The organism is Stutzerimonas sp. Brlt_14, from assembly GCF_051948915.1.
Lineage (GTDB): Bacteria > Pseudomonadota > Gammaproteobacteria > Pseudomonadales > Pseudomonadaceae > Stutzerimonas > Stutzerimonas stutzeri.
In genome coordinates this window covers 560,261-617,027 of sequence record NZ_JAYJLM010000001.1, presented here as the reverse complement: position 1 = coordinate 617,027, position 56,767 = coordinate 560,261, and the positions used below count along the sequence as shown (strand labels likewise).

The 56,767-nt window shown below is 65.6% G+C and carries 50 protein-coding genes and 1 pseudogene (1 of these 51 only partly in view); 23 read left to right on the top strand and 28 right to left on the bottom strand.

Annotation, left to right across the window (positions count from 1 at the left end; all coding sequences use genetic code 11):
- Positions 1–296: 296 nt before the first annotated feature.
- From VF716_RS03015 to VF716_RS03005, 3 genes are all read right to left on the bottom strand, one after another.
- Entirely contained in the window at positions 297–1,223 is a 927-nt protein-coding gene (locus VF716_RS03015; protein WP_011914010.1) for an ABC transporter permease, read from the bottom strand.
- A 65-nt stretch (positions 1,224–1,288) separates the two neighbouring features.
- Entirely contained in the window at positions 1,289–2,395 is a 1,107-nt protein-coding gene (locus VF716_RS03010; RefSeq protein ID WP_011914009.1) for an ABC transporter permease, read from the bottom strand.
- A 12-nt stretch (positions 2,396–2,407) separates the two neighbouring features.
- Entirely contained in the window at positions 2,408–3,964 is a 1,557-nt protein-coding gene (locus VF716_RS03005) for an ABC transporter ATP-binding protein (protein WP_049326061.1), read from the bottom strand.
- Positions 3,965–4,214: 250 nt separating this feature from the next.
- Between VF716_RS03005 and VF716_RS03000 the strand changes: the two genes are divergently transcribed.
- A complete protein-coding gene (locus VF716_RS03000) occupies positions 4,215–5,135 on the top strand; it encodes an AraC family transcriptional regulator (RefSeq protein WP_013983532.1) in 921 nt (306 codons plus the stop codon).
- A gap of 1 nt (position 5,136) precedes the next feature.
- Here VF716_RS03000 and VF716_RS02995 read toward each other — a convergent pair whose 3' ends face one another.
- From VF716_RS02995 to trpB, 10 genes are all read right to left on the bottom strand, one after another.
- Positions 5,137–5,592: a carboxymuconolactone decarboxylase family protein gene (locus VF716_RS02995; protein WP_011914005.1), complete on the bottom strand. Its 456-nt coding sequence runs from the start codon at positions 5,590–5,592 to the stop codon at positions 5,137–5,139.
- A 10-nt stretch (positions 5,593–5,602) separates the two neighbouring features.
- Positions 5,603–6,340 carry an SDR family oxidoreductase gene (locus VF716_RS02990; RefSeq protein WP_019405899.1) on the bottom strand — a complete coding sequence of 246 codons (738 nt, stop codon included), beginning with the start codon at positions 6,338–6,340 and terminating at the stop codon, positions 5,603–5,605.
- 122 nt (positions 6,341–6,462) lie between these two features.
- Entirely contained in the window at positions 6,463–6,933 is a 471-nt protein-coding gene (locus VF716_RS02985) for a nucleoside deaminase (protein WP_003280143.1), read from the bottom strand.
- 36 nt (positions 6,934–6,969) lie between these two features.
- Complete coding sequence (locus tag VF716_RS02980; RefSeq protein ID WP_020306931.1) at positions 6,970–7,764, bottom strand: ABC transporter permease; 795 nt, start codon at positions 7,762–7,764, stop codon at positions 6,970–6,972.
- Entirely contained in the window at positions 7,751–8,554 is an 804-nt protein-coding gene (locus VF716_RS02975) for an ABC transporter ATP-binding protein (protein ID WP_045158632.1), read from the bottom strand. Before VF716_RS02975 ends, VF716_RS02980 begins: the two co-directional genes overlap by 14 nt.
- A 4-nt stretch (positions 8,555–8,558) precedes the next feature.
- The gene (locus VF716_RS02970; RefSeq protein WP_125865447.1) at positions 8,559–9,536 is read right to left on the bottom strand and encodes an ABC transporter substrate-binding protein; all 978 of its coding nucleotides are present in this window, start codon (positions 9,534–9,536) and stop codon (positions 8,559–8,561) included.
- 50 nt (positions 9,537–9,586) lie between these two features.
- Complete coding sequence (locus tag VF716_RS02965; protein WP_125459859.1) at positions 9,587–10,336, bottom strand: alpha/beta fold hydrolase; 750 nt, start codon at positions 10,334–10,336, stop codon at positions 9,587–9,589.
- Positions 10,329–11,309, bottom strand: a complete 981-nt coding sequence (locus VF716_RS02960; protein ID WP_440551681.1) for an isopenicillin N synthase family dioxygenase — start codon at positions 11,307–11,309, stop codon at positions 10,329–10,331. The genes VF716_RS02965 and VF716_RS02960 overlap by 8 nt, the downstream gene beginning before the upstream one ends.
- A 383-nt stretch (positions 11,310–11,692) precedes the next feature.
- Positions 11,693–12,502: a tryptophan synthase subunit alpha gene (gene trpA, locus VF716_RS02955; protein ID WP_049326065.1), complete on the bottom strand. Its 810-nt coding sequence runs from the start codon at positions 12,500–12,502 to the stop codon at positions 11,693–11,695.
- Positions 12,499–13,710, bottom strand: a complete 1,212-nt coding sequence (trpB, locus tag VF716_RS02950; RefSeq protein WP_011913997.1) for a tryptophan synthase subunit beta — start codon at positions 13,708–13,710, stop codon at positions 12,499–12,501. Before trpB ends, trpA begins: the two co-directional genes overlap by 4 nt.
- A 125-nt stretch (positions 13,711–13,835) precedes the next feature.
- Here trpB and VF716_RS02945 point away from each other — a divergent pair, with 125 nt between their 5' ends.
- Both VF716_RS02945 and VF716_RS02940 read left to right on the top strand, forming a co-directional pair.
- Positions 13,836–14,726 carry a LysR family transcriptional regulator gene (locus tag VF716_RS02945; RefSeq protein ID WP_011913996.1) on the top strand — a complete coding sequence of 297 codons (891 nt, stop codon included), beginning with the start codon at positions 13,836–13,838 and terminating at the stop codon, positions 14,724–14,726.
- 178 nt (positions 14,727–14,904) lie between these two features.
- Positions 14,905–15,402 carry a DUF3060 domain-containing protein gene (locus VF716_RS02940; RefSeq protein ID WP_011913995.1) on the top strand — a complete coding sequence of 166 codons (498 nt, stop codon included), beginning with the start codon at positions 14,905–14,907 and terminating at the stop codon, positions 15,400–15,402.
- Positions 15,403–15,478: 76 nt separating this feature from the next.
- Here the strand turns inward: VF716_RS02940 and galE are convergent, their stop codons facing one another.
- Positions 15,479–16,543 (bottom strand): UDP-glucose 4-epimerase GalE, encoded by a 1,065-nt coding sequence (gene galE, locus VF716_RS02935; protein ID WP_011913994.1) that lies wholly within the window; start codon positions 16,541–16,543, stop codon positions 15,479–15,481.
- Positions 16,544–16,968: 425 nt separating this feature from the next.
- Here galE and VF716_RS02930 point away from each other — a divergent pair, with 425 nt between their 5' ends.
- From VF716_RS02930 to VF716_RS02910, 5 genes are all read left to right on the top strand, one after another.
- Positions 16,969–18,153 (top strand): glycosyltransferase family 1 protein, encoded by a 1,185-nt coding sequence (locus tag VF716_RS02930; RefSeq protein ID WP_011913993.1) that lies wholly within the window; start codon positions 16,969–16,971, stop codon positions 18,151–18,153.
- Positions 18,141–19,361 carry a UDP-galactopyranose mutase gene (glf, locus tag VF716_RS02925; RefSeq protein WP_011913992.1) on the top strand — a complete coding sequence of 407 codons (1,221 nt, stop codon included), beginning with the start codon at positions 18,141–18,143 and terminating at the stop codon, positions 19,359–19,361. The genes VF716_RS02930 and glf overlap by 13 nt, the downstream gene beginning before the upstream one ends.
- 98 nt (positions 19,362–19,459) lie before the next feature.
- On the top strand, positions 19,460–20,614 hold the full coding sequence (locus VF716_RS02920; protein WP_011913991.1) for a beta-glucosidase: 1,155 nt from the start codon (positions 19,460–19,462) through the stop codon (positions 20,612–20,614).
- Positions 20,611–22,416, top strand: a complete 1,806-nt coding sequence (locus VF716_RS02915) for an ABC transporter ATP-binding protein (RefSeq protein ID WP_011913990.1) — start codon at positions 20,611–20,613, stop codon at positions 22,414–22,416. Before VF716_RS02920 ends, VF716_RS02915 begins: the two co-directional genes overlap by 4 nt.
- The gene (locus tag VF716_RS02910) at positions 22,413–22,628 is read left to right on the top strand and encodes a KTSC domain-containing protein (protein ID WP_011913989.1); all 216 of its coding nucleotides are present in this window, start codon (positions 22,413–22,415) and stop codon (positions 22,626–22,628) included. Before VF716_RS02915 ends, VF716_RS02910 begins: the two co-directional genes overlap by 4 nt.
- A 36-nt stretch (positions 22,629–22,664) precedes the next feature.
- Here the strand turns inward: VF716_RS02910 and VF716_RS02905 are convergent, their stop codons facing one another.
- A complete protein-coding gene (locus tag VF716_RS02905) occupies positions 22,665–24,251 on the bottom strand; it encodes an ATP-binding protein (protein ID WP_014597312.1) in 1,587 nt (528 codons plus the stop codon).
- 82 nt (positions 24,252–24,333) lie between these two features.
- Positions 24,334–25,860, bottom strand: a pseudogene (locus VF716_RS02900) (ATPase domain-containing protein).
- Between the two features lie 410 nt (positions 25,861–26,270).
- Between VF716_RS02900 and VF716_RS02895 the strand changes: the two are divergent.
- Positions 26,271–27,572, top strand: a complete 1,302-nt coding sequence (locus VF716_RS02895) for an ABC1 kinase family protein (RefSeq protein WP_041755620.1) — start codon at positions 26,271–26,273, stop codon at positions 27,570–27,572.
- A 16-nt stretch (positions 27,573–27,588) separates the two neighbouring features.
- Positions 27,589–28,290, top strand: coding sequence for an SDR family NAD(P)-dependent oxidoreductase (locus VF716_RS02890; protein ID WP_011913985.1), 702 nt, complete (start codon positions 27,589–27,591; stop codon positions 28,288–28,290).
- A gap of 6 nt (positions 28,291–28,296) precedes the next feature.
- Here the strand turns inward: VF716_RS02890 and VF716_RS02885 are convergent, their stop codons facing one another.
- Positions 28,297–30,384 (bottom strand): response regulator, encoded by a 2,088-nt coding sequence (locus tag VF716_RS02885; RefSeq protein WP_440551672.1) that lies wholly within the window; start codon positions 30,382–30,384, stop codon positions 28,297–28,299.
- Between the two features lie 398 nt (positions 30,385–30,782).
- On the opposite strand from VF716_RS02885, the gene VF716_RS02880 reads away from it, so the two are divergent.
- The 9 genes from VF716_RS02880 (at position 30,783) to VF716_RS02840 (ending at position 40,932) form a co-directional block, all read left to right on the top strand.
- Entirely contained in the window at positions 30,783–31,412 is a 630-nt protein-coding gene (locus tag VF716_RS02880; RefSeq protein ID WP_108242124.1) for a LysE family translocator, read from the top strand.
- A gap of 487 nt (positions 31,413–31,899) precedes the next feature.
- Positions 31,900–32,808, top strand: a complete 909-nt coding sequence (gene rfbD / locus VF716_RS02875; RefSeq protein WP_197860994.1) for a dTDP-4-dehydrorhamnose reductase — start codon at positions 31,900–31,902, stop codon at positions 32,806–32,808.
- Between the two features lie 263 nt (positions 32,809–33,071).
- The gene (locus VF716_RS02870; RefSeq protein ID WP_440551667.1) at positions 33,072–34,610 is read left to right on the top strand and encodes an MBOAT family O-acyltransferase; all 1,539 of its coding nucleotides are present in this window, start codon (positions 33,072–33,074) and stop codon (positions 34,608–34,610) included.
- Positions 34,611–34,630: 20 nt separating this feature from the next.
- Positions 34,631–36,532 (top strand): HAD-IIIC family phosphatase, encoded by a 1,902-nt coding sequence (locus tag VF716_RS02865; RefSeq protein ID WP_049326074.1) that lies wholly within the window; start codon positions 34,631–34,633, stop codon positions 36,530–36,532.
- Positions 36,529–36,777: an acyl carrier protein gene (locus tag VF716_RS02860; protein ID WP_011913978.1), complete on the top strand. Its 249-nt coding sequence runs from the start codon at positions 36,529–36,531 to the stop codon at positions 36,775–36,777. Before VF716_RS02865 ends, VF716_RS02860 begins: the two co-directional genes overlap by 4 nt.
- Before the next feature lie 3 nt (positions 36,778–36,780).
- Positions 36,781–37,842: a hypothetical protein gene (locus tag VF716_RS02855; protein WP_049326075.1), complete on the top strand. Its 1,062-nt coding sequence runs from the start codon at positions 36,781–36,783 to the stop codon at positions 37,840–37,842.
- A 379-nt stretch (positions 37,843–38,221) separates the two neighbouring features.
- Entirely contained in the window at positions 38,222–39,709 is a 1,488-nt protein-coding gene (locus VF716_RS02850; RefSeq protein WP_049326076.1) for a SulP family inorganic anion transporter, read from the top strand.
- A gap of 304 nt (positions 39,710–40,013) precedes the next feature.
- Entirely contained in the window at positions 40,014–40,448 is a 435-nt protein-coding gene (locus tag VF716_RS02845) for a DUF6152 family protein (RefSeq protein WP_279645738.1), read from the top strand.
- Between the two features lie 10 nt (positions 40,449–40,458).
- Positions 40,459–40,932, top strand: coding sequence for a hypothetical protein (locus tag VF716_RS02840; protein ID WP_019405915.1), 474 nt, complete (start codon positions 40,459–40,461; stop codon positions 40,930–40,932).
- Positions 40,933–40,987: 55 nt separating this feature from the next.
- Here the strand turns inward: VF716_RS02840 and VF716_RS02835 are convergent, their stop codons facing one another.
- Complete coding sequence (locus VF716_RS02835) at positions 40,988–41,890, bottom strand: LysR family transcriptional regulator (protein WP_108242122.1); 903 nt, start codon at positions 41,888–41,890, stop codon at positions 40,988–40,990.
- Positions 41,891–42,003: 113 nt separating this feature from the next.
- On the opposite strand from VF716_RS02835, the gene VF716_RS02830 reads away from it, so the two are divergent.
- Together VF716_RS02830 and VF716_RS02825 are read left to right on the top strand one after the other, a co-directional pair.
- Positions 42,004–42,432, top strand: coding sequence for a VOC family protein (locus VF716_RS02830; protein ID WP_017244012.1), 429 nt, complete (start codon positions 42,004–42,006; stop codon positions 42,430–42,432).
- Positions 42,429–43,016, top strand: coding sequence for a glutathione S-transferase family protein (locus VF716_RS02825; protein ID WP_108242121.1), 588 nt, complete (start codon positions 42,429–42,431; stop codon positions 43,014–43,016). The genes VF716_RS02830 and VF716_RS02825 overlap by 4 nt, the downstream gene beginning before the upstream one ends.
- A 10-nt stretch (positions 43,017–43,026) precedes the next feature.
- Here the strand turns inward: VF716_RS02825 and VF716_RS02820 are convergent, their stop codons facing one another.
- The gene (locus VF716_RS02820) at positions 43,027–43,932 is read right to left on the bottom strand and encodes a LysR family transcriptional regulator (RefSeq protein WP_013983500.1); all 906 of its coding nucleotides are present in this window, start codon (positions 43,930–43,932) and stop codon (positions 43,027–43,029) included.
- Positions 43,933–44,084: 152 nt separating this feature from the next.
- Between VF716_RS02820 and VF716_RS02815 the strand changes: the two genes are divergently transcribed.
- A complete protein-coding gene (locus tag VF716_RS02815; RefSeq protein WP_197860995.1) occupies positions 44,085–45,131 on the top strand; it encodes an SDR family oxidoreductase in 1,047 nt (348 codons plus the stop codon).
- A gap of 62 nt (positions 45,132–45,193) precedes the next feature.
- The gene (locus VF716_RS02810) at positions 45,194–46,519 is read left to right on the top strand and encodes an NTP/NDP exchange transporter (RefSeq protein ID WP_197860996.1); all 1,326 of its coding nucleotides are present in this window, start codon (positions 45,194–45,196) and stop codon (positions 46,517–46,519) included.
- 186 nt (positions 46,520–46,705) lie between these two features.
- Here VF716_RS02810 and VF716_RS02805 read toward each other — a convergent pair whose 3' ends face one another.
- From VF716_RS02805 to VF716_RS02765, 9 genes are all read right to left on the bottom strand, one after another.
- Positions 46,706–47,974 (bottom strand): carbohydrate porin, encoded by a 1,269-nt coding sequence (locus VF716_RS02805; protein WP_108242118.1) that lies wholly within the window; start codon positions 47,972–47,974, stop codon positions 46,706–46,708.
- A gap of 164 nt (positions 47,975–48,138) precedes the next feature.
- Positions 48,139–50,271, bottom strand: a complete 2,133-nt coding sequence (locus VF716_RS02800; RefSeq protein WP_440551657.1) for a PQQ-dependent dehydrogenase, methanol/ethanol family — start codon at positions 50,269–50,271, stop codon at positions 48,139–48,141.
- 384 nt (positions 50,272–50,655) lie between these two features.
- Positions 50,656–51,423 (bottom strand): lipoate--protein ligase family protein, encoded by a 768-nt coding sequence (locus VF716_RS02795; RefSeq protein WP_440551655.1) that lies wholly within the window; start codon positions 51,421–51,423, stop codon positions 50,656–50,658.
- A complete protein-coding gene (locus tag VF716_RS02790) occupies positions 51,420–52,124 on the bottom strand; it encodes a 2-oxo acid dehydrogenase subunit E2 (protein WP_440551652.1) in 705 nt (234 codons plus the stop codon). The genes VF716_RS02795 and VF716_RS02790 overlap by 4 nt, the downstream gene beginning before the upstream one ends.
- A gap of 2 nt (positions 52,125–52,126) precedes the next feature.
- Positions 52,127–52,366, bottom strand: a complete 240-nt coding sequence (locus VF716_RS02785; RefSeq protein ID WP_013983492.1) for a lipoyl domain-containing protein — start codon at positions 52,364–52,366, stop codon at positions 52,127–52,129.
- Between the two features lie 4 nt (positions 52,367–52,370).
- On the bottom strand, positions 52,371–53,393 hold the full coding sequence (locus VF716_RS02780; RefSeq protein ID WP_014597279.1) for an alpha-ketoacid dehydrogenase subunit beta: 1,023 nt from the start codon (positions 53,391–53,393) through the stop codon (positions 52,371–52,373).
- A gap of 13 nt (positions 53,394–53,406) precedes the next feature.
- Positions 53,407–54,477, bottom strand: coding sequence for a 2,3-butanediol dehydrogenase (locus VF716_RS02775; protein ID WP_037000037.1), 1,071 nt, complete (start codon positions 54,475–54,477; stop codon positions 53,407–53,409).
- Between the two features lie 47 nt (positions 54,478–54,524).
- Positions 54,525–55,514 (bottom strand): thiamine pyrophosphate-dependent dehydrogenase E1 component subunit alpha, encoded by a 990-nt coding sequence (locus tag VF716_RS02770; RefSeq protein ID WP_014597277.1) that lies wholly within the window; start codon positions 55,512–55,514, stop codon positions 54,525–54,527.
- A gap of 23 nt (positions 55,515–55,537) precedes the next feature.
- Positions 55,538–56,767: the 3' portion of a GMC family oxidoreductase gene (locus VF716_RS02765; protein WP_125865438.1), read on the bottom strand. 348 nt of this gene lie beyond the right edge of the window; only the last 1,230 of its 1,578 coding nucleotides appear in the window; its start codon lies beyond the right edge, outside the window — the gene reads right to left on this strand; its stop codon occupies positions 55,538–55,540.

The window sequence follows — 56,767 nt, the reverse complement described above, 5'->3', positions numbered from 1 at the left end:
GCGTAGGCGTTGCGTAGGGGGACGCGAGGCAGGACGCCGAGCGAGGAGTGAAGGGACAGGGACGTCCCTTCGCGACGGCCCCCGGAGCAACGCCGGAGGGAGGGAAGTTTTGCGAAGCAAAACCCGGATGTCGGGGTGGCCTTCTCTTTGGTTACTTTCTCTTGGCCAGACAAGAGAAAGTGACTCGGCCGGAGGGCCGAAACCAGCCGTGTCGGCTTACTCAGTAATCGCCTGATGCAAGTGCCAGCCCAATAGCGCCAGCAACGATCCCCGTTCGTTCCAACCGGCCCGACAAATCAATGACCCGGCTGCCAAGGCTGCCCCAGCGATACCGGCGCGTACAGCCGCGTACGGATCGCATCCCGCGACAGCAGCACCAGCACCAGAATGGTCGCCACATACGGCAGCATCGCCAGCAGGTTGCCGGGGATCGCCAGGCCGAGACCCTGGGCCACCAGGTGGAGGATGCTGGCCAGGCCGAACAGGTAGGCGCCGAGCAGGACGCGGCTCACCCGCCAGCTGGCGAACACCACCAGGGCCAGGGCGATCCAGCCGCGTCCGGCGGTCATGTTTTCCGCCCACATCGGCGTGTACGCCAGCGACATGTAGCCGCCGGCAAGCCCGGCCATGGCGCCGCCGAACATCACCGCCAGGGTGCGCACGCGCAGCACCGGCAGGCCCATGGCGCTGGCGGCGTTGGGGTTTTCGCCGACGGCCTGGATGATCAGGCCGATGCGGCTTTTCAGCAGCACCCAGGCCACCAGGGCGAACAGTGCGAAGGACAGGTACACCAGCAGATCCTGAGCGAACAGCATGCGGCCGATCACGGGGATCTCGCTGAGCAGCGGAATGGCGATCGGCTCGAAGCCGGCCAGTGGCTTGCCGACCCAGCTGGCGCCGACGAAGGACGACAGGCCGACGCCGAAGATGGTCAGCGCCAGGCCGGTGGCGACCTGATTGGCGTTGAAGCCCAGCGCCACCATGGCGAACAGCAGCGAGAGCAGCACGCCGGCCAGGCAGGCGAACAGCACGCCGAGCCAGAGGTTGCCGCTGGCGAAGGCGACGATGAAGCCGATCACCGCGCCGAACAGCATCATGCCTTCCTGGCCGAGGTTGAGTACGCCGGTTTTCTCGCACACCAGCTCGCCGAGGGCGACCAGCAGCAGCGGCGTACCGGTGCGGATCATGGCGTAGAAGATATTGGTCAGCAGATCCATGTCCATCGGTCAGGCCTCGAACTTCAAGCGGCAGGCAGCGGGTGAAAAGGGAAGTAGCGCAGCGCGGACGATCATGTGGCCGGCTCCTCTTTGGCGCTGACGAGCTGGGGCTTGCGTGCCCACAGTTTCAGGCGCGGGCGGTAGAGGATCAGCACGTCGCAGGCGAGCAGGAAGAACAGCACCATGCCCTGGAACAGCTGGGTGATGGACTGCGGCAGGTTGGCCGCCATCTGTGCGTTCTCGCCGCCGAGGTAGAGCAGCGCCATCAGCAGGCTGGCGAAGACGATGCCGATGGGGTTGAGACGGCCGAGGAAGGCCACGGTGATCGCCGCATAGCCGTAGCCCGGCGAGACCTGCGGCACCAGCTGGCCGATCGGCCCGGTGACTTCGGCGACACCGGCCAGACCGGCCAGGCCGCCGCTGATCAGCAGGGCGATCCACACCAGCTTCTTGTCGCGGAAGCCGACAAAGCCGGCGGCGCGCCTGTCCAGGCCGAGCACCTTGATCTGGAAGCCGAGAAAGCTCTTCTGCAGCAGCACCCAGACCACCACCAGCGCCAGCAGGGCGAAGTAGAAACCGCCATGCACCCGCAGGCCTTCGATCAGCTCGGGCAGCCGGGTGGCGTCGCCGAACATCGCGGACTCGGGGAAGTTGAAGCCTTCCGGGTCTTTCAGCGGGCCGTGCACGGCGAACAGCAGCAGGTTCAGCGCGATGTAGTTGAGCATGATGCTGGTGAGGATTTCGTTGGCGTTGAACGCCGTCTTCAGCCAGGCGCAGAGCCCGGCCCAGGCGGCGCCGCCGAGCGTGCCGAGCAGCAGCGTCAGCACCAGCGCCCAGCGCGAGTCCCAGTCGATGATGTTGACGGCCAGCGCGCTACCGGCCAGGGCACCGATGAGCAGCTGGCCTTCGGCGCCGATGTTCCAGATGCGTGCGTTGTAGACCACCGCCAGACCCAGCGCGCAGAGCAGGATCGGCAACGCCTTGACCAACAGTTCGGAGACGCCGTAGAGATCGCCGAGCGGGTCGACCAGCAGCACCTTGAGGGTTTCCAGCGGTGGATGGCCGAGCAGGGCGAACAGCAGCGCGCCGCTCAGCAGCGTCAGCAGCGCGGCCAGCAGCGGGGAGCACCAGAGCATGGCCCGTGAAGCCTCGCCACGGGGTTGCAGAGATAACAGCATGATGGGTTCTCGTCAGGCGGCAGAGGTGGAAACGGGGGCGTCGCTGGTGTCGAACTGGCCGGCCATCCAGCGGCCGACTTCGACCGGACAGGTGCTGGCGGTGGCGCGCTGTGGCGACAGCCGGCCGTCGCTCAGGGCGGCGATGCGGTCGCTGATCTGGAACAGCTCCTCCAGGTCTTCGGAGATCACCAGAATCGCCGCGCCGGCATCGCGCAGTTCGATCAGCGCGCGATGAATCGCCGCCGCCGCGCCGACATCCACGCCCCAGGTCGGGTGCGCGGCGATCAGCAGCTTCGGCTGCTGCAGGATCTCGCGCCCGAGGATGAATTTCTGCAGGTTGCCGCCGGACAGACTTGCAGCCGGGGTCTGTGCGTCCGGTGTCTTCACGGCGAAACGCTGAATGACCTGCTCGGCGAAGGCGCGTACCTTGCCGCGGCGGATCAGGCCGCGCTCGACCATGCCGGTCTGCTGGAAGGCAGTGAGCAGGCCGTTGTCGGCCAGGCTCATGCTCGGCACCGCGCCGTGACCGAGGCGTTCGGCCGGCACAAAGGCCATGCCGTGGCGACGGCGGGCGTCGGGGCGCAGGTGGGCGACATCGTCACCGAGAAAACGAATGCGCATGGCCTGTGCGGCCGGCAGGCGCTGTTCGCCACTGAGCAGGGCGAGCAGTTCATCCTGGCCGTTGCCGGCGACCCCGGCGATGCCGACGATCTCGCCGGCGCGTACCTCCAGGTCCACCTCTTCGAGGGACACGCCGAACGGATCGGCGTTGTGCCAGGACAGCCGCTCCACGCGCAGGAATGGCGCGCGGCCCTCGCTCTTCGGGTATTCGGCTTCCAGCCCCTCGGCATCGCCGACCATCAGCCGCGCCAGTTCCAGGTCCGAGCATTCGGCGGGGATGCATTCACCGGACACGCGACCGGCGCGCAGCACCGTGGCGCTCTGGCACAGCGCGCGCACTTCATTGAGCTTGTGGCTGATGAACAGGATGCTGCAGCCCTCGGCCGCCAGCCGGCGCAGGGTGACGAAGAGTTCGTCGGCCTCCTGCGGCGTGAGCACCGAGGTCGGTTCGTCGAGAATCAGCAGGCGGATGTCCTGCATCAGGCAACGGACGATCTCTACCCGCTGGCGCTCGCCGATGGACAGGCTGTGCACCAGCCGTTGCGGCTCCAGCGGCATGCCGTAGCGCTGCGAGACCTCGCGGATCTTCGGCTCCAGCTGCTTCGGCGTACCGGCCTTGGCGCCCAGCGCCAGGGCAATGTTCTCCGCCACCGAGAGCGTCTCGAACAGCGAGAAGTGCTGGAACACCATGCCGATGCCGCGTTCGCGGGCCTGGGCCGGGTCGCGCATGGTCACCCGTTCGCCCTGCCAGTGGATCGCGCCGGCGTCCGGCTGGGTGACGCCGTAGATGATCTTCATCAGGGTGCTCTTGCCGGCGCCGTTCTCGCCGAGCAGGGCGTGGATTTCGCCCGGCTGGATCGACAGGTCGATACGGTCGTTGGCCAGGCAGCCTGGGTACTGTTTGGTGATGCCGCAGAGCTGGAGGCGCGCGGTCTGGGATTCGGGCATGGAGGCATCCGCTGGGTTCTTCATGGCCAGGGCTGTAGCAAAAAGCTGGCCAGGCAGTCAGGAAATGAGGTGCGGCGTGACTGCGGGCGTTGTGTTGCCCGGCGTTCACAGGACGATGGTAGCCGTTGCATCGCTTTGGTGCCTCACTCCGCGAGGTGGACGAGTCGCTGCACCGCCATGGGCGTAACGACCGCGCCGTGATTGGCCTGCTAAGCTGAACGCCTCTCTGCCTCCCCAGGGTCTCCTGCAAATGAACCAACTGGACCTTCATTCCGCCGAGGAAACGATTGCCCAGCGTGCCGCCCTGGCGCGGCTGATCGATGGCCTCGTGCGCGACGACGGCATGCATCCCACCGCCATCGACGATCTCTTCCTGATCCGCTGCAGCGCACCGAGCGAACTGGTACACGGGCTGCACAAGCCGGCGCTGTGCATCATCGTGCAGGGCAGCAAGGAGGTGCGCCTGGGCGATGAGCTCTACACCTACGATGCGCTGCATTACCTGGTGGTCTCGGTCACCGTGCCGGTGGCCGGTCGCGTGCTGGAGGCCTCGTCCGGCGAGCCATACCTCTGTATCCGCCTGGATATCGACCCGGCGATGGTCGCCACCCTGGTGGCTGAAAGCGCGCCGTTGAGCCAGCCCGTGGAAGGGGCTGCGCGCGGGGTCTATCTGGACCGCATCGATGCGCCGTTGCTAGACGCCACGCTGCGCCTGGTGCGGCTCTTGGCCAGCCCGCAGGACATCCCGGTGCTGGCACCGCTGGCCATGCGCGAGATCTTCTACCGCCTGCTCTGCGGTCGCCAGGGGCGCCACCTGCACGAGATCGCGGTGCGCGACAGCCAGGGCCATCGCGTCACCCGCGCGATCGAATGGCTGAACCGCAATTACGTCGAGCCGCTGCGCATCGAGGAACTGGCGCAGCGGGTCAACCTCAGCAGCTCGACGTTGCATCACCGTTTCAAGGCGCTCACCTCGATGAGCCCGCTGCAGTACCAGAAGCAGCTGCGCCTGCAGGAGGCGCGGCGGCTGCTGATCGCCGAGGGGCTCGATGTGTCCAGCGCCGGCTACCGGGTCGGCTACGAAAGCCCCTCGCAGTTCAGCCGCGAGTACAGCCGGCTGTTCGGCGCCTCGCCGGTGAAGGATCTGGCCCGGCTGCGCAGCACCGCTTAATTCAGCGCGACGCCGGGTCCGGCACCTCGCGCAATGCCTGGGCGGCATCGATGGCGCGGGGAAAGCCGGCCGTCACGGTGGTCAGGTAGACCACCTCCTTCAGCTCCTCACGGCTGACGCCCAGGCGCAGCGCGTAGCCGGCGTGGATCTTCATGTAGGGCAGATTGCCCTGGGCGGCGAAGGCAGCGACCGCGGCCAGCTGGCGGGTGCGGTCATCCAGCTCGCTGCGTCCCCAGACATCGCCCAGCGCATAGCCGGTGATGCCCTCGGCGAGAAACGGATAGTCCTCGCGCAGCGCCTCGAGCACCGGTTGCCCGGCACCGCCGGACAGGTGCTCGATGACCGCCATGCCACGCTCGTGGCGCTCGTTGCCGGCGGCGTCCAGCGAGGCGAGGGTAAGCGAGCCGAACACGGCCAGGTATGCCGCGGCCAGGGTGTTGCTGGTATGAAGGCTCATGGCGGCGTCCTCAGTAGGGGCTGGCGGTGGGGCGCACCACCAGCTCGCTGACGTCGACATCGGCCGGCTGGTCGATGGCATAGGCGATGGCGCGAGCGATGGCGTCGGCCGGAATGGCGATGCGGCGGAAGTCGTCCATGGCCGAGCGGGCGGTGTCATCGGAAATGCTCTCGGCCAGTTCCGATTCGGTGACGCCGGGCGAAACCAGGGTCACGCGAATATCGCCGCCGACCTCCTGACGCAGGCCCTCGGAGATGGCGCGCACCGCGTACTTGGTGGCGCAGTACACCGCCGCGGTCGGGCTCACCGCGTAGGCGCCGATGGAGGCGATGTTGACGAACTGGCCGGCGCGCTGGCGCTGCATCAGCGGCAGGCCGGCGGCGATGCCGTGCAGCACGCCACGGATGTTCACGTCGATCATGCGGTTCCACTCGTCGACCTTCAGCGCATCCAGCGGCGAAAGCGGCATCACCCCGGCGTTGTTGATGATCACGTCGACGCGGCCGAAGCGCTGTTCGGCGAAGTCGACGAAAGCCTGGGTGTCCTCGCGGCTGGTTACGTCCAGCGCGCGGCAGGCGGCAACGCCACCGCGTTCGCCGATCTCGGCGACCAGCTTTTCCAGCCGTTCGAGACGCCGCGCGCCCAGCACGACGGTTGCGCCCTGGGCCGCCAGCAGGCGGGCCGTGGCTTCACCGATGCCGCTGCTGGCGCCGGTGATGAGTACGATTTTGCCGGTGATGTTCGACATGGGGTTGTCCTCCGCAGGTGGATTCGGGCGACGTCGGTGACGCCGTGGTTCGAATACTGCGATGGAGGACGGTGCCGGCGTTATGGCGATCCTGCCGGGCGCTTGCCTGATTCTGGCGCTGCCTACCAGATGCCTTCGTGCAGGGCGGCCGCCTCGTCCTCCAGCAGCGGGCCGAGCACCTCGACCTTGCGCTGGCCGGCGTCGAAGACGATGCGGCACGGCAAATCCAGCGTCGGGTTTTCCGGATGGTTGCCGGTGAGGTCCTTCAGGCTGCGCTCGGAAAGGCCGTAGACCACGCGCCCAAGACCGACCCAGTAGGCGGCACCCGCGCACATGGCGCAGGGTTCGGCGGACGTGTACATGGTGCAGCGCGAGAGGAATTCCGGCGTATAGCGGGTCGAGGCTCGGGTCATCAGCACCCGCTCGGCATGGCCGGTCATGTCGTGGTCGGGCATGTAGGCGTTGCCCTGTTCCAGCAGCACCTCACCGTCCGGCCCGACCAGGATGGCGCCGAACGGATGGGTGCCGTTTTCCAGCGCGCGGCGGGCGACGTCGAAGCTTTTGCGCAGAAGGGCGAGATCGTCGAGAGGCATGGCGATATCCAGACTGAGATGAAGAGGTGGTGGGCTTCAGTGCCCCGCCTTGGGCAGGCTCCAGGGAAAGCAGACCTTCTGCAGCAGCCCGATCAGGTGGAACAGCAGCAGGCTGATCACCACCAGCATCATCAACGCGGCGAAGGCTTGCGGCACCTGGAACATCGAGGTGGAGAAGTTGATGAAGTAGCCCAGGCCTTTTTCCGCCGCGACGAACTCGGCGACCACCGCGCCAATCACCGCCAGGGTGATGGAGATGCGCAGCGCCGAGAACAGGTGTGGAATCGCATAGGGCAGGCGGATGTTGCGGTACTCGCGGGCCTTCGACGCGCCCAGCGAGCGCGACAGTTCCACCAGCTCTTCCGGCGTCGCCAGGAGGCCGGTGACGCAGGACACCACGATGGGGAAGAAGGCGATCAGGAAGGTGATGAATACCCGCGGCAGGTCGCCGGCGCCCATCACCACCACGATGATCGGCGCTACCGCGACGATGGGTGTGGACTGCACGATCACCAACAGCGGATAGAGCGTGCGCGACATCAGTCGCGAGGACGCCAGGGCGATGGCCAGCGGGATGCCGATCAGGATCGACAGGCCGTAGCCCATCAGCGTCACCCGCAGGGTGGCGAAGATGTGCTCGGCCCAGGCACCGAGGCCGACCTTCTGCGTCGCCGCGAGAATGGCGCTGGGCGAGGGCAGCACGAAGCTTGGCAGCCTGAGCAGGCGGCAGGCCGCCTCCCAGACCAGCAGCAGGACGACGAAGGCGAGCCAGGGCGCGAGGCGATCGGCCTGCGTCTTCAGGCGATGTGTCCTGGGCTTAATGGTCGGCATGGCGCGAGAAGACCTTGCGGCGGATATGGTTGGCGAGCTCATTGAAACGGGGCTCCGTGAGGGTCTGCATGGACCGCGGACGCGGCAGGTCGACGTCGATGATTTCCTGAACGCGGCCGGGGCGTGCCGACATCACCAGGATGCGGTCGGCCAGCAGCAGCGCTTCGGGAATCGAGTGGGTGATGAACAGCACCGTCTTCGGACGCTGGGTCCAGATATTCAGCAGCTCCAGGCTCAACTCGTCGCGGGTCAGGGCGTCGAGTGCCGAGAACGGCTCGTCCATCAGCAGGATTTCCGGGTCGTGCAGCAACGCCCGGGCAATCGCCGCGCGCTGCTGCATGCCGCCGGAGAGTTCGTCCGGGCGCTTGTTGCCGAATTCCTTCAGCCCCACCAGTTCCAGCAGCTCCTCGCCGCGGGTGATCTCCTGGGCGGTGACGCGGCCGTACTTGTGGCGCATGGGAAAGGTCAGGTTGTCGCGGATGTTCAGCCACGGCAGCAGCGTCGGCTTCTGGAAGACGATGCCGATCTCGTCGCGCGGGCCGTCCACCGGGCTGCCGTAGATGCTGACCTGGCCGTGGGTCGGTCGCACCAGCCCGGCGAGGATGCGCAGCAGTGTGGACTTGCCGCAGCCCGAGGGGCCGAGCACGGCGATGAACTCGTGGCGGCCGATGTCGAAACTGGCGTTGTCCAGCGCCACCACCTCGCTGCCATCGGAGGAGGTGAAGACCTGGCTGACCCGATCGAAGCTGATGTTGGGGCGCGGCGTGGTGGGCAGGACGGCAGCATTCATGGCTTCACTCGCTCAGGCTGGTGTCGATGGCGCTGGCCGGGTCGAGGGCATCAATCTGCATGCCCTGCGCCTTGGCGACCCATTCCCAAGTGGTGGCCAGACGCTTGGCGTCGAAGCCCGGGCCCTCGGCATCGCTGATCTCGTTCTGCATCAGTGGCACCGAGGCGACGAACTGCTCTTCGGCCTGCTGCTGGTCGACTTCGGCAACCCTCTTTTTCAGCGCGGCCGCCGCTGCAGCCGGGTCGGCGATGGCGTTCTTCTGCGCCTGCCGGTAGGCCTTGACGAACTTCTTTGCGACCTCGGGATGGCTCTGCACGAAGCGCTGCGACGCCACCAGCGACAGGCCGTAGCCTTCGAAGCCGTATTCCGACCAGGGAATGGTCTTCAGCGTCTTGTCCGCCTCGCCGAGGGCACGGACGAAGCCGGGCGCGACGGTCAGCCAGTTGATGGTGGCGTCCACCTTGCCGGTGGCGAGCATCGGTGCCAGCGCGCCGGGGTCGAGCTTGAGCAGCTTGACGCTGGCCGGGTCGATGCCGTTGCGCTCCAGCAGCAGCGGCCAGACCACGTTGGAGGCGGAGAAGGTCGGGGTGGCGACCGTCTTGCCGACGATGTCCTTGAAGCTATCGATCCCCGAACCTTCGGTGGTGAAGAAGGCGTCCGGCTGCTTGTTGTAGATCGGCGCGACGGCGACCACCGGCACCTCGCCCTGGGCCTTGGCCTGCAGCAGCGAGGCCAGGCCGGCCGAGCCGAAGTCGGCGCTGTTGGTGGCCAGCTTGGTCACCACGTCGCTGCCACCGCGGGCGCTGGCGATTTCCACTTCGATGCCTTCGGCGGCGAACAGGCCCTGTTCGACACCGAGGTAGATCGCCGCCTTGTCGCCGGCCGGCAGCCAGTCGTTGAGCCAGCGCACCTTGTCGGCGGCCAGGGCGGATTGGCTAAACAGCGCGAACAGGGCGCTGGCGAGCAGGGTTCTGTTGAACATGGTGAAGCTCCTTGAAGGTTCGGCGTGTTGAGCGCGATGCAATAAACGGGTCAGCGCACGGGATGTGGTTGGCGCGCGAAGAAATCCAGCAGGGCGGCGAGCAGCGCGTCGGGCATGGCCAGTTGCGGCGCATGGCCACAATCGAGGCGCACGCGCTCGGCACCCGGCACCAGCTGCTGCATGCGCTGCTGCACCCGTGGCAGCACGGAGCGGTCCTTCGTGGCTTCGATATACAGCCGCGGCAGACGACCGAAACGCGCGGCCGTCCACTGTGCGGCGATATCGCGGCCGCCGTCGGGCTGCACCGTCAGACGGCGCGCGGCAGTGATCGCGGCCTGTGCCGGTGCATCGTGAAAGAACAGGGCGCAGGCGGCATCGCCCGGTACGCGGCTGCCGCCGGGGGCGGCTTCGAGATAGGGACCGATGCCGCTGACCTCGGGAAAGTCGCGGGCGAGCTCGGCACAGAGTTCGCCAAAGCCCATACCGCTGGGCAGCATCATGCCGGCGACATAGGTGACCCCGGCGATGCGCTCGGCATAACGTTCGGCCACGGCGGTGGCGGTGATGCCGCCGCCGGAATGCGCGACCAGATGGATCGGGCCGGGCAGCGTCTCGATCAGCGCGCCGACGTGTTCGACGTAGCGCTGCAGCGAGACCTCGGCGAGCGGCGTGGCGTCGCTGCCGTTGCCTGGCAGGTCGAGCGCGTGCGGTCGGTGGCCGGCGCTGCGCAGGCCATCCTGCAGCGAATCCCAGACCCAGCTACCGGCCCAGGCCCCGTGGATGAGGACGACGTCAGCCATAGGTCCTCCGGTACATCTCGCGGTGGTGTTCTTCCACCGTCACCGCGGGGTAGCGCGGCGCCTCGCCGGGCGCGAGGCAGGTCGGCAGGCACTCGACCACATGGTCCGGGTTGCCGCTGAAGAAGAACGGCACGCTGTAGCGCTCGCGTCCGGACATGTTGACCACCCGGTGCAGCGTCGAACGGTACTGGTCGTTGGTCCAGCGGGCGATCATGTCGCCCAGATTGACCACATAGGTGCCGGGCACGGGCACTGCGTGAATCCAGCTCTTGCTGTGGCGATCCCAGACCTGCAGGCCGGGGTTCTCGTCCTGCAGAAGCAGCGTCAGCCCGCCGAAATCGGTATGCGCGCCACAGCCCTTTTCGCCGGGCGCGGCATTGGCCGGCTGCGGCGGGTAATGCAGCAGGCGCAGGGTGCTCATGGAGTCGCGGCAGAAGCCGGCGAAATGATCCTCCGGCAGTTGCAGCGACAGCGCGATGGCCCCCATCAGCCGATTCGCCAGCGCATTCATCGCGTCGCGATAGCGCTCCATGGTCGGGCGAAACTCCGCGAGCTCGCTCGGCCACTGGTTGGCACCATGGTTGAAACGCCCGGCCAGTACCCGCGGGTCGTCCTCGGCCAGCTCCTCGCCGATGTAGAAGCCTTCCTTGAGATCGGCCGGCGCACCGGCTTCCAGCACCTGCCCGCGCAACGGCTCATAGCCGCGATTGGCCTTCGAGAACACCTTGTCCAGGGCGCGCTTGCCGGGTTCCGGCAGGGCAAAGAAGGCCCGCGCCTGCTCGAACACCGCCTGTTGCAGTGCGGGGTCGACACCATGGTTGGCGACGCAGAAGAAGCCGACCTCGCGACAGGCCGCACCGATGCGTTTGGCCACGGCGGCGCGCTCGTCGAGATCGGGAGAAAACAGCCCGGCGATGTCGATCAGCGGCAGCGCGGCGGCTTCGAGATGGCGGGCGCAAAGGGATTCGTTCATGGCTCGATCCTGCTCTGCCGACCGCGGAATGGCGACCGGCGAGCGCAGTATCCGGCGCGTCGCTTGTACTCAAAAGCAGAGAATATCGAGCATGCCGATGCCGTTTCGGCAACAGCGGTGGGTGCCTTTTCTCGAGGCAACCGCTGCTTCGCTGTGGTGCGTAAGCCGGCCTGCGCCATGTCTGGCAAAGGGACGCAGAGCGCGGAAATCCCACGTCCTTGCGCACCGTTCAGGTGCATCGAAGGCAGCGCAGGGGGGCTGATTTTTTTAGAAGGGTAAAGCGCTGTGCACGGCAGCCGAGTCGACCTTGCCCAAGAACACAGGCAAAAAAAACCGCCGCCCGGATCGGCCGGGCGGCGGTGCTTTGCAGGGCGACGGTGCGGTCAGGCGCGGGCGCTGCGCACGCCGGTACTGATCTGGCGGCACAGTTCCAGCACGCCTTCGACGGCCTGTGCGTTGCTCTTGGCATTGGCGATCTGATCGATCAGCGCCGAGCCCACTACCACCCCTTCGGTCAGCCGGGCGATGGCGGCGGCCTGTTCCGGCGTGCGGATGCCGAAGCCGACGCACACCGGCAGCTCGGTATGGCGCTTGAGGCGCGCCACGGCTTCCTCGACATGCTCGAGCGTCGCCGAACCGGCACCGGTCACGCCGGCCACCGAGACGTAATAGACGAAGCCGGAGCTGCCGTTGAGTACCACCGGAAGGCGCTTGTCATCGGTGGTCGGGGTGGTCAGGCGGATGAAGTCGATGCCTGCGGCCTGGGCCGGGTCGCAGAGGTCTTCGTTGTGCTCCGGCGGCAGGTCGACCACGATCAGGCCGTCGACGCCGGCTTCCACCGCCTCGGCGATGAAGCGCTCCACGCCCATCTTGTGGATGGGGTTGAAGTAGCCCATCAGCACGATCGGGGTGGTCTGGTTGTCCTGGCGGAATTCACGAACCATCTGCAGCGTCTTGGTCAGGTCCTGCTTGGCGGCCAGGGCGCGGATGTTGGCCAGCTGAATCGCCGGGCCGTCGGCCATCGGGTCGGTGAAGGGCATGCCCAGTTCGATGACGTCGGCACCCGCGGCCGGCAGGCCCTTGAGGATCTGCAGCGAGGTGGCGTAGTCCGGATCGCCGGCGGTGATGAAGGTCACCAGTGCGGCGCGGTTCTGTTGTTTCAGCTCGTCGAAGCGCGTCAGCAGGCGGCTCATATATGTTCTTCCTGTTCGTCGTAGTGGTGCATGACGGTCTGCATGTCCTTGTCGCCGCGGCCGGAGAGGTTGACCACCATCAGGTGATCCTTCGGCAGACCAGGCGCGCGCTTGAATACTTCAGCCAGCGCGTGGGAGGACTCCAGCGCCGGGATGATGCCTTCCAGGCGGCAGCAGGTATGGAAAGCCTTGAGCGCTTCCTTGTCGGTGATCGAGGTGTACTCGACGCGGCCGATGTCGTGCAGCCAGGCGTGTTCCGGGCCGATGCCGGGGTAGTCCAGGCCGGCGGAGATCGAGTGGGCGTCGATGATCTGGCCATCCTCGTTCTGCAGGAGGAAGGTGCGGTTGCCGTGCAGTACGCCGGGTACGCCGCCGTTCAGGCTCGCCGCGTGCTGGCCGGTCTCGATACCGTGCCCGGCCGCCTCGACGCCGATGATCTTCACACTGGCGTCATCCAGGAACGGATGGAACAGGCCCATGGCATTGGAGCCGCCACCGATACAGGCCACCAGCGAGTCGGGCAGGCGACCTTCCTTTTCCATCATCTGCTCGCGGGTTTCCTTGCCGATCACGGCCTGGAAGTCGCGGACCATGGCGGGGTAGGGGTGCGGTCCGGCGACGGTGCCGATCAGGTAGAAGGTGTTGTGGACGTTGGTCACCCAGTCGCGCAGGGCTTCGTTCATCGCGTCCTTCAGGGTGCCGGTGCCGGCGGTGACCGGAATCACTTCGGCGCCCAGGAGCTTCATGCGGAAGACGTTGGCCTGCTGGCGGTCGATGTCGGTGGTGCCCATGTAGATCACGCACTGCATGCCGAAGCGCGCGGCCACGGTGGCAGTGGCCACGCCGTGCATGCCGGCGCCGGTCTCGGCGATGATGCGCTGCTTGCCCATGCGCTTGGCCAGCAGGATCTGGCCGATGCAGTTGTTGATCTTGTGCGCGCCGGTGTGGTTGAGCTCTTCGCGCTTGAGGTAGATCTTCGCGCCGCCGCAGTGTTCGGTCAGGCGCTCGGCGAAGTACAGCGGCGAGGGGCGGCCCACGTAGTCGCGCTGGAAGTAGGCGAGCTCCTTGGCGAACTCGGGGTCGGCCTTGGCTTTTTCGTACTCGGCGGCCAGCTCGTGGATGAGCGGCATCAGCGTTTCGGCGACGTACTGACCACCGAAGTGGCCGAACAGGCCCTTGGCGTCAGGGCCGTTGCGGTATGAGGTCATGTCGGACTCCTGTGTAGGCGGGCTGCCGAGCGCGGGCCGGCAGATGCGATGGCGTCAGGGTACGGCTATGGCCGCCCGGATAAAAGCGATAAGATCGACGCAACCTGTCAGGAAAACTCACGGATATGGCGCGCGATCTACCTCCTCTCAACGCATTGCGAGCCTTCGAGGCTGCCGCCCGGCTGGGCAGTCTGAGCGAAGCGGCGCGCGAGCTGCACGTGACCCACGGCGCGATCAGTCGGCAGGTCAAGCAGCTCGAAGAGCAGCTTGGCGTTGGCCTGTTCGTCAAGGAAGGGCGCGGCGTAAAACTCACCGATGCCGGTGCGCGGCTGCGTGATGCCGCCAGCGAAGCCTTCGAGCGTCTGCGCAGCACCTGCGCCGAGCTGCAGCGCCAGACCGCCGAGGCGCCGTTCGTGCTCGGTTGCCCGGGCAGTCTGCTGGCGCGCTGGTTCATCCCGCGGCTGGATCGGCTCAATCGCGACCTGCCGGAACTGCGCCTGCAACTGTCGGCCAGCGAAGGCGAGCTGGACCCGCGCAAGCCGGGGCTGGACGCCACGCTGTGGTACGCCGAACCGCCCTGGCCGGCGGACATGCAGGTGTTCGAGCTGGCCGCCGAGCGCATCGGCCCGGTGCTCAGCCCCTACCATCCACGCTGTGCCGACCTTCGCGGCGCGCCGCCGTCGGCTGTGCTCGACGAGACGCTGCTGCACACCGCCTCGCGGCCGCAGGCCTGGCCGAACTGGGCGCGTCAGCAGGGGCTGGATCCGGCGCGGCTGCGTCTGGGACAGAGCTTCGAGCACCTGTATTTCCTGCTGGAAGCGGCGCTGGCCGGCCTCGGCGTGGCCATCGCGCCACAGCAGCTGGTGGCCGACGACTTGCGCCAGGGTCGTCTGCTGGCGCCCTGGGGCTTCGTCGAGACCCGCGCCAGACTGGCGCTCTGGGTGCCCGCGCGGCGAGTCGACAGGCGCGCCGAGCGTCTGGCGGAGTGGTTGCGCAACGAGCTGGAGCGGCAATGAGCTACGCATAACCGACACGGCTAATGCCACCACGGTGGCGTTGCTGTCGACGTGCAGCTTTCGGCGTCGACGCGCTGGCCATGCCGGCGTTGAACTCGGCATCGGCCATCGAGTCCTAGCCGCACGGCAGCGGAGCGGTTCCGATGCCTTCTGTTTCGGCTCAAAAGGAACTTTGCGAATGAATCGTTGCGCATGTGCTGCACTGGTGGCTGGTCTGCTGCTGGCCGTCACCGCTCAGGCCCAGCCACTCGAGTTCGATGGAATCGAACTGTCCAGGGACATCCCCTGTGGCGGACGGGACGTGAACATCTCCGGCAACGCCAACACCATCAGCCTGACCGGCGATTGCGGCGTGGTGCAGGTATATGGCACGGATCACAAGGTCAGCCTTGGTACCGCGACCGCGCTGGAGATATCCGGCATGGACATCAGCGTATCGGCGACGTCCGTAGCCCGGCTCATGGTCGACACCGCCAAGAATCGTGTGCGTGGCGCGGTGGTCGGTGATGGACAGACGGCGATCGTCGAGATCGATGGTGCCGAGCACGAGCTGGACCTGCGGTTCGACGGGCCCGTTCAGATCACCCTCAATGGCGTCGATAACCAGCTGAACTGGAGCGGCGACGAGCCGGCGATCTCCTCGTCCGGCGTTGGCCACCGGATCGTCCGCCAATAGCGATTGGCGATACGCTGGGAACCATGGTCGCTCGCGGGCGGCTTGCGCAGCCCGAGGCGGGCCGCGCGGGGGCCGTTCAGCTGGCCAGAGCGGTCTGCGTGGTTTCCGCGTCCGCCGCGGCGACCTTGTCGGCGGCATAACCGCGAGGGTTGCGGCTCTGCCAGCGCCAGGCGTCGGCGAGCATGGTGATCAGGTCCTTTTCGGCGCGCCAGCCAAGCTCGCGCTCGGCCTTGCTCGGGTCGGACCAGCACTGGGCGATGTCGCCGGCACGGCGTGGCTTGATCACGTGGGGCAACGGGCGCCCGGTGACTTCCTCGAAAGCTGTGATCATTTCGCGCACCGAATGGCCCTTGCCGGCGCCGAGGTTCCACACCTGCGCGCCGTGCACGAGATTAAGACGCTCCAGCGCCTTCAAATGGCCTTTGACCAGGTCCACCACATGGATGTAATCGCGGATGCCGGTGCCATCTGGCGTCGGGTAGTCGTCGCCGTAGACGCTGAGCTGCTTTCGCCGACCCACCGCCACCTGCAGCATGTACGGCAGCAGGTTGTTCGGCACGCCGTTGGGGTCTTCGCCGATCAGCCCCGACTCATGAGCGCCGATAGGGTTGAAGTAGCGCAGCAGCGCGATGGACCAGCGCGGGTCGGAGTCGGCCAGGCCCTTGAGCACGTTCTCGGCCATCAGTTTGGACTGGCCGTAGGGGTTGGTCGGCACGCCAGTGGGACGATCCTCGGTGATGGGCATCACCGGCGACTCGCCATAGACGGTGGCCGAGGAGCTGAACACCAGCTTGAACACTCCGGCTTCGGCCATGGCCTGGCACAGCGCGATGCTGCCGCCGACATTGGTTTCGTAGTAGCGCAGCGGCTCGCGCACGCTCTCGCCAACCGCCTTCAGGCCGGCGAAGTGCATCACCGCAGTGATCGGGTAGGCAGCGAAGAGCGCCTTGAGCAGCGAGCGATTGCGCACGTCGCCCTTGACGAAGTGCAGTGGCCGGCCGGCCAGTTGCTCCACGCGGTCCAGAGCCAGCTGCGAGCTGTTGCACAGGTTGTCCAGTACCAGCACCTCATGCCCGGCCTGCAGCAGTTCGAGCACCGCGTGTGAGCCGATGTAACCGGCCCCTCCTGTCACCAGAATCATCTGTCTACCTCCGAAGTTCGCAGTCTTTCGACACGCTCGGGACACTGCGGCTGGCCATGGCTGGCGCTGCATGAGTCTCCGTAATTTGGGTTCGGCGAAACGGAACGGGACGGCGACGGCGAGCTGCGCGCGAGGGGTTCCGATGCCGGTTTAAATCAGGCGTCCTGCTGATAGGGACGGGGCAACGTCCGAGCGAGTTCAATTCACCCGCCAGCCGGTCGACGGCCTGTGCAATCTGATGATTGGCGGGAACCCGTACCGCTGATTGCCGTCCACTACCCGGCAGGCGGCGCGGGTTGCAGGGTTTTGCGAGCCTCGCTGTCGCCTCGAATCGATACGCCTTACGCAGGGCAGCGCTGGCTTTTCAAGTGACGGTTGAACGGGCATGGGAGGCCTGGCCGCCGCCACCGAAAACGAGGTGCTAGATGAGCTGGGCCGGCCCGTTCCAATACGACATCGGCAAATCCCGCAACGCGCAGCAGGTACCGGCCGAAGTGGTCTTCGACGATCAGGTTCCGACCCTGCTGTGTCTGTCGCATCTGCGCTGGAGCTTCGTCTACCAGCGCCCGCAACACCTGATGTCGCGTTTTGCCCGCGACTACAACGTGCTCTTCCATGAGGAACCGATTCCCACCGAGGATGCCGAGCCCTGGCTTGAAGTGCGTCCCGAGGAGAATGGCGTGCAGGTGCTGATCCCGCGCCTGCCGGCCGGCTGCGAGGGGGAGGATGCGACCCGCGTGCAGCGCCAGTTGCTCGATGGCTACCTGGAAAAACTCGGCGTCAGCGACCTGCTGCTCTGGTACTACACGCCGATGAGCCTGGCGTTCTCCGATCACCTGGCGCCCGGCCTGATCGTCTACGACTGCATGGACGAGCTCTCGGCGTTCCGCGGCGCGCCGCCGGAACTGGTGGAGCGCGAGGTGGAACTGATGTGCCGGGCCAACCTGGTGTTCACCGGCGGCTACAGCCTCTATGAAGCCAAGCGCCAGCGCCACGACAACGCTCACCCGTTCCCCAGCAGCGTCGATGTCGAGCACTTCGCCGCCGCGCGTCGCCCGCAGCACGATCCGGACGATCAGGCAGAGATCCCGCATCCGCGCCTGGGCTTCTACGGCGTGATCGACGAGCGTCTGGACATCGCCCTGATCGAGCAGGTCGCGCGCATGCGGCCGGACTGGCAGATCGTGCTGGTCGGCCCGGTGGTGAAGATCGACCCGGCCGAGCTGCCGCAGCGCGACAACATCCACTACCTGGGCGGCAAGACCTACGACGAGCTGCCGCAATACCTGTCCGGCTGGGACGTGGCGATCATGCCGTTCGCACTGAACGAGTCGACCCGTTTCATCAGCCCGACCAAAACCCCCGAATACCTCGCCGGCGGCTGCCCGGTGGTGTCCACGCCGATCACCGATGTGGTGCGCACCTACGGTGACACTGGGATCGTGCGCATCGCCGACAGCGCCGAGGCGTTCGTCGCTGCCACCGAAGCCGCCCTTGCCGATGCCGAAGACCGCGACGGTCTCTTGGCCAAGGCCGACGAGATCCTGGGCGACATGTCCTGGGATCACACCTGGAGCCTGATGAAGGAGAAGATGCAATGCGCGATATGAGCCCGCAGGACAGCAACCCGGAACGTCTCGGCGCAGGCGCGGGCGACCAGCCACAGGCGCGCAGACGCGGCTTCGACTACCTCATCGTCGGCGCCGGCTTTGCCGGCAGCGTGCTTGCCGAGCGCCTTGCCACGGGGCTGAACAAGCGCGTGCTGGTGGTCGACCGGCGCCCGCATATCGCCGGCAATGCCTACGACTACCACGACGAGTCCGGCGTGCTGATCCACCGCTACGGCCCGCACATCTTCCACACCAACGCCCAGCGCATCGTCGATTACCTCTCGCAGTTCACCGAGTGGCGCCCCTACGAACATCGCGTGCTGGCGCAGGTGGATGGCCAGGAAGTGCCGATCCCGATCAACATGACCACGCTGAACAGGCTCTATGGCCTGAACATGACCACCGAGCAGGAAGCGGCCGACTTTCTCGCCAGCCGCGCCGAGCCGGTGGAGAACATCCAGACCAGCGAGGACGTGGTGATCAACGGCATCGGCCGTGAGCTGTACCAGAAGTTCTTCCGCGGCTACACCCGCAAGCAGTGGGGGCTGGACCCGTCGCAGCTGGACAAGTCGGTGACCTCGCGCATCCCCACGCGCACCAACACCGACGACCGCTACTTCACCGACACCTTCCAGCAGATGCCCAAGCATGGCTACACGAAGATGTTCGAGAAGATGCTGGCGCACCCCAACATCAAGGTCATGCTCAACACCGACTACCGCGAGATCCGCGACGAGGTGCAGTACGACCACCTGATCTTCTGCGGCCCGATCGACGAATACTTCGACTACCGCTTCGGCAAGCTGCCGTACCGCTCGCTGAAGTTCGAGCACAAGCAACTCGACCAGGAACAGTTCCAGGCCGTGGGGACGGTCAACTACCCCAGCGAGGATGTGCCCTACACACGCATCAGCGAGTACAAGCACCTCACCGGTCAGGTCCACCCGAAGACCAGCATCACCTACGAGTACCCCTCGGCCAAGGGCGATCCCTACTACCCGATCCCGCGGCCGGAGAACGCCGAGCTGTACAAGCGCTATCAGCAGCTGGCGGACGAAACGCCGAACGTGACCTTTGTCGGCCGCCTCGGCACCTACAAGTACTACAACATGGATCAGGTGGTGGGGCAGGCGCTGGCGCTGTACAAGCGCATCGAGGAAGCCGAGCACGCCAGCCAGCCGCAGGCGGTCGCCGGGCAACCTGGTTGAAGCGCAACGGTCGTTATGCAAGAGCCCGAGGCGCGTGCGCTCGGGCACGGGCCGCGCGGTTAACGCTGCGGTCGCTGGCGTCATCCATGAGGTAAACGATGCACCACCCCTCTGTATTCAAGAGTTTCTTTCTCGGTGGTTTCGAGTGCTCGAACCATCGCCGCAGCGACGGCCGCCGGCTCGACCTGCTCGCCGCGACCGGCCATGACCGCTGGGCCGCGCACGACTACGCCGAACTGCACCGCCATGGCCTGCATGCCGTGCGCGACGGCCTGCGCTGGCATCTGATCGAGCGCCAGCCGGGGCAGTACGACTGGTCGAGCTTCCTGCCCATGTTGCAGGCCGCCCAGCGTCAGGGTACCCAGGTGATCTGGGACCTGTGTCATTACGGCTGGCCGGATGACATCGACATCTGGCGGCCGCAGTTCGTCGAGCGCTTCGCCCGTTATGCCGCGGCGGTGGCGCAACTGGTCAAGGACGAGACCCACGATGTGCCGTTCTATGCACCGCTCAACGAGATTTCCTTCTGGGCCTGGGCCGGCGGCGACGAGGCCTACTTCAACCCCATGGCGCGCGGCCGCGGCTTCGAACTCAAGCACCAGCTTGTGCGGGCCACTATCGCCGCGATGCAGGCGATTCGCGCGGTCGATCCGCGGGCGCGTTTCGTTCAGGTCGATCCGGCCATTCATGTGGTTGCTGGCAATGACCGGCCAGGCCCGCAGCGCGACGCCGAGCGCTTTCGCCAGGCGCAGTTCGAGGCCTGGGACATGCTCTGCGGCGAACAATGGCCGGGGCTCGGCGGTGCGCCGGAGTACCTCGACATCATCGGCGTGAACTACTACTCCGATAACCAGTGGTACCACGAGGACGGCAGCACCATCGCACGAGACAATCCCGACTACCGGCCGTTCAAGGGCATCCTGCGCGAGATCCATCAGCGCTACCAGCGCCCCCTGCTGATTGCCGAGACCGGCGCCGAGGGCGACCTGCGCGGCGACTGGCTGCGCTATGTCAGCGAGCAGGCGGGCCTGGCGATGCAGGCCGGTGTGCCGGTGGAGGGCATCTGCCTGTATCCGGTGCTGGACTATCCGGGCTGGGCGGACGAGCGACACTGCCCGGTTGGCCTGCTCGGTTTTGCCGACGAAAGCGGCCGGCGCTGCGTACACCAGGGGCTGGCCGATGAGCTGCGCCTGCAACAGGCGCGCTTCAGCCAGTCGAATCCGGTCCCGCAACTCGCCGCAGTGATGTCATGAACCAGGCGGCCGCCGTGCCCCAGGCAAAGGCCGACGAGCTGCCGTTGCCCAGTCGTCCGGTGGCGTTTCTCTGGCATTACATCTGCGCGCGGCCCTGGCATTTCGGCGGCCTGCTGGCACTGATCGTCGGCGCGGCGAGCTGCGCGGTGGCCGTGCAGTACGGCATGAAGCTGCTGGTCGATGCGATGGCGCAGGGCACCTCGGATCGCGGTTCGGCCAACGTCTGGTGGCCGTTGGGGCTGTTCATCGGCCTGATCGTCACCGAGAACGTGTTCTGGCGCCTGGGCGGCTGGCTTGGTTGCCGTACCGTGGTGGCCAGCGTGGTGGACATCCGCGTCGACCTGTTCAAGCACCTGACGGGCCACCCGATGCGCTATTTCACCGAGCATTTCGCCGGCTCGCTGGGCAATCGCATCTCCGCCCTCGGGGCCGCGGCCGGTTCGATCTATGGCGGGCTGGCGTGGAAGATCGTGCCGCCGATCGTCGACTTCCTTGGCGCCGTGGTGGTGCTGTTTACCGTCGGCTGGCAGATGGCGGTGGCGCTGATCGTCTTCGTCGCCATCGTCGCGGCGCTGATCACCGGCTTCGGTATCCGCGGACGCAGCAAGCATCAGCGTTTCGCGGCGCAATCGGCGCGGGTCGGCGGCGAGCTGGTGGACGCGGTGTCGAATGTCTGGACGATCAAGGCCTTTTCCGCCCGGGATCGCGAGGCCGAACGCCTGGCCCACGAGATCGGCTACGAGGCCCGTGCCCAGCGACGCAGCTGGATGTACCTGGAAAAGGCCCGTGTGATGCATGACATCTGCCTGTCGGTGATGGCCGGCGGCATGCTGATCTGGGCGATCCAGCTGTGGATCGGCGGTTCGGTGACCGCCGGTGACGTCGTGCTGGTCAGCGCGCTGACCTTCCGTATCCTGCACGGCTCGCGTGACCTGGCGCTGGCTTTGGTGGATGCCACCCAGCAGCTCGGCGCCATCGACGACACCCTGCGCATTATCGTCCAGCCCCACGGTCTGGAGGACACCGATACCCAGCTGATGCTCGCCGAAGGCGACATCACCTTCGAGGGGGTCGGCTTCGGTTATCCCGAGCGCGGCATGGTGTTCGAGCAGCTCGATCTGCATATCCCGGCCGGGCAGAAGGTAGGCGTGGTGGGCTCCTCGGGGGCGGGCAAATCGACCCTGATCCATCTCATCCAGCGGCTGGACGATGTCCAGCACGGCCGCATCCTGCTCGACGGCCAGGACATCCGCAGCGTCAGCCAGGACAGCCTGCGCGAGAAGATCGCCGTGGTGCCGCAGGAAACCGCGCTGTTCAATCGCAGCATCCGCGAGAACATCCGCTACGGCCGCCCTGACGCCTCGGACGAAGAAGTGGTCCAGGCCGCCCGCCGGGCATTCTGCGACAGCTTCATCCGTGAGTTGCCGCAGGGTTACGACACCCTGGTCGGCGAGCGTGGGGTGATGCTCTCGGGCGGTCAGCGCCAGCGCTTGGGTATCGCTCGGGCCTTCCTCAAGGATGCGCCGATTCTCATCCTCGACGAGGCCACTTCGGCGCTCGATACCCAGTCCGAGGCCGAGATCCAGGCCGCACTGGACAACCTGGTGCACAACCGGACGGTGGTGGCCGTGGCACATCGCCTGTCAACGCTGTCGAGCTTCGACCGCATCATCGTGCTGCGCGACGGTCGCATCGTCGAGGACGGCCCGCCACAGGAGCTGCGCCGCCGCGGCGGCGAGTTCGATGGGCTCTGGCGCATGCAGGCCGAGGGCTTCAACCGTGATACCGCAAGCGGGCCATGAAGCGCGTCGCCTTGCAATCGAGCAGCCTGCGCTCGCTGGGCTACGACCCCGAGCAGCAGATACTGGAGGTGGAATTCAGCAGCGGTGCGCTGTATCGCTACGAGGCGGTTCCGCCCGAGGTGGTGCAGGCGTTGCTGGAGGCCGACTCGCTGGGCCGGCATTTCAATCAGGTATTCAAGCCGCAGCACTATCGCTATTGGCGAATCGACTGAGCCACCGCCGGCTTCAGTCAGGGTCGGAAGGGCAATCTAGACGTCCTTCGCGCCCTCGATCGCGTCGTGCAGCGAGGCGGCCAGGTCTTCGAGCCGATAGGGCTTGGCCAGCACGTGCACCCCCTCGGCCGCAGCCGATTGCTGAGCGGCCTCGGCATAGCCGCTGGTGAGCAGCACCGGAACGCCCAGGGCGCGCACTCGAATCTCCCTGGCCAGCTCAACGCCATTCATGCCACCTGGCATCATCACGTCGGAGAACACGACGTCCACCTTGCAGCCGTTGGCCAGCGCATTCAGCGCAGCGGTGGCACTGTCGGCGTGGCTGACGCGGTACCCCAGGTGCTCGAGCATCTCGCCCACCAGCGCGGCCACTTCCTCGTCGTCATCCACCAGCAGCACGCTGCCGAGGGAAGGGTCGGCGGCATCGTCGGCGGCGCGTTCATCCTCGGCGGGCTGCTCGGGTACACGTGCCGAACGCGGCAGCAGCATGATCACGCTGGTGCCGCGCCCGCATTCGCTTTCGATCCAGACGGTGCCGCCCGATTGCCGGGCGAAGCCGTAGACCTGGGCCAGGCCGAGCCCCGAGCCCTTGCCGATTTCCTTGGTGGTGAAGAAGGGATCGAACACCCGTGCGCGGACGTCCTCCGGGATACCGGTGCCGTCGTCGATGACCGCGAGGCGGACGAAGTCGCCGCGCAGGCCCATGACCGGTTCATCCGGCGCATTGCGTGCCTCGATCAGGATCGAGCCGCCATCGGGCATGGCGTCGCGGGCGTTGACCGCGAGGTTGAGAATCACCAGCTCCAGCTCGCCCGGATCGACTTCCACGGGCCACAGGTCCGGGGCGAACTGCACCTGCACGTGCACGTCGCCGCTCAGGCTGCGGTCGAGCAGCTCGCGCATCCGCCCGATGCGCAGCACCAGGTCGACGGATTCCGGCGCCAGCGACTGGCGCCGGGAGAAGGCCAACAGCTGGCGGGTGAGGGATGTGCCGCGCTGGGCCGCCTGGCGCATGCCGGCCATCAGGCGTTCGCGGCGTGCGGGATCGGCACGGCGGTCGAGCATGTCGAGCCCGCCGGAAATCACCATCAGCAGGTTGTTGAAGTCATGGGCGATGCCGCCGGTGAGCTGGCCGATGGCCTCGATTTTCTGCGCCTGGCGCAGGGTCTCCTCGATACGGGTGCGTTCGGCCATCTGCGTGCGCAGTTCCTGGTTGGCCTTTTCCAGCTCGCTGGTCCGTTCGACCACCAGCGCTTCGAGCTCGTGCGAGGCACGTTCGCGCGCTTCGAGCAGCGCGCGCACCTCGTACTGGCGATGCCGCCCGCGCAGCGCCGCCTTCATGGCACTGGTGAGGGTGATGCTCTGCACCGGACGTTCCAGCAGCGAGACGTTGCGCAGCGCGGCGACCATGCGCTGGCGCCAAGCGGCCACGGCCGGTTGCTGATGCTTGCTGGTGAGCACCACGAAGGGAAAATCGGACCAGGCCGGCTGTCGGTCAACCCAGGCGGCCAGAGCCGCGAGGTCATGGCCGAACAGGCCTTCCTCGGCGATGAATACGGCGTCGGCTTCCGTTTCCGCGCGCTGGAGCACTTCCTCGAGGCTGTGGCAGACCACGGCTTCCATGCCGCTGCGGTTGAGCAGCTCGGCCGAGGCGGGGCCGTCCCGACCGATGGGGGCAAAGACGACTACGGTGGGGCTGTCACGTTTAGTAGGTGTCGTCATGCTCGTCTTTCAGTAGCTGAGCCGCATCGCCGGTGTATTCCGGTGTGCCCGAAAGGATGCCGTTGAAGTGACTCAGGGGCGGCCCGACCTGGATGCCGGTGGGACTGAAGCGGTATTCGCGGATGGTGTTCTCGTGGCGCCCGCTGCGCTTCTTCACCACCGACAGGGCCCGGCGGATGATGCCGGCATGCTCGAAATAGCGCTGCATGATGACGGCATCGCTCAGGTAGCTGATGTCGATTGGGGTATCCATTACGCCAACCAGCCCATGCTGGGCCAATACCATGATGGTGACCACCCCTTTCTGCCCCAGGTAACTCAGCAGCTCGTGCATCTGCAGGACCAGGAACTTGCCGTCCGGCATGGCGTGCAGGTAGCCGTTGAGGCTATCGAGCACCACCAGCCCGGCGCCTTGCATTTCGACGCTGTGGCGCACCGCGGCGGTGAACTCGCCGGGCGACAGTTCGGCCGGGTCGACCTGTTGCAGGTGCAGCAGGCCTCGTTCGATCCACGGTTCGATATCCATTCCCAGTGCGCGGCCGCGGGTCAGCAGGGTGCCGATGTTCTCGTCGAAAACGAAGAAGGCCACCTGCTCGCCGCGTTGGCAGGCGGCGTACGCATAGGTCAGCGCCAGCGAGGACTTGCCGACCCCGGCCGCGCCGACCAGCAGCGCGTTGGTGCCGCGTTCCAGCCCGCCACCGAGCATCCGGTCCAGCATCTCGTTGCCGGAGGAGGCCACCTCGCCGACAAAGCAGGAGCGATGCTCGGCCGCGATCAGGCGCGGATAGATCTGCAGCCCGCCCTTGCGGATGACGAAGTCGTGGTAGCCACCGCGGAACTGGATGCCGCGCATCTTGATGACCCGCAGACGCCTGCGTTCGGCGCCATAGTCGATGGCCAGCTGCTCCAGCAGGACGACCCCATGGGAAATCGAGTGCAGCTGCAGGTCGCCCATTTCCGAGGTCTGGTCATCGAGCAGGATCACCGTGCAGCGGCGGGTGGTGAAGAAGTGCTTGAGTGCCAGCACCTGCCGGCGATAGCGCAGCGGGCTTTAGGCCAGCAGTCGCATTTCCGAAAGGCTGTCGAAGATCACCCGTGTCGGGTTGGTTTCGCTGACGCGGTCGAACACCTGCTGGGTGGTTTCGCTGAGCTCCATTTCCGCCGGGTGCAGCACGGTCAGCTCCAGCTCCGGATCGAGGCTGGTTTCCGGGCTGACCAGTTCGAACACATCAATGCCATCCAGGCTCCAGCCGTGCCGCTTGGCCACCAGCTCCAGCTCTGCCTTGGTTTCCGACAGCGTCACGTAGAGCACGCGCTCGCCCCTGCGCACGCCCTCGAGCAGGAACTGCAGCGCGATGGTGGTCTTGCCCGAGCCCGGACTGCCCTCGTAGAGATACATGCGGTTGGGGTCCAGGCCGCCGCCGAGGATGTTGTCCAGGCCTTCGCTGCCCGTCGAAATACGCTGGGCTTCGTCATCCATGGGGAGATCAAGATCGTGGGTATCGGTCATTTCCATGCTCCTTACGCAGGCAGCCTCATGGAGACTGCGTGTCCTGGTTCCTGACCTCGCGCTTCGAGCGCCGCGAGGCAATGGAACGCGCCCGTCAAAGCCGCACAAGCGGTCGGGCAAGAAGCCCCGTGCCGGTTCGCCATGACCGTGTGGCAGGCGTGTTCGGCAAGCGAAAACCGAGGGGCGTAGTCATCTATTCCGACTGGGCTTTTGCCGCGCCGTTCCGCATATCGGAATTTGACCAGGCTCGTTGCAGGCGTCATCGCGTCCTCAGGCGGCGCACCATCAGGCGCCCCGAGAAGCCTTCGCAGGGAGGTTCGCTGCGGGTGCGCAACAGGCTGCAACCATTGCACCTTGGATCGACATCGCGGCTGTTCCATGATCAGCCTTTGCCTTCACAGGTAGCCGCCATGTCTCGATTCTCGCGCCCCTCGGCTTCGGCGCTCGGCCGCTTTCTGCAGCTGGGCGGCACCGGTGCGCGGATCGCCGGCAATCTGCTGGTGCAACGCATCACGCCGGGCAAGGCGCGCATCGACTGGCAGCCGGTCGGCGAGCTACTGGGCGATGCCCTTGGCCAGATGAAAGGCCCGGTGCTCAAGCTGGGCCAGCAGGCTTCGCAATGGCAGGACCTGTTGCCCGAACCCATCAGCGCGGCGCTGGCGCGTCTGCAGAATCAGGTGCCCTCGCTGCCGTTCGCCGCACTGGAAGCCAACCTGCAGCGGCTGTATGACGGCCGCCTCTACGACCTGTTCGAATCCATCGAACCGACGCCTGCCGCGGCCGCTTCGCTGGGCCAGGTGCATCGCGCCCGCGATCGCCAGGGCAGGGCGTTGATCATGAAGGTCCAGTACCCCGGCATTCACGCGATCTGCGAAGCGGACCTGCGCCAGTTGCGCCGCCTGATGCCACTGGGGCGTCTGTTCGGTACGCCACCGGCGCGGCTGGAGGCGGTCTATACCGAGCTGCAGCGAGCCATCGGCGAGGAGCTGGACTATGCCGCCGAACGTGAAAACCTCGAAGCCTTCCGCGCACACTTCAGCGGCTGGCCCGGCATCGGCATTCCCTTCGCTGCCAGCGAACTCTGTCGGCCCGGCGTGCTGGTGCTGGAGGACCGCCCCGGGCGTTCCATGGCCGAGGTCGAACAGGCGCCCGCCGATGTCCGCCAGCGCCTGGCCGAAAGCCTCTGCCAGTGGCTCGCCGAGCAGGCGTTCGGTCTGCAGCGGCTGCACACCGATCCGCATCCGGGCAACCTGGCCTGGACCGAGCGCGGCGAACTGGTGGTCTACGATTTCGGCAGCGTGCTGCGCCTGGAACCGCGTCTGCTGGCCGGTTACGTGCAGATCTTCGAGGCGCTGCGCGGCACTTCCAGCGAGGCGCTCGAGGCGGGCTTCCAGATGCTCGGCGGACGTCAGCCTGGCAGCATGCCGCCGCACGGGCTGTATCGGCGCATCCACCTGATGCTGCACCCGTTGTTGCAACCGGGCACGCAGTGGGACTTCCGCGAAGCGGCCTTGCATCAGCAACTGTCCGAACTCTTTCCGTTGCTGATGTCCGCCCTCGGCAGCCTGCAACCGGCCTCCGGCACCTTGCTGATCAATCGCACCCTTGAAGGTCACTACTGGAACCTTTACCGCCTTGGCGCCCGCCTGCCCATCGCCGACCTGCTCGCCGAGCATATCGAGCGCTGGCGAAGCGGTGCCCCGCGCCCCTGAACCGCCGGAGATCGCCATGCCGTTGCAGTCATTTCCCCCAGGATTTCGCGCGCTGGTCATCGGCGCTTCCGGCAGCATCGGCGCGGCGCTGGTCGCTGCCTTGCAGGCCGACCCGCGCTGCGCGACGGTGATCGCGCTCGGTCGTGGATCCGAACCGGCGCTGGACCTCGCCGATCCGGTCAGCATCGAACGGGCCGCGAACGCGGTGGCGGGGCAGGGGCCATTCCACCTGATCATCAACGCTGCCGGCGTGCTGCACGGCGCGGATTTCATGCCGGAAAAGCGCCTCGCCGATCTCGACCAAGCCCAGCTGCTCGCGACTTTCCAGATCAACACCTTCGGGCCGGCGCTGCTGCTGCGTCACTTCTGCGGGCTGCTGGACCGTCAGCGCGGCGTGCTCGCCATGCTCTCGGCCAAGGTGGGCAGCATCGGCGACAACCGTCTTGGCGGCTGGTACAGCTACCGCGCCTCGAAGGCCGCACTGAACATGCTGATCAAGACGGCGTCCATCGAGGTGCGCCGCAGCCAGCCCAATGCCGTGCTGCTGGCGTTGCACCCGGGCACGGTGAACTCGGACCTGTCCCGACCCTTCCGTGGCGCCGAAATCGGCCGTCCACCCGCGGATGCCGCGCGGGATCTGCTCAGGGTCATCGACAGCCTGGGGCCCGAGGCGAGTGGCGGGTTCCATGCGTACAGCGCAGAAGTGCTGCCGTGGTAGGGCCTCTCAGCCAACCGGGGTGGTGATTGCGCGGGCTACGGTTTCGGCCAGCAGTTCGAGCGAGAAGGGTTTGGTCATGAGTTGCATGCCGGGGGCCAGGCAGTCGAGGCGGGTCGCGGCCTGTTCGGCGTAGCCGGTGATCAGCACCACCGGCAGGCCAGGGCGCCGTTGCTGAAGCATTTCGGCGAGCTGGCGGCCGTTGAGCCCCGGCAGGCCGACATCGGTCAGCAGCAGGTCGAGCGAATCGAGCTGTGCGGCGACTTCCAGGGCGCTCTGACTGTCGGCGGCCAGGTGCACACGGTAGCCGAAATCCTCGAGCGCGCTCTGCAGCAGCGGCCGCACGGTGTCGTCGTCCTCGACCAACAGTACCGTGCGCCCGCCCCCTGCACCGGGAACGCGGCTCGTTGCCGCGGCCGATTCTTCCCGCGCGTCGGCAGGCGCCGCTGGCATGTGCAGGGCGACGCGGGTCCCCTTGCCCTGGCAGCTGTCGATGGTGATGAAGCCGCCGCTCTGGCGGACGAAGCCGTAGACCATCGACAAGCCGAGCCCGGTACCTTCGCCGAGGGGCTTGGTCGTGAAGAAAGGCTCGAACACCTTGTCCACCAGGGGCGCTGGAATGCCAATGCCGGTGTCGATGACGCGCACGCACAGGTATTCGCCGGCCTGCACGCCGTGGCGGGTGGCCTGCTCCGCTGGCAATTCCAGGCGCTGCGTCTCGATGCGCAATGTGCCGCCGTCCGGCATGGCATCCCGGGCATTGAACGTCAGGTTGAGCAGGGCGTTTTCCATCTGGCTGGGGTCGACCAGGGCGAGCCCGGCGGCCTCGTCGATGGCCAGCTCGAAGCGGATGGTTTCGCCCAGGCTGCGCTGCAACAGCTCGGCAAGCGAGCGGATCAGCGGATTGACCGCGGTCGGCCGGGTCTGCAAAGGCTGGCGGCGGGAGAAGGCCAGCAGGCGCTGGGTCAGGGAGGCGGCGCGCTGCGCCGAGCCATGTGCCGCGTCGAGATACCGCGGCAGGTCGTCATGGCGACCGGTATCCAGGCGCAGGCGAATCAGATCCAGCGCACCGATGATGCCAGTCAGCATGTTGTTGAAGTCGTGTGCGATGCCGCCGGTAAGCTGGCCGACGGCGTCCATCTTCTGAGAGTGGCGCAGTTGTTCCTCTGCCCGGCTGCGCTCCTGGACTTCGACGGTCAGTTGGTCGAGCGCCTGCTGCAGTGCCTGGGTTCGCAGCTCGACCTCCTGCTCGAGCTGCTGATTGAACTCGCGCAGCATCTCCTCGCTGCGCCTCTCGGCATCGACGTCGATGATCACTACCGCCGCGCCCATCGGCTGCTTGGTGTTGTCATAGAGGGGCACGCCGCTCAGGCGCAGCCAGCGTTCGCCGCCGTTTTCGGGGTAGTACCGGTAGTCCTGGTCATTTACCTGCTCGCCGCGCAGGGCACGGGCACCGACGTACTGGCTCGGCGGTATGACCTGCCCGTGGCTGTCCAGGCCTACCCAGCGCCGAGCCCGGTCGGGCGCCGCCGAAGGTATCTTCCGGTTCGGCACGTACTCGTCGTACTTGGGGTTGCTGAGCAGCGTATTGCCGTCGGTATCGATGAAGCAGACCCCGACTGGAAGGTTCTCGATCAGTCGCTCGAAGCGGGCTCGCTCATCGACTTGTGCGGACTTCTGTCGCTGCCGGGCGAGCCGCTCCCGATGCAGCTGTATGCAGGTGGCGAGGCAGCTGAGCAGCGTGGCGGGCCCGACCGATTCTTCGAGTACCACGAAGTCGCTGATCGTCGCCGGCAGGCGGGCCTTGAGCGCGGCATGGGGTTCGGCGTCGCGGCTCAGGAGAATGAACGGGATGGCACTGCCGGGTGGCAGCCTCTCGAGCGCGGCGCTGACCTCATCCAACGGCCCCGCCGCCAGCTCGTCGGCGAGCATCACGACGTCGACCGTTTCGTCGATGCGCTGTGCCAGGCTCGTCTGGTCAGTGCAAAGGCCGACGCTGTAGCCCTCGGCGGCCAGCAGCGCGGCGAGCTCGCGCCGTTTGTCGCTGTCGCGCATGCCGAGAACGATTCGCTTTGCTTCCGCAGTTTCGCCTGCCATCTGTAACGTGCGCCTTGTCTGGTTGGTGGTCCGATCAGGGCTCCCGATCGATCGGACATGGCTCGACGCGGCTGCCGGTGTCGGGCAGTGCGAAAGCAGGTCCGTCCTTGGGCGGACTGCCGACAAGCGAGAGTGTTCCCAGGAGCTGCATGGTCACCCGCTTGAGCACGGCATGGTATCGGTGAACGCCGGTGGGAGATAGGAGCCTGCGCCAAAGGGCCGCTAGACGGCCCGAACGTGTTCTGGACGTCTGCGGGTCTGTCGATCCGGTGCAGCGTGCCACGCGCGACCACGTCGAATTGGCTGCGGACTCGCCTGTCTGCTACAACGCACGTCAGCCCGGCGACCCGCGGCATCTGGCCGGTCAGATGGGCTACGAGACGACAGGAGCGCTTCCGATGATCGATCTGCCGCTGATGCTTGCCTTTATCGCAGCCGCGTCCCTGCTGACCGTCACGCCGGGTGTGGACACGGCCATCGTGCTGCGGACGGCCACGCTGGAAGGGCGGCGGCAGGCGGTATTGGCCGCGGCGGGTATCTGTCTGGGTTGCCTGGCATGGGGGGTGGCGGTCTCGCTCGGGCTCGGCGCGCTGCTGCAGGCCTCGGAACTTGCCTATACCCTGGTCAAGTTCGCCGGCGCCGCCTACCTGATCTGGCTCGGCTCGCATCTGTTGTTCAAACCTCGCGCCTCGTTCGACGCGGGCACGCTCGAGGCGCCTTCTGCAGCGAGCGGTCAGGCCTTCTGGCGCGGCCTGCTGACCAACCTGCTCAACCCCAAGGTGGGCGTGTTCTACGTCACCTTCCTGCCCCAGTTCGTCCCGCTCGGCGCGGATGTGGCCGCCTATTCGTTCTTCCTGGCCGGCCTGCATGTACTGCTGACCCTGGCCTGGTTCGCCATCCTGATCGCGGCAACGATCCCGCTCGGCAGACTGCTGCGCCGTCCCGCGCTGACCCGGGCGCTGGACCGGCTGACCGGTGGAGTGCTGGTGGGGTTCGGGGTGAGGCTGGCGGCTTCGAGCGGACCGTAGGGAGCGCGAAAAGCTCCGCTTCCGCGCTCTGGGGCTGGAGAACGGTTTAGGAAACGCAACGTCACGCTGCACAGCGCCATCGAACTGGTGCGTCTAGGAAGAACGCTGCTAGGTGGCACGCCTTTGCTTTCGTTGATCAGGCTTGGGTGGCGGCCTGGACCAGGGAACCAGGCATGTAGAACGAAAGTCTTACAGCCCATGCGCCGGCGCCTCGAGGCCAATTCCGAGCGTCGGTACGGAGCTGCCTTTCGCGAGTACATGGAGGTGAATCGTGAACCAGACCAGTTGCCCGGCTCCCAACGGTGCAGCCTCGAATATCGCCACAGGTCGATCCCATCGATTGGGTGCGCGGTGCCACACGGCATCGTGGTCCAGTCGTTTCTACGCTGGAAGTTGGCCATTTCCCTTGAATCACTGTTCCGCGATTTGTTCGTCGGGATGAATCGCCAATGCTCGCTAGACGCCGACTCGCTTAAGGATATGGCTAATGAAGATGTTAATTACCGGAAGTAATGGTCAGGTGGGGCGCAGTTTGGTCGAGGAGGGGGCCAAGAGGGGATTGCACGTAATAGGCCTCGGTAAAGCGGAACTTGATGTCAGCTGTCCTCGATCCGTTGCGAATGCAGTGAAATCGGCGAATCCGGACCTGATCATCAACGCCGCCGCGTACACCGCCGTAGATGCCGCGGAGGAACAGGTCGAGGCGGCATATCGCATTAACCGAGACGGTGCCCATCAGTTGGCCAAGGAAGCGCAGCGCCACGGTATTCCACTCTTTCATCTTTCGACAGACTACGTCTTCGACGGAGTACTGGCGCGACCCTATGTCGAGAGCGATCAAACGAACCCAATTAGCGTTTATGGTGCAAGCAAACGGGCCGGGGAGCTCCAGGTTCAGCAGTTTGAAAAGCACTTGATCTTAAGAACCAGCTGGGTGTTCGGCAGGCATGGAAGCAACTTCGTGAAAACGATGCTGCGCCTGGCAGGTGAAACGGAATTACGCGTCGTCGATGATCAAGTTGGCTGTCCGACCAGTGCGGATCGGATAGCGTCGGTTTTGCTCGACCTCGCATTGCGTTATCAGGCAGACGGCAAGCTTCCGTGGGGGCTTTATCACTACAGCAGCCAGCCTGTCTGCTCATGGTTCGAATTTGCCCAGGCCATTTTTGAGCAAGCGGTCCGCGCGGGGATCGTCCGGCACCCACCTCGATTGACGCCTATCGCTACCGAAGCCTATCCAACCCCAGCGAAACGTCCGGCTTGGTCCGTGCTGGATTGCAGTCGTTTTACGGAGGCTTTCGGCATCCCCCCTGCGCTGTGGTCCGTGGATCTGGAGGCAGTCATCGACGCTTTGAAAAGCCCGTGTGGCCTGTTCTATGAGGCAGTTTCGGCATAGTGAGTGACCGCTCAGATCGCGCCGCTGAACGGTCATGATTTCCTGAAACTTTTTCTTACACGTTCAAGTCGGACTCATAAGGAGCTCATGGGGGACGGGTAATGCCGTCGCCGGGCGAGCATCCGCTGATGGACCGAGGATGCCGCGACACCTGATGGATGCTAGTGCCGCGACCGAAGTGCACGGACCCTTGGCGATGATCCGCCTCCGCCGAATGGCGGCCTGAGCAGCGATGCACGAACGCTGAGCAGGGAGTAGGGACGATGCTTTTCAATTCAATGGAATTCATTGCCGGTTTTCTTCCGGTGGTGCTGCTCGGATTCTTCTTGCTGACCGGATCGGGCCGACAACGGTTGGCGGTGATCTGGCTAACGGTCGTCTCGCTGGTGTTCTACGGCTGGTGGAATCCGGTCTACGTCTCGCTGCTGGTCGGCAGCATGCTGTTCAACTACCTCCTCGGCGGCTACCTGCGCCGGCACCCGTCGCGCCGTATCCTGGCATTGGCAGTGGCTGCCAATGCGCTGCTGCTTGTCTATTACAAGTACACCGGCTTTCTCTTCAGCACCCTGGATGCCGCGCTGGAACTGGGCTGGCGCGTCGAGGACATGATCCTGCCGCTGGCCATTTCGTTCTTCACCTTCCAGCAGATTGCCTACCTGGTCGACGCCCATGATGGCGTAGTGGAAGAACACGACTTCGCCAACTATTGCCTATTCATCAGCTTCTTCCCGCAGCTGATCGCCGGACCGATCACCCACCACGGTGAGATGCTTGCGCAGTTCAACGACCGCGACAGCTTCCGCGCGCGCATCGACAACCTGTCGCTGGGCGCCACGGTGTTTTTGCTCGGCCTGTTCAAGAAGGTGGTGATCGCCGATACCCTCGCGCTGAAAGCCACGCCGGTCTTCAGCCTGGCCGCCGACGGCACCGTCCCGGCGTTCTACGACGCATGGACCGGCGCGCTGACCTACACGCTGCAGATCTATTTCGACTTCTCTGGCTACAGCGACATGGCCATCGGGCTTGCGCTGCTGTTCGGCATCAGCCTGCCGGCCAACTTCAACAGCCCGTTCAAGGCGCGCAACGTCATCGACTACTGGTCGCGCTGGCATATGACGCTGACGCGCTTTCTCACCGCCTACCTCTACAACCCCATTGTGCTGCGCGTGACCCGTGCCCGTATGGCAGCCGGCAAGCCGCAGCCGCGCCGCGGCAAGATGACACTTGGCACCTTCCTCGCGCTGGTCGCCTATCCGACAGTATTCACCATGTTCATCTCCGGCATCTGGCACGGCGCCGGCTGGCAATTCGTGGTGTTCGGCCTGCTACATGGCTTCTACCTGGTGGTCGCCCATGGCTGGCGCGCCTGGAAAGTACGCCAGGGCTGGAAGCTGGACAGCGAGGTCTGGTGGCATCAGGCGCTGGCCGTGCTGGTGACCTTCCAGTGCGTGGTGGTGGCGATGGTGTTCTTCCGCGCCGCCGACGTGCCGGCCGCGCTGGCGGTCCTCCAAGGCATGCTCGGTTTGAGCCCGGACAGCGTGCACATGGACCGATCGGACTTCGCCTATATCGCCGCGCTGCTGGCGTTCGTCTGGGGCATGCCCAACGTGCAGCAGTGGATGGGCCACTTCCGCACAGCACTCAACTATCAGGCCCAGCTTCATTGGACTGAACGGCTGCTGCCAGTCAGCGCCTGGCGTCCATCGGCAATCCACGGCATGGCGGTAGGTGTGCTCGGTTTCTTCGCCCTGGCGATCGCCTTTTCCATGGCGCCGACCGAATTTCTCTACTTCCAGTTCTGACCACGACAAGGAGTCCCGGCATGCAACAACTCTCCTGGCTACCGCCGCACCCTGACCTGGCCAGCGCAATCGGCCAGGCCAAGCGCATCGACGACCCACTGCAGCGGCTAAACGAAGCCGCTCGGCTGGCGGCATACCAGCGTGACTTCACGCTGACCGCACGGCTGGACAAGCTGGCCACCGCCGGCATCGAGCAGCATGCAGCGGCGGCACGACTGACGCCGCTGCGCGTGGCGCTGCTCGCCTCGCATACGGTGGACCACCTGCTGCCGACCATTCGCATGGCCGGCCTGCAGCGGCGCCTGGCGCTGTCGCTGCACGTTGCGCCTTACGGCATGTACCGCCAGGCGCTGCTGGCCGATGACCCGGCGCTGAACGCCTTCTCCCCCCAACTGCTGGTACTGGCGCTGGACGCCCATGACGCGCCGCTGCAACTGCCCTTGCACGCAGGCCAGGCGGAGGTGGATGCCGCCGTCGCAGAGCGCGTCGACGAGCTGCGCCTCCTTTGGCGCCGGGCCCGCGAGCGCTACGCCGCGCAGGTGGTGCAGCAAACCCTGGTGCCGGTCGCGCCGCCATTGTTCGGCTCTTACGAAGCACTGGTGCCGGCTTCGCCGCGGGCAGTCATCGAACGCTTGAATGCGGCTATCCGCGGCGCTGCCCGCGAGGATGGCGTGCTGCTGCTCGATTTGGCGTGGCACGCAGCCGCTTATGGCGACGGCCTGGCCGACCCGGTGCGCTGGTACCAGGCCAAGCAGCTGGTCAGCCCGGCCTTGGCCCCGCTTTACGGCGATCATCTGGCACGGATAGCGGCCGCCACTGCGGGGCTGTCGCACAAGTGCCTCGTGCTCGATCTGGACAACACCCTGTGGGGCGGTGTGATCGGTGATGACGGTATCGACGGTATCCAGCTCGGCCAGGGCAGCCCCAGCGGCGAGGCGTTTCTCGCCTTTCAGCGTTATGCCGCGCAACTGGCGCGCCGCGGGGTGATTCTCGCGGTATGCAGCAAGAACGACCTGCACATCGCCGAGGCGGCGTTCGCGCATCCGGAGATGGCATTGGAGCGCAGCGATGTCGCAGCTTTCGTCGCCAACTGGGAAGACAAGGCCGGCAACCTGCGGCGCATCGCGAGCATGCTGGATATCGGCCTGGACAGCCTGGTATTCGTCGACGACAACCCCGCCGAACGCGACATCGTGCGCCGCGAGCTGCCGGAAGTCGCTGTGCCGGAACTGCCCGACGACGTTGCCGATTACCCCGCGCGGATAGCCGCCGCGGGCTATTTCGAAGCTGTGTCCTTTACCTCCGACGACGCCGAGCGTGGCCGCAGCTATGCGCTTAATGCCGAACGCAAGTCCGCGCAGAGCCAGGCCACGGACATGGACGGCTACCTGCGCGGGTTGCAGATGGTGCTGCGCGTCAGCCGCATCGGCAGTGCAGAGCTGGCCCGCGCCACGCAGCTGATCAACAAGACCAACCAGTTCAATCTCACCACCCGCCGTTATACCGAAGCCGAAGTCGAGCGCATGGCCAGCGATCGGCAAGCCATTGCGCTGGCCCTGCGGCTGGAGGACAAGTTCGGCGATAGCGGCCTGATCAGCGTGGTGCTGGCGCGACCGGATGCAGCCATCGAGGCTGACGAACTGCTGATCGACAGCTGGCTGATGAGCTGTCGCGTGCTGGGCCGCCAAGTCGAGTCGGCGGTGCTGGGCGTGCTGGCCGATGCAGCCGCGGCTGCCGGCTGGCGTGCCCTGGTTGGCGAATACCGCCCCACCGAACGCAACGGCATGGTCGCCGAGCACTATCCGCGACTGGGCTTCGAGCAGCGCTCAGCCCCCGATAACGCAACCCCCGATGCCAGTTTCTGGCGCTGCGAGCTGGCGTCACGCCTATCCATAAACCACCACATCCAGGTGCAAGCATGAACGAAAAGGAAATTCTCCAGGCGCTGACCCAGGTTTTTCACGACGTGTTCGACGATGACGACATCGTCCTCACGGCCGAAACCACGGCCGACGACATCGATGGCTGGGACAGCCAGGCCCATGTCCTGCTGATCGTGGCCGCCGAGCAACGCTTCGGCATCAAGTTCCGCACTGCTGAGCTGGAGTCGCTGAAGAACGTCGGCCATTTCGTGCAACTGATCCAGAGCAAGCTCGGGGGGCGTTGAGCCATGAGCGCAACTGTCGATAGCGGCCGGGGCGGCGCCGCCCGGACCGGAGCTGAACGGCAACCGGTGCGAGCCAGCTATCTGCTGGGGGTGTTCGCTGGGCTGTTCGGAATGCTCGGCGCCTTTGCCGCACTGCTCGCATGGCTGCACCACAGTGACAACCTGCCACCGCCGGCTTTCTCCAACAGCCTGTGCGTGGATGAAAAGCTGCGTTTCCTCCGGCACAACCCGATCGATCAGCCCAACCTGCTGGTCATCGGTTCATCAGTCGCCTGGCGTCATGTCGACGGTGACGTGCTCAGGTCGAGCGCCCCGGAGCTGCGTCCGTTCAACGGCGCCTTCTGTGGCCTGCATGCAAACCAGTCTGCCTATGTCGCCGACTGGTTGCTGGATCGCCAACCGAGCATTCGTCAGGTGGTGATGATCGTCGACCCGCTGGACTTCGCCGGCTGCTGGAAGGTGCCGGACGCGGTCTTCGACCGGGAAGATGCCGACCACTATGTCTATCAGCAGGCCTCGCGCTGGGGCTATTACATGCGCTATTTCTCGCCGCGTTCGCTGTTGCGCAACGCCCGGACAATCAAGGCTCAACGCGCCAACGAGATCGAATGGGACCCGCTGGTATTCACGCGACACGGCGACGGACCATTGGAGCCGCGCGCCGATCGAGGCCTTTTCTATGGCGAGCCCGACCCGCTGGACAATAGCTGCTTCGCAGCGCTTGGACGGCTGTCCGAACGGCTTCGACAGGAGCAGCGGCAGCTGCTGGTGGTGTCCACGCCGCTGCATCCGCAGTGGAAGGTCAAGTTCGATGCCGACGGCCACTTCCTCGCCCGTTTCGATACCAAACTGAGCGCGGCCATTGCCGGACACGGTGGCGCAAAGTACTGGAATGCCGATCGAGAGTGGCTAGCGCCGCCCGGTGCGTTCGTCGATGCGATTCACCTTCGCTGGTCCGCCGTTCATGACTTTTCCGAGGCATTGGCCGACCAGCTGCGCGAAGCCGAGCAGGCACGGCTTGGCGAGTCGGTACTGGCTGGCAGCGGCGTGTACGGTGCGCCCTGAGCAAACCTCGGCAAACGTCGCGAGGTCGGAGATGAGTAACGGAACGAGTCCGGCCAGTTGCTCGTCCTGCCGTATGTGGCACGGAGCCGCCGGTCGTCAGGTCGCATCGGGCGTGCGTGCTGTGGTATGGTCCGCGCCCTTTGCAATTCCGACCGACGTACCGACCGTATGAACGTTCCGACCCGCTCTGCCTGGCTGCCTACGCCGCCATAGCGAAACGCCCCACCATTCGATTCGGCCCATCGCGGCTGACTCGCCTCGCTGCTGCAGCGATCCGACCGCGCCCGTGCGGCCGTCAGTCATGCCTATATCTCGAACACGACGCGTTCTGAACGCCACTTTGTATGGTGCGGTTGCGTCCCTTGCCTCGGATTTACCAATGTTGCAATCGATCAAACACAACTGGCTCTCAAATATCCGTGGTGACGTGCTGTCTGGTCTCGTCGTTGCGTTGGCCCTGATTCCGGAAGCCATTGCCTTCTCCATCATCGCAGGCGTGGACCCGAAGGTCGGGCTGTACGCGTCCTTCTGCATCGCCGTGGTAATAGCCTTTGTCGGCGGCCGTCCAGGCATGATTTCAGCAGCCACCGGGGCGATGGCCCTGCTGATGGTCACGCTGGTAAAGAACCACGGTCTGGAATACCTCCTGGCCGCCACGCTGTTGTGCGGGGTGCTGCAGATCATCGCCGGCTACCTGCGGCTCGGCTCGCTGATGCGCTTCGTCTCGCGCTCGGTGGTGACCGGCTTCGTCAATGCGCTGGCGATCCTTATCTTCATGGCCCAGCTACCGGAGCTGACGAACGTCACCTGGCACGTTTACGCCATGACGGCCGCGGGCCTGGCCATCATCTACCTGTTCCCGCACGTGCCAAAGCTCGGAAAGGTCATTCCGTCGCCGCTGGTGTGCATCCTCAGCATGACGGCGGTAGCCATGTACTTCGGCCTGGACATCCGCACCGTCGCCGACATGGGCGAGCTGCCCGATACGCTGCCGGTTTTCCTCTGGCCGGACGTGCCGCTCAACCTCGAAACGCTGGCCATCATCTTCCCTTACTCAGCGGCGCTGGCCGTGGTCGGCCTGCTGGAGTCGCTGATGACCGCGACCATCGTCGATGACCTGACCGATACCACCAGCGACAAGAATCGCGAGTGCAAGGGGCAGGGCGTCGCCAACATCGCAGCGGGCATGCTGGGCGGCATGGCTGGCTGCGCCATGATCGGACAGTCGGTGATCAACGTGAAGTCGGGTGGGCGCACGCGTCTGTCCACGCTGGTCGCCGGTGTTGTGCTGCTGTTGCTGGTTGTCTTCCTGAGCGATTGGGTCGGGCAGATCCCCATGGCCGCGCTGGTGGCGGTGATGATCATGGTATCCATCGGCACCTTCAGCTGGGACTCGGTGCGCAACCTGCGTCGGTATCCGCTGTCGACCAATATCGTGATGGTCGCCACGGTGGTCGTGGTTGTGTTCACTCATAACCTGGCCTATGGCGTTCTGGTTGGCGTGTTACTGGCCGCGTTGTTTTTCGCCAACAAGGTTGGCCACTACCTCTCGGTGAGTTCCGAATTGAATGAAGCGGCGGATCACCGTACGTATACCGTTGCCGGCCAGGTGTTCTTCAGTTCGGCGGACAAATTCATCAACGCGTTCGATTTCAAGGAGGCGATCGCCAAGGTCACGATCGACTTGCGCCGCGCGCATTTCTGGGACATCACCGCGGTCGCTGCACTGGACAAAGTGGTGATCAAGCTGCGCCGGGAAGGCACCGAAGTGGACGTGCTGGGTCTTAACGAAGCCAGCGCCACCATCGTCGACAGATTCGGCGTGCACGACAAACCCCACAGCGCCGACGAGTTGATAGGTCACTGAGCCGAGCCGGCACCGCTGCGGGAATACCGGTGCCGGCTATTAGGTGCGATTGCTCATGTCGGCAGTGGCAAAAGGGGTCACGGCAGCGACTTTCGAGTTGGACGATGAAGGCCGAAGCAGTTCGGTCGGGGCAACCGGATCCATGGGAGTTCAGCTCTCTGGAGTGACCGAGGGTGGCGCTCGAAAAAGGATGCTACACATTCCTCCCTCGATCCTCGGCACTGCAGCGCTTTGCGGTCTAAAACTCGGGAACTGCGTTCGCCGTGTCGGACGCCCAGCCATTCTTCGCTGAGGAGCCATGATCATGTCCCTATCGAGCCAAAGCCGAACCGCCCGCCATGAGATCTTTATGGCGCGCGAAGCGCTTCATCGTTTCGCCCTGACGCTGTGCGTGACAGCGATGACGCTGGTCACGACGCAGGCCTTCGCGCACCACGGCTGGGCCTGGGCCGAAGAAGAGCAGTCGGAGTTGAAGGGCACGATTGCCGAGATCTCGATGGCGCCACCTCATCCGGCCTTGCGCGTGAAGGCAGAAGACGGCCGCATATGGCAGGTCGATCTGGGCAATCCGAGCCAGACGAAACGTTCAGGCTTTACCGGGGATACCGCCAAGGTGGGCGATGAAATCACCGTGCTCGGCAACCGCACCAAAGAGCCGAACGAAGCGCATATGAAAGCCGTCCGCATCACCGTGGGTGGCAAGCAGTACGACATGTATCCGGAACGCATCGGGCAATGACGACAGGGCCATGACAGCTTTCCTGCAGGCGATTGCGGGCTGGCCCGGTGCGGTCTTCCTGCAGGAATACTGGGTCGCCTATCTCGTCGTCAACGCCGCACACATTCTTGGCATAGGGCTGCTCCTGGGCTCGATACTGCCGTTGGATGTGCTCCTATTGCGGTCTGCGCACGGCCGCGATCTGTCGGTCCTCGGCCCCTTTCTCGTCCGAGCGGCGGCAACGGGCGCCACGCTGGCGGTGGTGACGGGGCTCTGGTTGTTCTCGGTGAACCCCGTGGCGTATGCGGACAATCCTGCCTTCCTCTGCAAGGTCGCACTGCTCCTGCTGGCCATCTGCAACATTGCACTTCAGCATCGCGGCGAACACTTTCATGCCGCGCTGCATGGCGGGCCGCCGAGGGTACGCGTCCGCGTGCTGGCTGCCACATCCGCCACTCTGTGGCTATCCATACTTATAGCGGGTCGTTGGATCGGCTTTGTCTGAAACGCAGATGGCGCTGCAGGCGGCCGTAAGGCGCTTAAGAAGACCGCTGCGCCTGCTAACCGGCTTCCAACACCGGCATGACCCGCTCCAGCCGCGGACAGGCCCACTCCACAAACGCCCGCACCCGTGGCGACAGTTGCAGGCTGTGCGGGTAGACGAGCTGGATCGGCAGGTCCTTCGGTTCGTAATCCTTCAGTAGCCTCGCCAGGCGGCCATCGGCCAATTCGTCGGCGACCTGGTAGTGCATCAGCCGGGTGATGCCCAGGCCCTGGACGCAGGCGAGGCTGGCGCTGCGGATCTGGTTGCAGGTCAGGCGCGGGGTGATCTCTTCGGCCTGTTCCCTGTCGCCGTCGCGGTAGTACCAGTGCCGGCCCTGGGCGGCGAAGAGGATGCAGGCGTGCTCCTTGAGCGCGGCCGGGGTGTCGATCGGCGGGCTGCTGGCGAGGTAGTCCGGGCTGGCGCAGGTGACCAGCCGGGTGGTGCCGAGCGGGCGCGCGACGAGGGTCGAGTCGGGCAGGTGGCCGATGCGCAGGGCGAGGTCGAGGCGCTCGTCCAGCAGCGGGACGATCTGGTCGTTCAGGTTCAGCTCCACCTGCACCTGCGGGTGTTCCTTGAGAAAGGCATTCACCAGCGGTGCCAGGTAGCGCTGGCCGAACTCCACCGGGGCGGTGAGGCGCAGCAGGCCGCGAACGCTGCCGTCCTGCGCATCCAGGCGTTGCTCAATGTCGGCGAACTCGGCAAGCATGCGCCGGCTCCAGGCCAGGTATTGCGCGCCTTCATCGGTGAGGGCCATGCGCCGGGTGCTGCGGTTGAGCAGGCGCACACCCAGGTGGCTCTCCAGCGCGGCCAGCGAGCGCACCACCGATGCCACGGACTGGCCACTGGCGTCGGCTGCCGCACTCAGGCTGCCGTTGTCGACGATCCTCACGAAATTGGCCATCGCCTTGAGCTTGTCCATTGCCACCTTCGATTTGTGCGATTGCTGCAGGGGTGTTGTCAGGTCCGCGGCATAGCTGGGATGCGCAGGGCGGCGGACACTGTCCCGGACCGACGACTTCCGGAGTTTCGCACATGAACCCACCATCCAGCCCCGCTCGTATCCTCGCCTATGACCACATCGGCATCCGTGTCAGCGACCGCCGCCGCGCCATGGCCTTCTACCAGGCGCTGGGCTTCGTCGAGAGCGCCAGCTTCCCGCTGTTCGAGGCCAACGAGATGCTCAGCCCGGACGGCGTGCGCATCAATCTGATCTTCAACGGCGCGCGTACCCGCGACGCGCACAACGTACTGCTGGATGCGCCGGTCAAGCGGCCCGGCATGACACATCCGGCCTTTATCGTCGATGACCTTCAGGCGCTGCAGCGCTGGCTGGGCGAAGAGGGCATCGTCATCACCGAGGGGCCGCATCACATCGGCCCGCGGCGGATCGCGCTGTTCATCCGGGACCCGGACGGCAACGTTCTCGAATTCAATCAGCTCGTCGAAGGAGATGCGCAATGAAACTGTACGACCTGGAAGCTTCCGGCAACTGCTACAAGGTGCGCCTGTTCGCGGCGCTGGCCGACATTGAACTGGAGCGGGTGCCGGTGGACCTCGCCGGTGGCGCGCACAAGAAGCCGCCACTGTCCGAGATGAACCCGCTGCGGCAGGTGCCGGTGCTCGAGGACGACGGCCATGTGGTTCGCGATTCCCAGGCGATCCTGGTCTATCTCGCCGGTACCTACGGCGGCCTGGCCTGGTGGCCGGACCATGCCCGCGGGCAGGCCGAGATCGTGCAGTGGCTGTCCTTCGCCGCCAACGAGGTGCAGCACAGCCTGTGCGCCGCGCGGCTGGTGGAAAAGTTCGGCTACCCGCTGGACAAGGAAGCGGCGCTGGCCAAGGCGCCGGCGGTGCTCGCGCTGCTCGATGCGCATCTGGAAACGAACGACTGGCTGGCGATGGGGCGACCTACCATCGCCGATTGCGCGGTCTACCCTTACGTGGTGCTGGCGCCGGAGGGCAGCGTCGACCTCGGCCCGTATGGCAACGTGGCGCGCTGGATGACCCGGCTGGAAAGCCTGCCGGGCTACCTGCCGCGGCCCTGACCGGCTGCCCTCAGGCTGGCTCTTGCCCCTCGGCCTTCAGGAAGTCGACGAAGGCTCTGAGCGGCGAGGGCATGTGGCGGCGGCCGTGGTAGTAGAGGAAGGGGCCGTCGAAGGACTGCCACCAGTCCTCGAGGATGGGCGTCAGGCGCCCATCGGCCAGCGGCTCGCGGATGAAGTCCTCGAAGGTGTAGATGATCCCGAGCCCGTTGATCGCCGCGCTGGTCTTCAAATCATGTGAGGAGGTGGCCAGCTGGCCTTGCGGCGGTACACGCAAGGTCCGGCCGTCCTTCTCGAACTCGAATACGCCCAGCTTGCCGCTCTCGAAGCGATGGCCGAGCAGCTGATGCCCGGTCAGCTCGCTGGGGTGGCGTGGTGTGCCGTGGGCGGCGAGGTAGGCCGGTGCGGCGGCGGCCACGAAGCGTTGCCGGCGCGGGCCGATGGGGATGGCGATCATGTCCTTGGCCAGGCTTTCTTCGTAACGCACACCGGCGTCGTAGCCCGCCGCGATGACGTCGATGAAGGTGTTCTCCATCACCACCTCGACGTTCACCGCCGGATAAAGCTTGAGGAAGCGGCTCAGCAGGTCCGGCAGCACGAAGCGCGCCACCGGGACCGGCACGTTCAGCTTGAGGGTGCCGACCGGGCGCTGGGATTCGTCGTCGAGGTCGTTGAACGCGGCGTGGATCTCTTCCAGCGCCGGGCGCAGGCGCTCGAGCAGGCGTTCACCGGCGGTGGTCGGGGTGACGCTGCGGGTGGTGCGGTTGAGCAGGCGCAGGCCGAGGTCGCCCTCCAGCCGGCGCACGCAGTCGCTCAGCGACGAGGCCGACATGCCTCGGGTCTGCGCGGCAGCACGAAAGCCACCGGCCTCGACCACGGCAGCGAACAGCGCGACGTCACTCAGGTTGGGTTGGCGCATGGGAACTCCGCAAGCCATTCGGTTGTACGGATGTTCGTACAGCCTGTCCAAGTTTTCCCGGATTATCACCTGATTTCCGTACGCTGATAATCCTCGCGTCGGCCACCTCCATCGCAGGTCGGCCTGTTTGCAACGACGACGAGGACAGGATCATGACGCACAGAACCACAACCGAGCCGGGCGACCTCGCCCGCCATCTGCTGAAACTGGCTAGAACGCTGATCGCCGGGGTGGCAGTGGCTGGCGCACTGACGGCCGAGGCCGCCAACCGTACCGCACCGAAGCCGGACTGGAGCCCGGCGGACATGCCGGAGCAGGCTGGCCGCATCGTGCTGGTCACCGGCGGCACCAGTGGCATGGGCTACGAAGATGCGCTGGCGCTGTCGCGCGCCGGCGCCGAGGTGATCATCGCTGCGCGCAATGCCGAGCGCGGGCAGGAGGCGATCGAGCGGATACGTGAGCAGGTGCCGGATGCCCGCGTGCAGTTCGAGGCGGTCGACCTGGCCAGCCTGGCCTCGGTGCGCAGTCTGGCCGAGCGCCTGCAGCAGCGCCTGCCGCGTCTCGACGTGCTGATCAACAATGCCGCGATCATGGCGCCGCCTGAGCGCGGCACCTCGGCCGACGGTCACGAGCTGCAGCTGGCGACCAACTACCTCGGCCCGTTCGCCCTGACAGCGCTGCTCATGCCACTGCTGCTGGAAAGCGACGATGCCCGGGTGGTCAGCCTCTCCAGTATCGCGGCCGGGCGTGGCCAGCTGGACTTCGCGGACCTGCAGGCCGAGCAGCGCTACAACCCCTACGCCACCTATGCGCAGTCCAAGCTCGCGGTGCTGATGTGGGCCATGGAGCTGCAACGCCACAGTGACGCATCCGGCTGGGGCATCCGCAGCATCGCCGTGCACCCCGGAGTGGCCGTCACCGAGCTGGTCGAGCGCGGCCCCGGGCTGGACAGTGAGTTCGCCGCCAACTGGGCCAAGGACCGCGACAACTACCACTCCGCCGCCCAGGGCGCGCTGCCGACGCTGTATGCCGCCACTGCGGTTGACGCCATCGGCGGTGCCTACTACGGGCCGACCGGCGAGGAAGAAAAACGCGGGCCGCTGGGCTTTGCCAGAGTTCCAGACGGCGCCGCGAACCAGGCGGACGCCACGCGGCTGTGGCAGCTGTCGGAACGCCTAACCGGCGTGCGCTACCCCTGAATCCTCGGGCGCCGGCCTTGCGCTCGCGCCCTGTTCTCACTTCATTCTTCAGGAGCGCGTCCATGAGCACGCCATCCGTTGTGCATCGCCTGAGTGCCGCGATCAATGCCGAAGCGCATGAGCTGCGCCCGGCGCTGAGTGGTTTCCTGCTGTTTTTCTGTCTGTTCGCCGGCTATTTCATGCTGCGCCCGATCCGCGAGTCGATGGGCATCGCCGCCGGCGTGGAAAACCTGCAATGGCTGTTCACCGCGACCTTCTTCGTCATGCTGGCAGCCGTGCCCCTGTTCGCCTGGCTCAGTTCCCATGTACCGCGCCTGCATTTCGTCGATTGGGTGTACGGCTTTTTCTGCCTGAACCTGCTGGGCTTCTCCGTGCTGTTTCTGCTGCAGGGTGACAGCGCCTGGCTGGCGCGGGTGTTCTACGTGTGGATCTCGGTCTACAACCTGTTCGTCGTGTCCGTGGCCTGGAGCCTGATGGCGGATGTGTTCGACAGCGCCCAGGCCAAGCGGCTGTTCGCCTTCATCGCTGCCGGCGCGAGCGTCGGTGGGCTGGTCGGGCCGGCGCTCAGCGCGTTGTTGGTCGGCAGCCTGGGCGAGTCGGGGCTGATGCTGCTGGCCGCCTTGTTGCTGGGCGCTGCGCTGGCGCTCAAGTTCTCGCTGATGCGCTGGCGCGAGATCGGCGGAGCGGGGCGCCCCGGCGCGGCTCCGGCGGAGAGTACGCGTCGGCCGGTGCCCGGCAACCCCTTTAGCGGCCTGACCCGGGTGATGCAGTCGCCCTACCTGCTCGGCATCGCCAGTTTCGTGGTGCTGCTGGCTACCGTGACCACCTTTCTCTACTTCGAGCAGGCACGCCTGGTGGCCGAGCTGTTCCCCGACCGCGCCGCCCAGGTTCGCGTGTTCGGCATCATCGACGTGGTCGTCCAGGCGGGCGCGCTGTTGTCGCAACTCTTCATCACCGGGCGCCTGGCGCAGAAACTCGGCGTGCGCGTGCTGCTGGCCATCGTGCCGCTGCTGGTCGGCGTCGGCTTTGTCGGCCTCGCGCTGATGCCCAGCTTCGCCGTGCTCGCGGCGCTGATGATCGTGCGCCGCATCGGCGAGTACGCGTTCGTCCGGCCCGGCCGCGAAATGCTCTTCGCGCCGCTGGATGCCGAGAGCAAGTACAAGGCGAAGAACGTCATCGACACTGTCGTCTACCGCGCCGGCGATGCCGTCAGCGGTTGGGGGAAGACGGCACTGGACATGTTCGGGCAGGGCGCCGGCCTGGTTGCCGTGGCCGGCGCGATCTGCGCACTGCTCTGGGGCTATCTCGGCTGGCAGCTCGGCAAGCAGGCCGACAGGCGAACGGAGGTGCGGGTGGGCACAGCTGTGGCGGGTGAGGGGGGGGTCTGAGCGGAACGCTAGCGGTGGCGGGTTCGAGGTTTGGCAGGTGTCAGCACTTGCAGTGCGGCGCTTTGGTTCGCCAAGAGTCACAGCTTGGTGAGCCTGCGCTGAGGCTGAAGTCCCAACCACGGTATCCGCTGCTTTTACCGAAGCGGCGACCGGCTTTTCGCGCGGTCGCCGCGCTTCATGCGCCGGTCAGAAGCTGACCACCGTCTTCAGTCCGACGACCACCACGTCCTTGTCATCGTCGAAGCCGCCTGGTCGGTGGAAGTACTGGATGTTCGGCGTCAGCGAGAGGGCGGGTGTCAGCGCCACGCGGTAATACAGCTCGGCCGGGTATTCCACGTCGGGCACCGGGTCGCCCTGTTCGCGCAGGCGACGGCGGGCATCGTCGTTGATTTCCAGGCGCCCGAGGCCCAGGCCAAGCTCGTCGTTCGGGCGCGAGGCGAATGGCGCGGAGAGCATGCCGCCAACCTGCCAGACCCGCTCGATATAGGTCACGTCCGGGTCGGACTGGATGAAGTTGGCGAACAGCTTCAACCGTCGCGCCGGCACCGCGGCGCTCTGCCAGACCTGCTGCTCGGCCATCAGGTAGCCGCCCGTGGCGTGGTCGTGCTCGGCGGCTGATGCGCCGGAAAGCGACAGGGGCAGGCCGGAGCTGTCGCGGTACAGGTCCTCGAAGTCGCCGGTATTGCGCCACAGGCCCAGCCGATAGGCGCCGGGCTGGCCGGCAAGGGTCGGCGTCCAGCCCAGCTCGGCGACCGCGTGGTAACCGGTGGTGCCCGACGGGCTGCCGAAGTTCAGGCGCTGGCTGCGTTCGGTGAAGCGCGGATTGATCTGATAGATCGCGGTCTGCAGTGACCAGGCTTCGTTCAGCTGATAGCGCGCGGTGGCGCCCCACTGGCTGATCGGCCAGGTATACCAGTTCGATGTGATGTAGCCGGGCACCGTGCCGCAGAAACCGAGGTTCTGGAACGGGCAGGCGAAGGGGTAGATATCTCCGCTCATGGGCAGGCGGCCGAGCTTGACCAGCAGGCGGTCGTCCAGCAGCGCCTGCTGGTAGTAGAGCTGCACCAGCCGGGTCGCGCTGCCGTAGCCGTAGATTTCCTGCGGTTGCAGGAGCACGCCGAGGTCCGCTTCGGCGTTGAGGTTCTCGCCGTTGCGGTTGGTCAGCGTGAAGTGCAGACCAGCGCCGGACCAGCCGAGCAATTTGTCCAGGTCCAGCGCCGCATCGAACATCAGCTGGTCGGCGTAAGTGCCGGTATGGTCGCCGCCGCCCTGGGTGTTGCGGGCCAGTTCGTTGACGTAGGTGATTTGCAGGTCGACCCCGGCCTCGTGCAGACGGGTGCGGGCGCCGTTCCAGTCGCCGAAGAGAAACTGGTCGGGTGAGTACTCGGCCGCTTGGGCAGAAGTGAGCAGGCAGGCGACGAGAAGGCCGCTGCCGCAGCGCAGGCTTGTTGTCATTGTTCTGATCCTTTGGGATGTAACGGTGCGGGTGCCGCGAATACCGTTAGCCGCCATGGGAGTGGGCATTCACGGTATTCGCGTGCGTTTCTGCTCAGTGGTAACGCCTGGCTATTCAGGCGTTACCGGTTCAACTGTCTGGTTGGCGATCAAAGGTTGCCGGCCTAATGGCCGCCGCCCGATTTCACCCCGTCGTGTGCTTGTCTGCGCACGAAATGGCGAATGCTTTCCAGCTCTGCATCGGTCAGATCCGGGAACTTGGGCATGCCATTGACGAGCAATGCTCCACCGCGCACCACGCTCTCAAACGCTTTTTCGCTGCCTGTGAGCAAGATCGGCGACTCCCGCAGATCGGGTGCCTTCATGCCCGCAACAGCCCCGGCGCCGTGGCAACCAACGCAGAGGTTTTCCGCATAGACACCCGCGCCCGTCTCGGCCTTTTCGGCATCGACTTCAAACTTCTCATCGATGATCGGCTTGGCGAGTTGCGGCGCAGGCTGTTCTGGAACGACCGCTTTTCCGTCAAGCGAGAAGGTCATGATGCGGCGCTCATGCGCACCATACTTCCAGCCATGGCTTTCAAAACCCAGTTCGCCGGAGCCGCCGAAGTTGGAGGCCAATGCACCACCAGGGCCCACCAGCAGGGACACCATCTGCTTGCCATCCAACTTGTAAGTGATCGGTGGCGCGGAGATACCGAGGCCGACGTCATAGGACCAGAGTTCTTCACCGGTGCGTGCGTCATAAGCTTTGAACAGGCCATCGGGCTCGCCCTGGAAAACCAGGTTGCCGGCCGTGGTCAAGGTACCGCCGCCCCAAGGACTCTTCTGATTTACCTGCCACACGCGCTTGTTCTTGACCGGGTCCCAGGCCTGCAACGAGCCCCGTGACTCGTGCGGGTCCTTGGTCAATTCCCAACCGGTCAGCCCCAGGTAGAGTTTGTGGCTCGCCATCTTATGGCCAGGCTTCGTATTTTTACCGTCGTCCTTGAAGGTGTTGCCTAGATGGTTGGTAGGGATAAAGGCAAGATTCAGCTCGGGGTTATAGGACATCGCGTGCCATGAGTGCGCACCGAATGCCGATGGATAGATATTCTTCTCGCCGTCGGGATACCTGGCGTCGTCGGCAACGATATGGCGCTGCTCTTTCAGGTCGTACCTGGTTGACCAGTTGGCATCGGCGAATTTCTCCGCGGACAGTACCTTGCCGTTCGAACGGTCGATCGTATAGAAGAAGCCGTTTTTGGGGGCGTGCAATACGGCGTCAACATCCTTGCCGTCTATTTTCAGATCGGCCAGCACGATGTCCATGTTCGAGTTGTAGTCCCAGGTGTCACCCGGGGCAGTCTGGACATGCCACTTGTATTCGCCCGTATCCGCATCGACCGCCACGACAGAACACAGGAACAGGTTGTCGCCACCCTCCGGGCTACGCACCTTGATGTTCCAGGGGCCGCCGTTACCTGTACCAAAGATGAGCTGGTTGTACTTGGCGTCGTACGTCCAGCCGTGCCAGGCATTACCGCCGCCGCCGTTCTCCCACCAGCGGCCACTCCAGGTCTTGGCCGCCATCTCCTGAGCGGCATCCTCGAATCCATCGGCAGGATTGCCGGGAACGATATAGAAACGCCAGACCTGTTTGCCGGTTTCGGCATCGTAGGCAGTTACATACCCACGCATCGGACCAAGTTCGGTTCCGCCATTGCCGACGAATACCTTGCCGTCGAAGGCCTTGGGATGGCCGGTGATATTCAGCGGCTGGTCGTGATCGAATGTACGAGTCTGCCAGACTTCCTTGCCGTCCGTTCTGTTGATTGCAATCAGACGGCCGTCCCAGGTGGCAATGAACAATTTGTCGCCGTAGGTTGAAAGTCCCCGGTTATGCTTCCAGAAGACCTTCTTCATATTGTTGTCGAGGATTTCTTTGGAAACTTGCGGATCGTATTCCCAAAGCTTTTTCCCCGTGCGTGCATCGAACGCACGCGTTCTGTTCATTTCGCCCACATAGTACATGACGCCATCGACCACCAAGGGCGTTCCGACCATATCTGAGCGGTCAGGTAGCGGCGCATACCATTCAGGTTTGAGTTGGCTGACATTATCTACGTTGATGTCCTTGAGCGGGCTGAACCGTTGTTCGGAGTGTGTGCGCCCGTAAGCCAGCCAGTCAGCAGTGTTTGATTCATCGGACAATTCCTTGTCTGTGATGATTCTGTCTGATGCATGCAGCGGCGTGATCGCAAAAAGCGAGGCGGCCATCATCAGGTGAACCCTTAGGTTTGACTGTTTTAATTTCATTTTTATTATTTCCTTGTTTAGGGTTTCAGGCGTGCGTGGGTACAACGAGCATTTACGGATAAAGCTCTTCTGGCATTTCTTTTGTTATTAAGTCGATTCCGGTATGAGCCCCCGTAATGGCGCGAAACAACATGCACCTATCACGGCTTTTCGAAATCTTTATTCAAACTTCTATAACTTCTGGCCGGCTTCATTGCGCTGGTTGCCAGTGTTGGGGCTGTTGTGCCCTGCTGGGTGAGGCTCCTCGGAAGACGATCACCGCTTCGCCTGGACTGGGCAGGGCGAAGTGTTGGATACCCGCGCTGGCCGGGCGGGTCGGGGGTGGAATAGCTCATGGGGTTTCCTCCGATGCATGGCCGGACCGGTTGGTGGCCGTGGTGTTGTTCAAAGCACGGGGGAGGGTGGACCGGCGACCGTGCCTGTGGCCGGGCTGGGCAAGGGGCGGGCGCCGAGTTCCAGGCCTTGCCAGGCCAGCACACGTTGATAGCGGTCGGACAGCGACTCGGCTTCGCTCCAGGCGCCTGGCAGTCGCTCACCGAGCGCCAGATGACTGTCGGCCGCGCAGCGCAGGTCGCTGGCGCAGGCGTGATAGAAGCGGTTGACGATGTCGGCCATCGGTTCGCGCCAGTCGTCCATCAGCACCGCCGCATGGGCGAGCACCGCCGGGCGGCCATCACGGCTGCGCCGCCAGCGTTGCGCTGTGCCGGCCAGCTTGCGGCCTTCCAGCGTGAGGTTGTAGCGGCCGTCGCAGAAGGCACCCGGAACCGCGCCGACTCCGGCCCGCAAACCATGCTCGGCGAGCCACAGCGCCAGCGGATCGAGCAGTCGCTCGTAGGCAATGACGATGCGCTTGCCGGCCTCGTCTTCGATGGGCAGCGCGCAGGCGAGGGCGATATTGAGCACGGCAGGCGACTGCGGCACTGGCTCGCCACCGGTGTCTCGCAGCAGGATCGGCCAGCCCTGCGCCGCGCAGCGTTGGCTGGCCAGGGCGAAACCGGGGCGGCGCTCGAAGCTGCCGGGCATCACCAGCGCCTGGCCGGTCGGGCGCCAGAGCAGCAGCTGGCAGTCGAACAGGCCATCGCAGACGCGCTGCAGCAGGGCACGTTCGGCATTCAGGCCGGCCGCTACACTGAAGCGGGCGATGCCGTTCATGCCGCACCCTCCTCGATGCGCCGGCACAGGTCGTCGAGGAAGTCCGCTGCCGGCGCGCCGTTCACGGCGCGATGGTCGAAGGTCAGCGACAGGCCCAGCCATTCGGCCTCCACCAGCGCACCGCTCGCGCTCAGTTCCAGCCGACGTTGCACGCCGCCGATGCCGAGGATGGCCACCTGCGGCGGGTTGAGCACCGGAGTGAAGTGGTGCACCCGCGACAACCCCAGGTTGGACACGGTGAAAGTAGCGCCGGTCAGCTCCTTGACCGACAGCTTGCCGGCCAAAGCCTTGTCCACCAGCGTCTTGCGCGCCTGGCACAGCTCTTCGCCGTCCAGCTGTTCGGCATTGAACAGCGCCGGTGCCACCAGCAGGTCGCCGGGCAGGGGGATGGCCAGGCCGAGATGCACCGCCGCATGGTGGTGGATCACCTCGTCGGCCAGGGTGGCGTTCAGGCCAGGATGCGCCTTGAGCGTTTCGATCACCTTGAGCAGCACGAGGTCCTGCGCCGACACCGCGCTGCCGGCCGCCTTGAGTTCGGCGCGGCGGGCCTTGAACGCATCCAGCCGGCATTCGGCGTGGTGGGTCAGCTGGGCGGTGGTCTGCAGGCTCTCGAGCATCTTCGCCGCGATCATCTTGCGCATGCCCTTGAGTGGCACCCGCTCGGGGGCCGGGGCGCCGGACAGGTTTTCCAGTTGCGTCATGGCTATTCCACCTGGGCGATGACTGCGCCCTTGGCGATCACCGCGTCTTCGTCTTCGAGGATCTTCAGCACGCCGGCCACCGGCGCTTCGATCTCGAACTGGGCCTTTTCCGACATGATCTCGGCGACCAGGTCACCGGCGGCGACTTCGGCGCCGTCGCTCACCAGCCAGGAGGTGATCACCGCTTCGGCGTCACCTTCCCAGAGGTCGTCTGCGATCACGATGGGGGTTGGGTTACTCATGGGGTCATTCCTTGTTCAGGGCGTGATAGGCGGCTACGATCTTGTCCGCATTGGGCAGCGCCCATTGCTCCATGACCGGGGTGAAGGGGATGGGGATGTCGGGGAAGGCCACCCGTTGCGGGCGTGCCTTGAGCATGCCGATGTCGTGCTCGACGACGCTGGCGATGATTTCGCCGCTGACGCCGAAGCTGTGGTAGTCCTCGTCGATCACGATCAGTCGGCCGGTCTTGCGCACCGAGGCGATGACGTGTTCGCGGTCCAGCGGCACCAGACTGCGCAGGTCGATGACCTCCGCACTGACGCCATCCTTTTCCAGCAGCGTGGCGGCGCGCAGGGCGTGATGCACCCCGGCGCCGAGGCTGACCAGGCTGACGTCTCGGCCCTCGCGCACCGTCTTCGCCTTACCGATCTCGACGATGTAGGGCTCGTCCGGTACCGGCACGGTGGCGCCTTTCTCGGTGCCCAGCCAGCCCATGCCCTGCAGCGCCTTGTGGAAGAGGTAGACCACCGGGTTGTCGTCGCGGATGGCCGCGGTCATCAGGCCCTTGGCGTCGTAGGCATTGCTCGGCACCACCACCTTCATGCCCGGCAGGTGGGCGAAGGTGCCGTAGAGGCACTGCGAGTGCTGGGCGGCGTCCGAGTAGCCGGCGCCGGTGGAGGCCATCAGCACCATGGGCACCGGCACCTTGCCGCCGGAGAAGTAGGTGTTCTTGGCCATCAGGTTGTAGATGGCGTCCATGCAGACGCCGAAGAAGTCGACGAACATCAGCTCGACGATAGGCCGCATGCCGTCCGAAGCGGCGCCCACCGCGGCACCGATGAAGGCCGTTTCGGAGATCGGCGTGTCGCGGATGCGCGCCTTGCCGAACTCTTCATAAAGGCCACGGGTGTTGCCGAACACACCGCCGAGCTGGCCGATGTCCTCGCCCATCACGAACACCTTCGGGTCCAGGCGCATCTCCTGCGCCACGGCTTCGGCCATGGCGCGGGCGACGGTGAGTTTTCTTTCCTTTACTGCTGTGGTCATGGTGGTCTCCTGCTCAGCCGGCCAGCGCGCTGGGGCTGACGATGATCTTGACGTTGCGGTCCTTGTGATTGGCCAGCTCCTCGAAGCCCTGCTCGAGGATGTTGTCCAGGCCGATGCGGCCGGTTATCAGCGGGGTCACGTCCATGCGCCCGTCGGCGATCAGGGCGATGACGTCGGCGAACTCCCCTGCATAGGCGAGCGAGCCGATCACCTGTTTCTCGGTGGCGACGATCTCGAAGAAGTTGAATTCCGAGGGCTCCTCGAAGATGCCCACCATCACGCAGCGACCGGCCTTGCGGATCACGTCGAGGGCGAGCTTGGCGGTGGCCTTGTGGCCGATGCACTCGAAGGAGGTGTCGGCGCCGTAGCCGCCGGTGAGCGCCTTGATCTCGGCGATGGCGTCGCACTCGCTGGGGTCGATGACCCGCGTGGCGCCGACTTCCAGCGCCTTGGCCTTGCGCGCCGCGGACATCTCCAGGGCGATCACCTGGCCGGCGCCAGCAGCCTTGGCGCACATGATGGTGCACAGGCCGATGGTGCCGGCACCGACCACCACAACCGTCTCGCCGAGCAGGCTGCCGGCCTTCTTCACCGCGTGCATGCCGACGGCCAGTGGTTCGATCAGCGCGCCGGCCTCCAGCGGAAAGCCTTCGGGCAGGCGGTAGAGCAGCTCGGCGGGTACGTTGACGAACTCGGCGAAAGCGCCGTTGTTCATCAGGCCCGTGAAGGCGAGCTGCTCGCAGAGGTTGTACTGGCCTGTCTTGCAGAAACGGCACTGGCCGCAGTGCTGGCAGGCATCGGCGGCGACCTTGTCGCCCGGTGCGTAACCCTCGACGCCGTCACCGGTGGCGACGATCTCGCCGCAGAACTCGTGGCCGAGGATGCACTGACCCCTGATGCCGGTAAGCGGGTGGGGCGCATCCACCGGGATGAACACCGGGCCGGCGAGGTACTCGTGCAGGTCGGAGCCGCAGATGCCGCACCAGTGCACGCGGATCTGTACCCAGCCCGGTTGTGGCGCGCCGGGCAGCGGCACCTGTTCCAGGCGGATGTCCTTGCGACCGTGCCAGACGGCGGCGGTCATGGTGGCTTGGCTGTTCATCAGGTGTTCCTCGTGTTGTTCGGATCGGTTCACACGAACACGTGCTCGAGCGCCTCTTCGGGGCGTGGATAGGGGCTTTCGCGGGCGAACTGCACCGCTTCATCGATGCGGCCACGGGCGCGGGCTTCGATGTCGTGGGCCTGGGCCTCGCTCATCACGCCTTCGTCGATCAGGCGCTGGCGGTAGCCGGGAATGGGGTCCTTTTTCATCAGGCCGTCCTTCTCGCCCTCGGGGCGGTAGGTTTCGCCGTCGCCCATGAAGTGGCCGGCCAGGCGGTAGGTCTCGATCTCGATGAGGGTCGGGCCGCCACCGGTACGGGCGCGCTCGATGGCTTCGCCGGCCGCGCGGAACACGCCGTCCGGGTCGTTGTTCTCGACGAACACACCGGGCATTCCGTAGGCCGCGGCGCGCACGTGGTGCTGCTTGATGCAGGTGGCGCTGGCCTTGGCCACCGAGATGCCCCAGGCGTTGTCCTCGATGACGAACACCACCGGCAGCTTCCACAGCGCGGCGAGGTTCAGCGTTTCGTGAAAGGCGCCCTGGTTGGCCGCACCCTCGCCGATGAAGGACACGGCCACGCCGGGCTTGCCCTGCATCTGCCGCGACAATGCGGCGCCGACGGCCGGACCCATGCCTTCGGCGATGATCCCCGAGCAGGAGAAATTCACCCGGCCATCGAACAGGTGCATATGGCCGCCGCGCCCGCCGGAAAGCCCGGTCGCCTTGCCGAAGATCTCGGCCATCATCTCGTTGAGGTCGACGCCCTTGGCCACGGCGATGTGGTGCGGGCGGTGGGTGGCGGTGACGATGTCACCGGCCTCGAGGTGCGCACAGACGCCTACCGCGCAGGGCTCCTGGCCGTTGGAGAGGTGCATCTCGCCGGGAATCGGCCCTTTGGCCATGTTGAACACTGGCGTCTTGCCTTCCATGTAGATGCGCTCGATGGATTCCTCCATGTAGCGGCTGGTCAGCATCTGCTCGTACATCCACAGGCGCTGCGAGTTGTTGGGCTGGGTCATGGTCGACTCCCTTGTAGTGGTGGTCAGATCGCGCGTTCGTTGAGCAGCCGGCCGATCTGCTCGGCCTGGCGCAGGGCCAGCGCGACGATGGTGAGGGTGGGGTTCTGGCCGCCGCTGGTGGTGAACTGGCTGCCGTCGGAAACGAACAGGTTGGGGATGTCGTGGCTCTGGCCCCACTTGTTCACCACGCCGTCACGGGCCTTGGCGCTCATGCGGTTGGTGCCCATGTTGTGGCTGGCCGGGTAGGGCGGCAGCTCGATCACGTCGGTGGCGCCGGCGGCCTCGTAACACTTGGCGGTGGCGGCGACGCCGTGCTTGCGCATGGCGGCATCCATGGGGTGATCGCTCTTGGTCACCACCGGAATCGGCAGGCCGTACTGGTCCTTCTCGTTGGCGTGCAGGGTGATGCGGTTGCTTTCCAGCGGCAGGTCTTCGCCGCACAGCCAGACGCCGGACATGTGGTTGTACTTTTCCATCCGCGAGGCGAACTGGCGGCCCCAGCCCTTGGGCGTCGGGTCGAGGAAGGCGGACAGGAACGGCAGGCCGAGGGCAAGGATTTCCAGGCGGTAACCGCCGACGAAACCGCGCGACGGATCGTTGTACGACTCGTCGGAGATGACCCCGGCGCAGGTGGTGCCGCGGTGCATGTTCACCGGCTTGGGCATCACCGCGAAGATGCCGGCGGTGGTGTGGGTCATGTAGTTCCTGCCGACCTGGCCGGAGGAGTTGGCCAGCCCGTCGGGGAACATCGAGGAAGCGGAGTTGAGCAACAGGCGCGGCGACTCGATGGAGTTGCCGGCCACGCAGACCACCCGGGCCTTCTGCCGCTGGATGGTGCCCTGGGCGTCGGCGTAGACCACGCCGTTCACCTTGCCCTTGGCGTCGTGTTCGATGCGCAGCACCATCGACTGCGGCCGCACCTCGCAATAGCCACTGGCTTCGGCGCGGGGAATGTCGGTGTAGAGCGTCGACCACTTCGCGCCCATCTTGCAGCCCTGCATGCAGAAGCCGATCTGCTGGCAGGCGGCGCGGTCGTCGTAGGGCTCGGTGTTGATGGCCATCGGCCCGGAGAGAATCTCCTTGTAGCCGACGCGCTTGGCGCCGGTGGCCAGCACCTTGAAGGAGTTGTGCCAGGGGTGATAGGCCATGCCGGTGCTGGGGCCGGTCACGCCCATGTGCTTCTCGGCCTTCTCGTACCAGGGCGCCATCTCTTCCAGGGTCACCGGCCAGTCCAGCAGGTTGGCCCCGGCGAT

Coding starts and splice junctions, on each gene's coding strand:
- VF716_RS03015 (WP_011914010.1), bottom strand. CDS start 1,223: ATGGACATGGATCTGCTGACCAATATCTTCTACGCCATGATCCGCACC.
- VF716_RS03010 (WP_011914009.1), bottom strand. CDS start 2,395: ATGCTGTTATCTCTGCAACCCCGTGGCGAGGCTTCACGGGCCATGCTC.
- VF716_RS03005 (WP_049326061.1), bottom strand. CDS start 3,964: ATGCCCGAATCCCAGACCGCGCGCCTCCAGCTCTGCGGCATCACCAAA.
- VF716_RS03000 (WP_013983532.1), top strand. CDS start 4,215: ATGAACCAACTGGACCTTCATTCCGCCGAGGAAACGATTGCCCAGCGT.
- VF716_RS02995 (WP_011914005.1), bottom strand. CDS start 5,592: ATGAGCCTTCATACCAGCAACACCCTGGCCGCGGCATACCTGGCCGTG.
- VF716_RS02990 (WP_019405899.1), bottom strand. CDS start 6,340: ATGTCGAACATCACCGGCAAAATCGTACTCATCACCGGCGCCAGCAGC.
- VF716_RS02985 (WP_003280143.1), bottom strand. CDS start 6,933: ATGCCTCTCGACGATCTCGCCCTTCTGCGCAAAAGCTTCGACGTCGCC.
- VF716_RS02980 (WP_020306931.1), bottom strand. CDS start 7,764: ATGCCGACCATTAAGCCCAGGACACATCGCCTGAAGACGCAGGCCGAT.
- VF716_RS02975 (WP_045158632.1), bottom strand. CDS start 8,554: ATGAATGCTGCCGTCCTGCCCACCACGCCGCGCCCCAACATCAGCTTC.
- VF716_RS02970 (WP_125865447.1), bottom strand. CDS start 9,536: ATGTTCAACAGAACCCTGCTCGCCAGCGCCCTGTTCGCGCTGTTTAGC.
- VF716_RS02965 (WP_125459859.1), bottom strand. CDS start 10,336: ATGGCTGACGTCGTCCTCATCCACGGGGCCTGGGCCGGTAGCTGGGTC.
- VF716_RS02960 (WP_440551681.1), bottom strand. CDS start 11,309: ATGAACGAATCCCTTTGCGCCCGCCATCTCGAAGCCGCCGCGCTGCCG.
- trpA (WP_049326065.1), bottom strand. CDS start 12,502: ATGAGCCGCCTGCTGACGCGCTTCGACGAGCTGAAACAACAGAACCGC.
- trpB (WP_011913997.1), bottom strand. CDS start 13,710: ATGACCTCATACCGCAACGGCCCTGACGCCAAGGGCCTGTTCGGCCAC.
- VF716_RS02945 (WP_011913996.1), top strand. CDS start 13,836: ATGGCGCGCGATCTACCTCCTCTCAACGCATTGCGAGCCTTCGAGGCT.
- VF716_RS02940 (WP_011913995.1), top strand. CDS start 14,905: ATGAATCGTTGCGCATGTGCTGCACTGGTGGCTGGTCTGCTGCTGGCC.
- galE (WP_011913994.1), bottom strand. CDS start 16,543: ATGATTCTGGTGACAGGAGGGGCCGGTTACATCGGCTCACACGCGGTG.
- VF716_RS02930 (WP_011913993.1), top strand. CDS start 16,969: ATGAGCTGGGCCGGCCCGTTCCAATACGACATCGGCAAATCCCGCAAC.
- glf (WP_011913992.1), top strand. CDS start 18,141: ATGCGCGATATGAGCCCGCAGGACAGCAACCCGGAACGTCTCGGCGCA.
- VF716_RS02920 (WP_011913991.1), top strand. CDS start 19,460: ATGCACCACCCCTCTGTATTCAAGAGTTTCTTTCTCGGTGGTTTCGAG.
- VF716_RS02915 (WP_011913990.1), top strand. CDS start 20,611: ATGAACCAGGCGGCCGCCGTGCCCCAGGCAAAGGCCGACGAGCTGCCG.
- VF716_RS02910 (WP_011913989.1), top strand. CDS start 22,413: ATGAAGCGCGTCGCCTTGCAATCGAGCAGCCTGCGCTCGCTGGGCTAC.
- VF716_RS02905 (WP_014597312.1), bottom strand. CDS start 24,251: ATGGAAGCCGTGGTCTGCCACAGCCTCGAGGAAGTGCTCCAGCGCGCG.
- VF716_RS02895 (WP_041755620.1), top strand. CDS start 26,271: ATGTCTCGATTCTCGCGCCCCTCGGCTTCGGCGCTCGGCCGCTTTCTG.
- VF716_RS02890 (WP_011913985.1), top strand. CDS start 27,589: ATGCCGTTGCAGTCATTTCCCCCAGGATTTCGCGCGCTGGTCATCGGC.
- VF716_RS02885 (WP_440551672.1), bottom strand. CDS start 30,384: ATGGCAGGCGAAACTGCGGAAGCAAAGCGAATCGTTCTCGGCATGCGC.
- VF716_RS02880 (WP_108242124.1), top strand. CDS start 30,783: ATGATCGATCTGCCGCTGATGCTTGCCTTTATCGCAGCCGCGTCCCTG.
- rfbD (WP_197860994.1), top strand. CDS start 31,900: ATGAAGATGTTAATTACCGGAAGTAATGGTCAGGTGGGGCGCAGTTTG.
- VF716_RS02870 (WP_440551667.1), top strand. CDS start 33,072: ATGCTTTTCAATTCAATGGAATTCATTGCCGGTTTTCTTCCGGTGGTG.
- VF716_RS02865 (WP_049326074.1), top strand. CDS start 34,631: ATGCAACAACTCTCCTGGCTACCGCCGCACCCTGACCTGGCCAGCGCA.
- VF716_RS02860 (WP_011913978.1), top strand. CDS start 36,529: ATGAACGAAAAGGAAATTCTCCAGGCGCTGACCCAGGTTTTTCACGAC.
- VF716_RS02855 (WP_049326075.1), top strand. CDS start 36,781: ATGAGCGCAACTGTCGATAGCGGCCGGGGCGGCGCCGCCCGGACCGGA.
- VF716_RS02850 (WP_049326076.1), top strand. CDS start 38,222: ATGTTGCAATCGATCAAACACAACTGGCTCTCAAATATCCGTGGTGAC.
- VF716_RS02845 (WP_279645738.1), top strand. CDS start 40,014: ATGTCCCTATCGAGCCAAAGCCGAACCGCCCGCCATGAGATCTTTATG.
- VF716_RS02840 (WP_019405915.1), top strand. CDS start 40,459: ATGACAGCTTTCCTGCAGGCGATTGCGGGCTGGCCCGGTGCGGTCTTC.
- VF716_RS02835 (WP_108242122.1), bottom strand. CDS start 41,890: ATGGACAAGCTCAAGGCGATGGCCAATTTCGTGAGGATCGTCGACAAC.
- VF716_RS02830 (WP_017244012.1), top strand. CDS start 42,004: ATGAACCCACCATCCAGCCCCGCTCGTATCCTCGCCTATGACCACATC.
- VF716_RS02825 (WP_108242121.1), top strand. CDS start 42,429: ATGAAACTGTACGACCTGGAAGCTTCCGGCAACTGCTACAAGGTGCGC.
- VF716_RS02820 (WP_013983500.1), bottom strand. CDS start 43,932: ATGCGCCAACCCAACCTGAGTGACGTCGCGCTGTTCGCTGCCGTGGTC.
- VF716_RS02815 (WP_197860995.1), top strand. CDS start 44,085: ATGACGCACAGAACCACAACCGAGCCGGGCGACCTCGCCCGCCATCTG.
- VF716_RS02810 (WP_197860996.1), top strand. CDS start 45,194: ATGAGCACGCCATCCGTTGTGCATCGCCTGAGTGCCGCGATCAATGCC.
- VF716_RS02805 (WP_108242118.1), bottom strand. CDS start 47,974: ATGACAACAAGCCTGCGCTGCGGCAGCGGCCTTCTCGTCGCCTGCCTG.
- VF716_RS02800 (WP_440551657.1), bottom strand. CDS start 50,271: ATGAAATTAAAACAGTCAAACCTAAGGGTTCACCTGATGATGGCCGCC.
- VF716_RS02795 (WP_440551655.1), bottom strand. CDS start 51,423: ATGAACGGCATCGCCCGCTTCAGTGTAGCGGCCGGCCTGAATGCCGAA.
- VF716_RS02790 (WP_440551652.1), bottom strand. CDS start 52,124: ATGACGCAACTGGAAAACCTGTCCGGCGCCCCGGCCCCCGAGCGGGTG.
- VF716_RS02785 (WP_013983492.1), bottom strand. CDS start 52,366: ATGAGTAACCCAACCCCCATCGTGATCGCAGACGACCTCTGGGAAGGT.
- VF716_RS02780 (WP_014597279.1), bottom strand. CDS start 53,393: ATGACCACAGCAGTAAAGGAAAGAAAACTCACCGTCGCCCGCGCCATG.
- VF716_RS02775 (WP_037000037.1), bottom strand. CDS start 54,477: ATGACCGCCGCCGTCTGGCACGGTCGCAAGGACATCCGCCTGGAACAG.
- VF716_RS02770 (WP_014597277.1), bottom strand. CDS start 55,514: ATGACCCAGCCCAACAACTCGCAGCGCCTGTGGATGTACGAGCAGATG.